Origin of the sequence: Arthrobacter oryzae, assembly GCF_003634095.1 — a bacterium.
Classification (GTDB): domain Bacteria; phylum Actinomycetota; class Actinomycetes; order Actinomycetales; family Micrococcaceae; genus Arthrobacter; species Arthrobacter oryzae.
In genome coordinates, this window is record NZ_RBIR01000005.1 from 168815 (window position 1) to 226485 (window position 57671).

Here is a 57671-nt window from a genome sequence, read left to right on the forward strand (position 1 = left end):
CGGACATGGCCGGCGTTCGCCTCGGCTGCCGAGATAGCCTTCTCTGCTGCATGCCGGGCAGCTTCGGCTGCCTTGGCCGCGGTGACGCGGGCCGGGACAGTGTGGGCGGCCTTGATATGGGTTACGGGGGCTGCCTGGGCGGCACCAGCACCGACAGTGGTGGCAGCTGCGACGATGGCGACAGCGGTGAGGATCTGGGAAGTTTTACGCATGATGTTGACTCTCTGAGAAGAGCGTCCGGCACCCCGGTGTGGGGTGTCCGACGCCACCTATATGCCCGGTGAGACCCGGTTGCCGTGTTCGGCGGGGCAGTACGGTGTCGCCTTGGGTGAGACCGAGGACGAACGTTAGTTGGCCTAAATAACTTAGTCGAGACGCGGGTGAATATATCAGACTTGTATGACATTTCGGTCCGGCCAGAGTCCGAGCGTCGTCAGTGCTGTGGTCCGGTTGGAGGCGATCGCGTGCTGGGCTGCACGGACGCGGTCCGTGGCCCTGCTGGCCCGAGGCACTGGGCGCGCACCCAAGGCGAGACGCCATTATCTAATGAAGCTGATCGGGCGCTGTGGCATCACCGCGTTGGCGGGGGAGTCCTCGAAGGGCTATTCCGGGGTGCGGGGCCGCATCACGGTGCTTTTGCGGCGCTGTGGACCGGCCGTATTTGCTGGCCAGGGGTGTTGCGCTGAGGCCGTGGGCAATGACGCTGAGGAGCACGGTGACGGCGATGACGGCGACGGCCTCGTCTGCTGCGCTGCCGAGTTCTTCGAGAGCTAGCAGGGCGAAGACCAGGGAGGCCAGCCCGCGGGGGCCGAACCAGCCCACGAAAAGGACGGTGTTCCGGTCGAGGCCTGCGCCGATGAGGGCCAGGGCCACGGGGACCATCCGGATGATGGTGAGGCTGAGGATCGCGTAGAGGATCATGGCGGGGTTGATGCGCTCGACCATGATGGGTACGGCGATAGCGCCGAAGGCCAGCCACACCAGCAACGACATCAAACCGCTGGCCTGCTCCAGGAATTGGACTTCCGCAGGGCCGCGCGGGCCGGCCGCGGCGCCGAAGGCCAGGCCCCCACAGAATGCTGCGACGAAGCCGTTCCCGTGGGCCACTATGGAGGCGGCGTACGCGAGGATGGCCAGGGCCAGCACCGTGATGCCCGCGAAGTCCTCGGCGGCCCATTTGTCCCGCCGGGCGATGCGCAGCAGGGCTCCGCCGGAGGCCCCTATGCCTGACCCGATTGCCACGCCCACGGCGAGCTCGAGCAGGGCTCCTCCGGCGCCGGTGGAGCCTTCATGCCCGGCAGCGGCCGCGGCGCCGGCGATGGCGAGCATGACCACCGGTGTAGCGATGCCGTCGTTGAGTCCGCTTTCGACCGTGATGAGACGCCGGATGCGGGCCGGTACAACCGGGTTCGTCACGACGGGGATGCCGAGCGCGGCGTCCGTGGGTGCCAGCGCGGCCCCCACCAGAAGGGCGAGCCGCACTCCGAGGCCCGGGTAGAACCATGCGGCCAGGCCCCACCCGGCGATTACCGTCAGCGGAAGTCTGACGGCGAGCAGCCGCACATACAGGCCCGGGCCCCTGCGGAGGTCCTGGATCCTAATGGGGCTGGTCGGATCAGGCACCTATGAAGTCATGACCGCCGGGCTCAAGACCTTTTTCAGTATTACGGTGTTTTGGTTGCTGGCCTTATGGTGTTGACGGTTGGTTCCGTGTCCGTTGTAGGGTCGTGGCTGTTTGCCGCGGTTAGTCCCTGCTGAGCGTTGAGACGCGTCTTGGCCCCTCAAGCCATGGCCTTTGCCTTGAGGGAATCAAACTCGCTCTGGCTGATGGCCCCGGAATCGAGCAGCGCCTTCGCGTCGGCGATCTGGCCGGTCGGAGTGGACGTCGTGCCAGCGGCCTGCCTTATGTAGTCCTGCTCGGCGGCCTGCTGCTGGGCCACCCGTGCCATCTGCCGCTCGTCCATGCTGCGGCCCCGGGCGATCAGATAGATGAAGGCACCGAGCCAGGGCAGGAAGATCATCAAGATCGCCCAGCCGGCCTTGGCCCAGCCGCTGAGCTCGTGGTCGCCAAACATGTCAAACAAGCAGCGGAAATACACCATCAGTGCGGCGATCCAGATGAAGAACCAGAAACTCCACACCAGGACATCCCAGAAGCTAGTGGTGCCCATCGCTACTCCTCCCATCGTGTCCGCCGGAGCCAGACCCGTGCCTCGCGCACGACGACGGCCGGACCGGCGGAACATTCTGAGGTCCTGACGGGGACCTCAATGGTCAGCCTGCCCGGACTAGAGGAGTGACGCATCGCTCGTGAAGGATGAGGTGTCGGCCGAGCCCTTGGTCCCAGAGCGAAGCCACTCGTGCCGAAAGACCGTGGACAGGCCCGCGTGGCTGTTCAAGAATCAGAATGTGCCCCCGACCGAGCAGTACGGGCTTATCTTCGAAGGTGAGCTGCTGCCGGTGCGCTCCCTGCGCACCGCATGGCTTCTGGCCCTGTGCCTGGGCTTCACGGGCGCGGACCGGTTCTACCTCCGCCGACCCGGCACAGGCACCCTGAAACTTCTAACGCTCGGCGGATTCGGGATCTGGTGGCTCATTGACCTGTTCCGGATCACTAAGGAATACGCCGCTGACGGCGCTTCCATGCCGTTGGCAGGCACCAACTCCCTGCGCCGCGGCCTGCGTATGGCCTCGACCATTCTGGCCGGCGCCCTGGTGGGTGCGTTGTTCTGCGCCGTCGCGACTCCCGCTACCGGGACCATCACCGCCACCGTCACTGCCATGAAGGCACTGCTGAACCCGACCCCGCCGACACCGGTGAAAGAGTGGGTCACCGTCGCGGAGGCCTCCGCCACCAAACCCCCGGGGCTGGTCGTGACCGTCACCGGCAAGCTCCACATTGAGTACGCCTTCACCGGGCCGGCCGTCGTCTACCTCCAACCGGCGAAAGGACCGGCCCTCATCGTTCTTTCCCTGATCAAGGCCCACAAAGGGGCGACCGGCGTCACTGTGAATCCGGGGACGTACAGGCTCACGGTCAGCACTACCGGCAAAGCCTGGCACCTCCTGGTCGAGGAATACCGGCTCCGCAGGTAGCGCCGGGCCGCCGCACCACAAAAGCACCACGAAGGAACTGAAAATGCAGAAAACCCCCGGTTTCCCGGGGGTTTTCTTTGGCGGTGACGGTGGGATTTGAACCCACGTTGGCTTTGACACCAAACAACATTTCGAGTGTTGCACCTTCGGCCGCTCGGACACGTCACCAACCTGACTAGGGTACCGGAGCAAGGCGCCCATCCACAAAACGAGCCCCCGGAGGCGCCCGCACAACGCCGCGCCGAAGTCCGCCACCCTTCCCCGACGCCACTGCGGGCACTAGATTCGTCAGCACAATGACTATCTCTCAACGGCACGCCGCTTCCGACCGGCACGCCACCGCTTATTGGACCGTCGGCCCTGAACAGGGCGAGCTCCGCAGCGAGGCCCTGCCCGTCCCGGGCCCGGGCGATGCCCTCGTCCGGACCCTGTATTCGGGCATCAGCAAGGGCACCGAGCTGGTGGTCCATCACGCGAGCGTCCCGGCGTGCGTCGCCGGGGCTATGGCCGCGCCCAACCAGGCGGGCGACTTCCCGTACCCGGTGAAATTCGGCTACCTCACCGTGGGTGTGGTGGAGGCGGGCCCGGAGGGCTGGGCCGGCAAGACAGTCTTCTGCCTCTACCCGCACCAGGACCGCTTCGTGGTTCCGGTCGAGTCGCTCACCGTGATTCCCGACGGCGTCCCCGCCCGCCGCGCGGTGCTCACCGGCACGGTGGAAACCGCCGTAAATGGCATTTGGGAGGCCGGGCCCCGCCTGGGCGACCGGGTTGCCGTCATCGGCGCAGGGCTCGTCGGCGGCATGGTGGCCAGACTCTTGGCCGGCTTTCCGCTTGAGCGGCTCCAGCTGATCGACGTCGACCCCGCCAAACGCGCGTTCGCGGACGCCCTCGGCGTCGACTTCAGCCACCCCGAGGACGCCCTCCCTGACTGCGACATTGTGATCCACTGCTCCGCCTCGCAGGAGGGCCTGCAGCGGAGCCTGCAACTGGTGGGTGACGAGGGCGACATCATCGAAATGTCCTGGTACGCCGACCGGAGCATCACGCTGCCGCTGGGGGAGGACTTTCACGCCCGCCGGTTGTCCATCCGGGCCAGCCAGGTGGGAGTGGTGGCCCGCGCCCGCCGGCACCGTCGCACCAACGCCGAGCGCCTGGCGCTCGCCGTCTCCCTCCTGCAGGACCCGGTGTTCGACGTCTTCCTCACCGGCTCATCGGCGTTCGAGGAGCTGCCCGACGTCGTGCGGCGGCTCGCCGACGGGAGCCTCGACGCGCTATGCCACGTCATCGAATACCCGTCCGCCGGAGCCCCGGCCCGTGAAGCGCCGTCCACTCAAGACTCATCCGCCCAAGCCCAGCCCACCGAAGCCACGAGGTAGCCCGTGTTCAGTCTGACCGTCCGACGTAACTTCATGATCGCCCACAGCCTTCCGCGCGAAGCGTTCGGCCCGGCCCAGGGCCTGCACGGGGCCACGTTCGTCACGGAGGTGACCTTCCGCCGTCGTGAGCTCAATGACGACGCGATCGTCCTGGACATCGGCGCCGCGGGGGACGTGCTGGACGAGGTCCTCGCCGGGCTGAACTACAAGAACCTCGACGAGCACCCCGACTTCGCCGGCAAGCTGAGCACCACCGAGGCCCTCGCCCGGTACGTCGCCGACGCCGTCGCCGCGCAGATCCGCGTCGGCGAGGACGGCCGCGGCCTCGCCGGGCTGGATGTCACCCTGCGCGAGACCCCCGACGCCTGGGCCGGTTACTCGCTGGACTTCGAAGCCCGGTAGGCACCGCCCATGCCGCCGGCCAGCCCCCGCATCCGGTTTGTGGTGCCCGGCAACGTCCGGCACAACTCCGGCGGCAACGTCTACAACGCGGCGCTCGCCGCCGGACTTACCGTCCTCGGCGCCGACGTGGAAACCTGCCCGCTCGACGGCGACTGGCCCGGAGGCAGCGCGGAGGACCGGCGGCGCCTGGGCCGGCTGCTGCGCGCGGCGCCCGCAAACCCGGCGCCCGCAGAAACGGGATCCGCGACGGGGGAAGCAACGCCGGGTTCCGTGACACTGGTGGACAGCCTCCTCGCGTGCGGGGCGCCCGACGAGCTGGAGGCGGCCGCCGCCGCCGGGCAGCGGGTCTGGATCCTGGTGCACATGCCGCTGCCGGACCAACCGGAGCGGGAACGCAGGGCGCTGCAGGCCGCGGCAGGGATCATCTGCACGAGCCGTTCGGACGCAGGGGCCCTCCGGACCCGCCACGGGCTCGACGGCGTCAAGGTGGCCCTGCCCGGCACGGCACCTGCCCCGTTGGCGGCGGGAAGCCTGTCCGCCCCCTCGGGCGTGCCGCACTTCATCGCCGTGGCTGCGCTCCTGCCGAACAAGGACCAGTCCCTCCTGCTGGACGCGCTCGCGCGGCTGACGGACCTGCCGTGGACGGCGTCCCTCATCGGTTCGGACACCGCCGACCCCGCCTACGCCGCGCAGCTCCGGGACTCCGTGGTCAGGTTGGGCCTGGCCCGCAGGGTCAGCATTCCGGGCGAGCTCCGGGGACCTGCACTGGATGCCCAATGGGGTGCGGCCGATCTCAGCCTCTTGATTTCCCGGGCCGAAACCTATGGCCTGGTGGTCACCGAATCGCTGGCCCGGGGGATTCCCGTAGTGGTGCGCGAGGGAACTGGCGCCGTCGAGGCGCTCGCCGCCGGCACCCCGCCCGGTAGCCCGTCCGGCAGCCAGCCTGGCACACCCGCGCCCGGTCTGCCCGGAGCCGCCGTCGGCCTCGGAACGGACCCCGCACCGCTCGCTGACCTCCTCGGCCGCTGGCTGAGCGATCCCGTTCTCCGGGATGGCTGGCGGGACGCGGCGGCGGCGGCACGCGGCCGACTGCCCGGCTGGGACGCCACGGCGCGGATTGTTTTGGAGTGCCTGTCGGCCGAAACCGCAGACTCGGGAAAAACGGACGGCGCGGGTTGATACCCCTTCTTGATACCGCTGGCGGGGAAGCTGTTGGAGAATGAGCCCATGAGCACCCTGCCTGTGACGACATCGCCGTCGACAAACGCGCCCGCCATCCTCCCGGAACCAGAGAGCCTGACCCCGGAGCGGCTCCGGGCGTGGGCCTGGCACCGGCAGGGCCTGGACGGCTCGCTGGCCGGCTGCACCGCGGAGCAGGTGCTCGCCCGGGCAGGCTGGGCCCGGTCCGTGGGCGGCGCCAACCCGTACCTCACGCTCTTCGCCCGCGCCGGCATCCGCCGCGAACAGGTCGACGCCGACGTCCTCGCCCACCGGATCCTTGAGCTGCCGGCCGCCCGCGGCTGCACCTACGTCCTGGGCCGGGACGACTTCGCCTGGGCCCTGCAGCTGGGCCGGGACGCGGCCGACTCGGCGTTCAAGGTGGTGGGCAGGCTGGGCGTGGACCGCGGCGAGATCACCCTGCTCGAGGAGCAGGTGGTCCACACCCTTGCCGAAGCGGAAGGACCCATGGATCCGCGGCAGCTCAAGGACGAGCTCGGCGATTCCGTGCGCAACCTCGGCGAGGAGGGCAAGAAGAAGGGCGCCACCACCACGCTGCCCACCGCCCTGGGGATCCTGCAGTCTGACGGCCGGATCCGCCGGGTTCCGGCGAACGGGCGCCTGGACCAGCAGCGCTACGCCTACGAGCTCTGGGGCCTGCCGCCCAGCGACCTCGACGACGAGGACGCCCGTGTCGAGCTGATGCGCCGCTACCTGGGCTGGACCGGGGGCGCCACCTTCAAACAATCGCAGTGGTTCACCGCGTTCACCGTGGCCCAAAGCAAGGCGGCGCTAGCCGCCGTCGGCGCCGTCGAGGTGCCCACGGCACTGTCCGCCGCCGGGGGCGACACGCTGTGGATGCTGCCCGACGACGTCGGCCGGCTCGCCGCGTTCGAAGAACCCGCGGGGGAACAGATCCAACTGCTCGCCGGCACGGACTCGTTGTTCCTGCTGCGCCGGAACGCGGCGGACCTGCTCGCCGACGACGATCGGGACAAACCCGCGCTGGGGTCGCTCGCGCTGCAGGCGGACCTCCCGGACCACCCCATTCTGGACCGTGGCCGGATCATCGGGCTCTGGCAGTATGAACCGGCCAAGGAGCGGATCGTGTCCTGGCTTTTCCACGGCCCCACGCCCGCCGTGACGCAGCGGATCGCCGAGGTGGAAGCCTGGATCCGCGAGGACCTCGGCGATTTCCGGGCCTTCAGCCTCGACTCGCCGGCCTCCCGGCAGAAGCGGATCGATGCGCTCGCGGCATCGGCCGCCGCAGCGGAAGCGTTGGCGGGGTCATCCGCCGCCGGCGGCACGGCCGGCTGAACGGAAAGGATCAGGCACGGTGTCCGGCGAAGAAATCCCGCAGCAGCGCCGCGCACTCCTGCTCCCGGACGCCTGCATAGACCTCCACCCAGTGGTTGAGCCGGCGCTCACGGAGGATGTCGAACACGGAGCCCGCGGCCCCGGCTTTCTCATCCCAGGCGCCGAACACCACCCGCGGAATCCTGGCCAGGACGATCGCCCCCGCGCACATGGCACAAGGCTCCAGGGTGACCACCAGGGTGCAGTCTTCCAGCCGCCAGCCGTCGTCGTCCCTGCCCTCCAAAGCCCGGCGCGCCCGCAACCGCGCGGCGGCCTCCCGAATGGCGACCATCTCGGCATGCGCCGTCGGGTCCCCAAGGGCCTCGCGTTCATTTCGGCCGGTGCCCAGCACCGAACCGTCCGGTCCGATCACGACGGCGCCGATTGGCACGTCAGCCGTGGCCAGGGCATTCCGGGCCTCGGCCAGGGCAAGGCTCATCCATTGGGCATGGCGGGGCTCCGGGGAAGTCATGGCTCAATGATAGTTTCGACCCTAAGCATGCTGTTCAGCCGGGCTGTGCAGCCCACAGGTTTAAATAGTCAAGTGTTCGGGAGACGGCAGTGGTCACGGAAACAGAGAACTGGCTGACGCGGCGCTGGGGCAAATGGGTGGTGCCCTACGCGGCCCTCTGGATCACCATGCTGATCGGCGGCGTGGTGGTGGTGATCCTGGCCCTGGCCAGCGCGGAGGTCTACGACAACGTGGTGGACAGCGCCGGGCTCGCCAACCTGGACAAGCCGGCGCTGGCGTTCATGGAGCAGTTGCGCAGCCCCGGGCTGGACGCCTTCGTCACCGGGTTCACCAACATCGGCGGCGGCATCGGCATGCCCATCCTGGCCAGCATCCTGACCGCGATACTGATTTATACCTCCCGCAGCTGGCGGCCGCTGATCCTGATCGGCGGCGCCGCAGCCGTCTCGGTGACGGCCACGTCCCTGGGCAAGAAACTGATCGGCCGTGCCCGCCCGGACCACGCCGACGCCGTGCCGCCCTATGAGAACTCGCCATCGTTCCCGAGCGGGCACACGCTGAACACCACCGTGGTGATTGCGCTGGTTGTGTACCTGGCCTGCCTGCAGATCAAACGGACCAGCGCCCGGATCGCCCTGATCGCCGCGGGTGTGATCTTCATCGTCGCGATGGGCCTCAGCCGGGTCTTTCTGGGCCATCACTGGATGACCGATGTGATCATCGGGTGGGTGCTGGGACTGGCTTGGGTGGGGATCGTGATCCTGGCCCACCGGCTCTTCCATGGGCTCCGGCACCGCGAACATGCCGGCCCGGCGCCCACCTTCGATCACCCCGCCCACCTGCACGACGGCGCCGCCGGCGGCAGCGCTCACGCCGAGACGAACGACGCCGATACTCCCGGCCCCGCGGGACGGTCTTCAGCATCCGGATGATAGTTTTGACCCATGCGCACTCTCGTTGTGGACCACCCGCTGGTCGCCCATAAGCTCACCGTTCTGCGGGACAAGAACACCCCGTCCCCGGTCTTCCGCCAGCTCACCGAGGAGCTGGTCACGCTCCTCGCCTACGAAGCCACGCGTGACGTCCGCACCGAACCGGTGACCATCGAGACGCCCGTCAGCACCACCATCGGCACCGCCTTCACCAAGCCCACCCCGCTGGTGGTCCCGATCCTCCGCGCCGGGCTCGGGATGCTCGAGGGCATGACCAAGCTGGTCCCCACCGCCGAGGTCGGCTTCCTGGGCATGGCCCGCGACGAGGAAACGCTGGACATCATCACCTACGCCGAGCGCCTCCCGGAAGACCTCACGGACCGCCAGATCTTTGTCCTGGATCCGATGCTGGCCACCGGCGGCACCCTGCGCGAGGCCATCAAGTTCCTCTTCAAGCGCGGCGCCTCCGACGTCACCTGCATCTGCCTCCTCGCCGCCCCCGAGGGCCTGGCCAAGCTGGAGGAAGAGCTGTCCGATGCCAACGTGACAATCGTCCTGGCCTCGATTGACGAGAAGCTCAACGAGAAGTCCTACATCGTGCCCGGCCTGGGCGACGCCGGAGATCGTCTCTACGGCGTCGCCGGCTGAGCCGAAACCCTTTAGCCCTTTTCGACCTTGACGGCCGAAACCTCGAACTCGAGCGTGATTTTGTCCGAGACGAGCATGCCGCCGGAGTCAAGGGCGGTGTTCCACTTGACGCCGAACTGCTGGCGATCGATTCGGCGGGATCCCTCGAATCCTGCCCGCAACTGTCCTGCCGGGTCCCGCTCGACCCCAAGGAACTCGATCGGCAGACTGACCTCCTGGGTGATTCCGCGGATGGTCAGATTGCCGCTGACGATGAAATTCCCCTCTTCGATCTGGTCTATCCGTGTGCTGACGAACGTGATCTCGGGATAGCTCGGCGCGTCAAAGAAGTCGTTGGTGCGAAGGTGTTCGTCGCGCTGGGCACTGCGCGTGTCGATGCTGGCGACCTTAATGGTCACCTGCACGGATGAGTTGAGGGGATTTTCGACGTCGGCGTTGATGATTCCCTCAACGTCGTTGAAAGCGCCGCGAACCTTCGTGACCATGGCGTGCCGGGTGGAGAACCCGATCCGCGTGTGGTCCGGATCGAAGCGCCATTCCCCGGAAAGATCCGGTGTTAGTTCCGGCATGCGGACAGCCTCCTGTGTACTTGGGACCAGGCACTGCCGACGGATAGGCAGATGCTTGGCTACCTGGCCCGACAACCACTAGGCGTGGCTGTTCGGGGCGTCATTCGGGCACAATCCTAGCGTCATTGGAACCACCTTGGCCCTCTTCAGCGGCCAAATTGTCCGATCCGCCCCAACGTGACTATCCCTTCAGAATCCAGCGCGCCCCCTGTGGCCGCTTCCGGAACTAGTGGTTTGCCCGAGACCCTGCAACGTCCCGGTGCCAGCTTCACACCCCGGGGATGCCGCTGGCGGAGCCGTCTTCCGCATTGCAGCGGCCCGCGCTAGCCTGTCCGCCATGGACTGGAAACTTGAACTCGTGTTTGTGCCCGTGTCCGATGTTGACCGGGCAAAGGATTTCTATGTCAATAAGGTGGGCTTCAACGCCGACTATGACGAGCGGCCCATGGACGGCATCCGGTTCGTCCAGCTGACGCCGCCGGGCTCCGGGTGCTCGATTGCCATCGGCGAGGGCCTCAACGACGCCCCTCCCGGCACCGCTCCCAGCCTTCAGCTCGTGGTCAGCGACATTCAGGCCGCGCACAAGCAGCTCAAGGACAACGGCGTGGACGTCAGCGACGTCGACGTCCAGGACTGGGGGCACTTCCTCTACTTCGCGGATCCTGACGGCAACAAATGGGCCGTGCAGTACATCCCCGGCCGGCCCAACGGCTGACGCCGCCACATTGCGCGCGGTGACGGCCCCGCCACGGCGAGCCGAGGGCGCGGCACGGGCATGAGGCAGGATGGTCTTATGATCCCTCCCTCCCCGCGCCGAACCACGACCCTGACGGCCCGTGCAGTCCTGTTCGACATGGACGGCACCTTGGTGGATTCCACCAGCATCGTGGAGCAGGTGTGGACCACCTTTGCCGGGCGGTACGGCCTGGACATCGGGGAGATCCTGCGCTCCTCCCACGGGGTCCAGGCGATGGACACGGTCCGCAGGTTTGCCCCGGCCGGTGCCGACGTCCATGCCCTCGCGGCCGAGCTCGGCCGGATGGAGCTGGCCGAGACCCGCGGCATTGTCCCGGTACCGGGCGCGCTGGCGCTGCTGGCGGTCCTCCCTGCGGATGCCGTCGCGCTGGTGACGAGCGCTTCACGGGACCTGGCCGAGGTCCGGATGGCTGCCGCGGGGATCGAGGTGCCCGCCGCCTCGGTCACGTCCGAGGATGTCACCCGGGGCAAGCCGCACCCTGAAGGGTACCTTCGGGCGGCCGCTTTGCTGGGGGTGGACCCGGCCGACGCGGTGGTGTTCGAGGACGCCCCCGCGGGCATTGCCGCAGGGGTCGCCGCCGGGATCCGGACGGTGGCGGTCGGGCCCAACGCCGGTGAACTGCCGGACGGAGTGTTCCACATTCCCGACTACTCGGGGGTCTCGGTGAGCACGCAACTGACCCGCGCCGGGCTCCGGACCCTCGCCTTCAGCTTCTAGGCCCTTCAGTTTTAGGCGCGGCGCCTACCCCGCCAGCAGGTACACGGTGGTCCCGCCCACGGTCCGGGCAGAGAAATTGGCCTGCACCCAGGCGGCTATCAGGGCGGCATCATCGGATCCGCTCTCGCCCTGCATCGTCCGCCCGGCGATGAAATAGTGGATCTTGCCATCGGCCACGTACTGCTGGAACTGTGCCAGCGTGGGCGCGGGATCGGTGCCGTTGAACCCGCCCACGGCCATCACCGGGAGCTGCGTGGCCAGCTGATAGCCGGCGGCGTTGTTGGACCCGACGACGGCGGCGGCCCAGGTGAATTTGCCGGCGTTCGTCTGCAGCGCGGTGACCAGGGCCGCCGACGGCGCGCTGGCCCCCAGCAGGCCGCCCATTCCGCCTGCGCCGCCCGCGCCGGGGCCGCGGACCAGGCCGGTGCCGGTCCCAGCGCCGGTGCCGTTCGCCGCAGCTGCCCCGCCGATGCCGCCCGGCGCGCTGCCGAAGGCGGGCGGCATTCCCGCTCCGCCCCGGCCGGACACGGCCGGCCCGGCGCTGACGATCGACCCGCTGTGGGCCGTGGCCGCGGTGGACAGCGAGTACGCCAGCGGCCCGGCGAGGGCTGCGGCGACGGCGAGCGCCGCCGTCGTCCGCGCCATGATTCCGGACGCCGTGATCCCGGATCCCTTGATGCTGGCGTCTTTGAAGGCCGGGGCCGCGGCCGCCAGCACCAGGCCGGCTGCCGCGAGCGAAACCAGGAGCACCACCCAGCGCAGCCACGGAAGATACGTCGCGGTGCGGCCGAGGAGCTCGGAGGCCATGGTCCCCGCGGCCACGATGGCCGCCGCGAGCACGGCGACCGCCACGGGCTGGTCCCGCCGCTGCCAGAGCAGGACCCCGCCCAGCCCGGCGAGCCCCGCGATTCCGGGAGCCAGCGCCACCATGTAATACGGGTGGATGATCCCGGCCATGAAGCTGAACGTCAGCCCGGTGACCGCCACCCAGGAACCCCAGATGATCACCGCGGCCCGTACGGCGTCGGTGCGCGGGGCCCTACGCCCCAGCCACAGCAGCCCCGCTCCGAGCAGCAGCACCGAGGGAAGCAGCCAGGCGACCTGGCCGCCGAATTCGCTGTTGAAGAGCCGGAAGAGTCCCGGTGTGCCCCAGCCGTTGCTGCCGCCCACGCTTCCGGTTTCGTCGCCGTTCAGCCGGCCCAGGCCGTTGTAGCCAAGGGTGAGTTCCAGGATGGAGTTGTTCTGCGAGCCGCCGATGTACGGCCGGTTGGCGGCCGGAATGAGCTCGACGGCGGCCAGCCACCACCCGGCGGCGACGGCCATCGCCAGGCCCGCAGCCAGCAGGTGGACGATGCGCCTGCCCAGCCCGGCCGGTGCCGCGAGCAGGTACGCCACGGCAAAGCCCGGGACAACCAGCAGGACCTGCAGCTGCTTAGTGAGAAACCCGAAGCCCAGGAGGACCCCGGCGAACAGGAGCCAGCGCAGGCGCGCATCCTGGATGGCGCGCAGCACGGCGTAGGCGGCCGCGGTCATCAGGAGCACCAGGAGGGCATCGGGGTTGTTGAACCGGAACATCAGCACGGCCACCGGGGTCAGCGCCATGACCGCACCGGCGAGGAGCCCGGCACGGTGGGCCAGCCGCGGATCGGCCGTGGCGGGGGCCGCGGCCCGGCGCACGGCCAGATAGAGGAGCCACACCGTGCCGGCCCCCATGAGGGCCTGCGGGACCAGGATGCTCCAGGAGCTCAGCCCGAAGATCCGCACGGAGAGTCCCATCACCCACAACGACGCCGGCGGCTTGTCCACGGTGATGGCGTTGGCGGCGTCGGACGAGCCGAAGAACCAGGCCGCCCAGTCCTGCGAGCCGGCCTGGGCCGCGGCCGAGTAGAAAGCGTTGGCCCAGCCGGACGCGCCGAGGTTCCACAGGTACAGCACGGCTGTGGCCAGCAGCAGGGCCGCCAGTTCCAGCCGCTGCCGCCTGCTGCCCGGGCCGCGGCGCGCGGCGGCGGCCGCGGCCGGGGCAGCCGGGGCGTGCGGGCCTTGCGGGGGCCGACGGCCCAGCGGGGCTTGCGGCCCCGCCGGGTCCAGCGCGAGGGCCGGCGTCGGGCCCGTCCTGGGGTTCAGGGTGTCCGTCATGGCGCCCTAAGCCCCCAGCTTGTAGACCGTGGTGTTGCCCACGGTCTGGGCCTGGAAGTTGGCGGCGACCCAGGTGGCGACCTCGGAGTTGCCGCCGCGGCCCCCGCCCATGCCGCCCAGGCCGCCGCCGGAGATGAAGTAGCCGATCTCGCCGCGGTCCACCATGGCCTGGAACTGCGCGAGCGTTGGGTAGGGGTCTCCGCCGTTCCAGCCGCCGAGCGCGATTACGCTGGTGCCCGTGGCGAGTTCCAGGCTCGCGGCCTGGGTGGCTCCGGAAACAATCGCGGACCACTTGGCACCGGAGGACTTGAGCAGGGTGGTCAGCTCGGCCGAGGTGGTCTCCCCGCCGGGTCCGCCGGGCGCCGCGGGCGCGCCGCCGGTCTCGGCGTTGGTGTCGGCGTTCGCGCGGTCGCCGAATGCCCTGCCGGCCATCCCGAAGCCGCCGCCCATCGCGGACGCGGTGGGCCCTGACGTGGGGATGGAACCGGAGTGCGGCTGGGCGACGGTTGCCAGCGTCCACGCGGTGGTGCCGAGCCCGCCGGCGAGCAGCGAGAGAACCACGACGCCGGCCGTGGCGGCCTTGCGGAGCCGGGCCGGAAGGCCGGCGAGGCTGTCCGCACGCAGGAGCAGTGCCGCGGTGGCCAGGACGCCCAGGACCACGGTGATCACCCGGAGACCGGGAAGCCAGGACGGGTCGCGGCCAAGGAGCGCAGCGGACCAGACCGAGGTGGCCAGTACTGTCACGGCCAGGACTATCCGCCCCGGCCAGTAGGACCGGCCCCGCCACAATTCCACAGACCCGATGCCAGTCAGGGCCGCGACCGCGGGGGCCAGCGCCACGGCGTAGTAAGGGTGCACGGTGCCGCTCATGAAGCTGAAAATTCCGGCCGTGACTACCAGCCAGCCGCCCCACAGCAGGAGCGCCGCCCGGGTTTTCGAGGTCCGGGCCTCGCGCCGGGTGAACCACAGGCCGGCCGCCAGCAGGATCAGGGCAGCCGGCAGCAGCCAGGAGACCTCGCCGCCGAAGCTGGTGCCGAACATCCGCGTAATCCCTGCCGCGCCGCCGAAGCCGACGTTTCCGTTGCCGCCCGGGCCTCCGGCGTTGCCTCCGAAGTTGCCTCCGCCCGGCATTCCTCCGCCGGACCCGGTGATCCTGCCCAGTCCGTTATAGCCGAACGTGAGTTCCAGGAAGCTGTTGGTCTCCGAGCCTGCCATGTACGGCCGGGCCGAGGCCGGGGTCAGCTGGAACAGGACAATGTAGCTTCCGGCCACCACCGCGATCCCGGCGGCGGCGGCCAGAAGGTGAAGGACCCGTCGGCCGAGGGTGGCGGGGGCCGCCCACACGTAGGCCAAGGCAAGCCCCGGCGCGATCAGGAAACCCTGCAGCATCTTGGTCAGGAAGGCCAGGCCGATCACCGCGCCGGCCCCGGCGAGCCACTTCCAGCCGGCCTTTTCGGTGGCGCGGGTGGTGAGGTAGGCCGCCAGCACCAGGCACAGAGTGAGCATGGCATCGGGGTTGTTGAACCGGAACATGAGGGCGGCCACGGGGGTCAGCGCCAGGGCGCCGCCGGCCAGCAGGCCCGCGGCCGGGCCGGACACCCGCTTGACAGTCAGGTAGAGGAGCCCGACGGCGGCTATGCCCATGAGCGCCTGGGGAATGAGCATGCTCAGCGCCGAGAAGCCGAAGATCCGCCCCGCGAGTGCGGGGATCCACAGTGCGGCCGGCGGCTTGTCCACCGTGATGGCGTTGCCGGCGTCGAGTGAGCCGAAGAGCAGCGCGGTCCAGTCCTTGGTTCCGGCCTGGATCGCCGCGGCGTAGAAGGAGTTGCCATAGCCCGTCGCTTCCAGGTTCCAGAGGTACAGCACCGCGGTGAGGACCAGCAGCAGGGCTGCCGAGGGCCTTACCCAGCGCGGCTGGGGTCCGAAGAGCAGCCGTTCCCGGCGGCTCTGGGACGTGGGCGGGCGGGATGCCCTCCCGGCCGACTCAGGTGCGGGGGCGGGCGAATCGTGGACCGACGGCGGGGCGCCGGCGGGGGAGTCAGCCTGGACTCCGGTGGCGGGGTTGATGGTTGAGGTCATTTACTTGGCCGTTTCTGTGCGGGGGAGGGAAGCATCGGTGACGTCGGGCGCCGGGACAGTGCTGTCGACGTCGGGCGCCGGGACAGTGCTGTCGACGTCGGGCGCCGGGACAGTGCTGTCGGCGTCGGGTGCCGGGAGAGTGTCGTGGGGCCGGCCCCGGAACACCACCAGCCGGAAGAGCAGGAATTTGACGGCCGTGGCGGCCAGGTTGGCGGCAGTGACGGTGACGAGTTCAAGCCAGCGGTCCGGGGTTCCTGCCGACGCGCCGTGAACCAGGGCGAGCGCGCCCGAGGTCAGGGCCAGCCCGATCCCGAAAACCAGCAGTCCCTCGAAGTGGTGGCGCGCCGCCTGGCTGCTGCCCTGGATACCGAAGGTGAAGCGCCGGTTGGCCGCGGTGTTGGCCACGGCGGTGGTCAGCAGCGCGAGGAAATTTGCCAGCTGCGGGTCCATGATCCCGCGGCAGAGCAGGAAGATCAGCAGGTACGCCAGGGTTGAGGCCACCCCGATGCTCCCGAAACGGACGAGCTGCCCGAAGAGGCTTCCGCCGAGACTTTGTTCCTGGGCCCGCGAGGAGGCGGGAAGCGGTCCGCGGGCCAGGGCGGCGCGCAGTTCGGGAACGGGGATCCGGCCCGAGACCAGATCCCGGCTCAGCCTAGTCATGCCCCGCAGGTCCGCGAGGGCCGTCTGGACGATGTCCACGCTGGAATCCGGGTCGTCCGTCCAGTCCACGGGGACTTCGTGGACGCGGAGGCCGCATTTTTCGGCCAGGACCAGCAGTTCGGTGTCGAAGAACCAGGCATTGTCCAGGGTATGGGGGAGCAGTTGCCGGGCCACGTCCGCCCTGATTGCCTTGAAGCCGCACTGGGCGTCGCTGAAGTGGGCGCCCATGAAGGAATGGAGCAGGAAGTTGTAGCCGCGCGAGATGAATTCCCGCTTGGGTCCGCGGACCACGCGCGAGTTGCGGGTCAGCCGGGTCCCGATCGCCAGGTCCGAGTGCCCGGAAATGAGCGGGGCAAGGAGGGGGCCGAGTGCCGCGAGATCCGTGGAAAGGTCAACGTCCATGTATGCCAGGACCGGCGACGGCGAGGCAAGCCACACCTTGCGAAGCGCGTTGCCGCGGCCTTTTTCGGCCATGTGGACCACGTTCACCTCGCGGAGCTCGCGGGCTACTCGTTCGGCCGTCTTGAGCGTTCCGTCCGTGCTGGCGTTGTCCGCGACGGTGATCCGGAAGGGGTGCGGGAAGGAGCCGAGAAGATACGCGTGGAGCCTGCGCAGGCATGCTTCGAGGTCCCGTTCCTCGTTGAAGACCGGGATGGTGACGTCCAGCACCGGTGTGGTGATGCGCGTGTCAATGGCGGAGCGCCGGCTGCCGGGTCCGGTGAATGCCGGGACGAACGGGTCCGGGACAGGCGCGTCGGCCAAAGCAGGCCCGGACAGGGCAGGGCCGGACGGCGCGGCGGCCGCAGCCGGGCCGGCCGGCGTCGCCGTGGAATGGGACAGGGTTCCTGGGGCCTGGTCTGTGAACGTCATGGCTCAACTTTCCCGTCGGCCGATATGAGGGCTTTAGGGTCAAGCTGTGCGGGGGCTGTGGAACTTTTCCGGTCCAGGCTTGCGAGCGCACAGGAGGCCCCGGATCGCGTGGATCCGGGGCCTCCTCGTGTTCTGCTGGCTAGGCTGGGCTGGCTGGTGCCGGCTTAGTACCAGTTGTGCGCGTAGTGGAAGTCCAGTGCGCCGCAGGGTGAACCGTAGCGGGACTTGACGTAGTTCAGGCCCCAGTTGATCTGGGTCCGGTAGTTGGTCATGTAGTCCGCGCCGGCGCTCGCCATCTTCGAGGCAGGCAGGGACTGAACCACGCCGTAGGCGCCGCTGCTGGCGTTCGTGGCGGTGGTCTTCCAGTCCGATTCCTTGGTCCAGAGCTTCTGCAGGCACTGCATCTGGTCCGGGGCCCACCCATAGTTGCCCAGCTGGGCGGCGGCGTAAGCCTGCGCGCCGGCGGGGTCGTCGACGGCGACCGGTGCCGGTGCCGGTGCCGGTGCTTGAACCGGGGCCGGGGCGGGGGCCGGGGTGTGAGAGGGAGCAGGCGCGGGGGCCGGTGCGTGGGCAGGCGCGGGTGCCGGAGAGGCGGCGGGCGCGGGAGCCGGCGCGGCGGCCGGCTTGGCCGCCGGGGCCGCGCTGCTGGTCGCCGGCGTCGTGGACCCAGCGACCTGGACCCGTTCAAAGTTGAGCTTGGCCAGCGGATCCGTACTGGTGACGGCCTGGGCGTCCGCAACGTTCGCTGCGCGGGCGCCCGGCTCTGCAGCCTGGCTGGCTGCGCCGCCCCCCACCAGCATTGCGCCGGCGACGGCGACGACGGCGGCACGGTGGCCGGTGATGCCGAGTGCGCCGGCCAGCCGCGACAGGGCGGACGCCTGACGCTTGGCCGGGTTGGCGCGGTGGCGCGACTTGGCGGCGGGGGAATGCGAAACGCCGTCAGGGCGCGTTTGTACCTGGGATTCAGTCATGATCGCCTCTCAACGCCTGCGGAGTTAGCTGTCGGGTTCGGATGAGGTCATCCGGCCGCACGGAATATCACGTGTCGGCTTCACCCCAAGGGCGCATGTGTGCAGAATGCCCGGGAACTCTGGGTCCCCCGCCTCTGCCTGGTCAATCGGAATCCGGGAAGCGGCAGAGTTTGGCGTCCATCCGGATATGCGGCACCGATGGGCGGCGCACTCCATCGACGCTACACGACCCCGGCGCTTAAGTCACATTTCGGTAACAGGAGTCACAGTGGCGGAGTGTCGTCTTGCGCCGGATTCGCCGGCACTCCAAGGAGCGGCGGCTGCCGGCGGTCCCGTGGCCGGCTAGGCCGACGGCGGCGTGGCCGGAAGCCGCACTGCGAACTCCGTGCGCCCGGGCCGCGAGGTGACCTCCACGGTGCCGCCGTGGGCTTCCACGATGGACTGGACGATCGACAAGCCCAAGCCGCTCGTGCCTTCGGAGGCCGGCGCAGCTCCCCGGGCCGCCCCGCGCGGGCTGCCGGAGGCGGCGCCTGAAGCGCTGCCGAAGCGGGACCCGGCAGCGGAACCGGACCGGGCCCCCGCCGTCGCGACTACGGGCTGGGCGGTGGCGGCAGGATTGGTGCGCGCGGCATCGGCCCGGGCAAAGCGGGCGAAGACCCGGCCGAGGAATTCGGGGGCGATGCCGCTGCCGTTGTCCGTCACGCTGACCACGGCGCTGCCGTCGGCCGAGCGCATGACGCCGGTGACCACCGTGGTCCCGGGCTCCGTGTGCTTGCGCGCGTTGGACAGGAGGTTGGCCAGGACCTGCTGCAGCTGGGTCGCATCCCCGCGCACCACTACGGGCTCGTCCGGGAGTTCGAGCTGCCAGGTGCGGTCCGGGGCCATGACTTTCTCATCGCTGACCGTCTCGATGGCCAGTTGGGTGAGGTCGACGTCGGTGACCCTGAGCGGTTGCCCTTCATCCAGCCGTGCCAGCAGCAGCAGGTCCTCCACCAGGGTGGTCATCCGTTCAGACTGGCTTTGCACGCGGGCGAGGGATTTCTCGCCGTCGGGCGTGAAGTGCTCTGTCATCCGCATCAGCTCGGTATAGCCGCGGATGGCCGTGAGCGGGGTGCGGAGTTCGTGTGAGGCGTCCGCGACGAACTGCCGCACCTTCATCTCGCTCTCCTGCCGCGCCTCGAGGGCGTTGGAGACGTTGTCCAGCATCTGGTTCAGGGCGTAGCCGACGCTGCCAACCTCGGTGCCGGGGTGGGCGGCGGATGCCGGGACACGCACCCCGAGGGCCACCTCGCCGGCGTCGAGCGGGAGGCGGGAGACCTTGGTGGCAACCTCGGAGAGCTGTTCCAGCGGCTTCATGGTCCGCCGGATCACGGCCGTGCCGGCGAGGCCGATCAGCACCAGGCCGCCGGCAGAGACCACGGCCATGGTCCAGACGAGCGACGCCAGGGTGTTTTGCTTTTCTTCCAGCGGAAGCCCGGTGACAATGATGTCGCCATAGGGGGCGCGCACGGCCATTAGCCGGTAGGCGCCGGCCGAGAGGGTCCGGTCCACGGGCACACCGTTCGGGGTGAGCGCCAGGAGGACGGCGTTGTCATTCGGGGACAGACTCTTGCGGGTGGCATCACCGGCCAGGAAGCCGGGGTTGCTGACCACCCCGTCCCTGATCCGGGCGTTGAGGGTCCCGACGCCCTGCCCTCTGGCCTCGAGCGGGTCAGGGCGCGGGCCTGAATCGTCGGAGGAGGGCCGGCCGAATTCGCTCGAGCGGTGGGAGGCCTGGCCCAGCTGGGTGTCGAGCTGTCGGGTCAGGAACAGGTCCATGGAGGCGTAGCTGAACAGGCCCACCGCGCCGCAGATCGCCACGAGCAGCGCCATGGCGACCAGAACCAGGCGGGTGCGCAAATGCCAGGTGGAGGGGTTGCGCCAATCGCGCCCGGGGGCGCGGATTACGCCGGAAAGTGAGGGCACGGATCAGTCCGCCGGTTTCAGGACGTAGCCGGCGCCGCGCACCGTGTGGATCATGGGCGCATGGTTGGCGTCGAGCTTCTTGCGGAGGTAGGAAATGTACAGTTCCACGATGTTCGCCTGCCCGCCGAAGTCATAATCCCAGACCCGGTCCAGGATCTGGGCTTTGCTGATGACCCGCTTGGGGTTTTCCATGAGGTAGCGCAGCAGTTCGAACTGCGTGGCAGTCAGGTGCAGCTCCTCGCCGCCACGGGTGACTTCACGGGTGTCGACATTGAGCACAAGGTCCCCCACCACGAGTTCGGCCGTGTCCATGGCGGCCACCCCGGAGCGCTGGACCAGCCGATGCAGGCGCAGCAGGACTTCCTCCATGCTGAAGGGCTTCGTGACGTAGTCATCGCCGCCGGCTGCCAGGCCCGTGATGCGGTCCTGAACGGCATCCTTGGCCGTGAGGAACAGCGCCGGCACCTCCGGCGCGAACGCGCGGATCCTGCTGAGTAGCTCGACGCCGTCGAACCCGGGGAGCATGACGTCCAGGACCAGCACGTCGGGGCGGAAATCCTTGGCAATCCGGACCGCTTCGGGGCCGTCCGCCGCCACGGCCACGGACCAGCCGGCCATCCGCAGGCCCATGCTCATGAGCTCGGAGAGGCTGGGCTCATCGTCCACAACCAGGGCGCGGATGGGCGAGCCGTCCGGATGCGTGAGCTGGGGAAGGTTGTTGGTCATGGAGTGCGAAGTGGCCATTGGACAACTCTCCGATCTGCCGGTTAGGCGGGGCTTTGGGGACCCTGTGCGGCACCTGTGAATCCCAGCCTAGCGAGCTGGACGCCTCTCCGGGGCCCTGCCGGACTCCATTGGCGAAACTTGCGGCAGGTCCTCGGCCGCACGGAAGGTCACGGGCACGGAAGGTCACAGGCACGGCTGCCGGGCCGCACAGCCCAGGCACAGGATCGCTCAGCACGCTGGGGTGAACACCGATCCGCACCCTGAAGGAGAAACATCATGAGCGGTCAGCATCCCGGAACCGGTTCCGGAGCAGCCCCCGAGCCCACCGTCCGCACCACGCCGGCGCCCGTGCCGGTGAGCACACCCCCCGGGGCCGGGCAGGGCGACGCCGGGTACTACCACCCCGCATACTCCGACGCCGGGCAGCGCGACGCAGGGTACTCCGACGCAGGGCAGCCGGCGCCGGCCACGCCCTCCGGCTGGGGCGCGCCGCCCCCGGCGTCCCCCTATACGGCGCCGTCCCCGGGCTGGGGCATGCCCCGGCAGGAGCCCTCGGCGCCCTCGGACGCAGCGGGCTGGGGTGCGCCGGGAGCGTTTCCCAAATCACCCGGCACGGCCAGGCCCTGGACGCCGCGGCGCGGACTTGCCGTCGCCGGAGCCGCGGCAGTCCTGGCGGTCGGCGCCGGCGTGGGGGTCTACGCGCTGACCTCAAGTTCAGCTGCAGCCAACGGAACGGCGCTTGGCGCGGCAGGCGGTGCGGCCGGAGGGCAAGGCGCGGGCGGCCAGGGTTTCGCCCCGGGGATGCCCGGCTCCGCGCAGGGGGGAATCGCCGGCGGCGGGGTGGCCGGGCAGGGCGGCCGCGGCGACTTCGCGGCTGGCGGCATGGGCGGCGGACTTTCCGCGGCCGTGCATGCCGAATACGTGGTGCTGCAGGGAAGTTCGTACACCACCATGGCAGAACAAATCGGCACGGTCAGCGAGGTCAGCTCGTCCTCCGTCACGGTCAAGAGCAGTGACGGTTTCACCCGCAGCTATGCGCTCGGCAGCGACGTGGTGGTGAGTAATCTGCAGCAGCGCCGCCAGCAGGCCGGCGGCACGGGCACCCAGTTAAGCGTGGCGGACATCGTCGCCGGCGGGACAATACGGATCGTGGCGGCCAAGGACGGCTCAGGCTACACCGCAGAATCCGTGATGGTTGTGGCGGCTACTTCCACCGGCCAGACCAACTGAATGCTCCGCGCGGGTCATGCCCGCGGACTCCGGCGGGTCCGGCGGGCATGACCACTCCGTGGACACCGTCGGGGCGGGGCGGCGAGGCCCCGGTTTTGCTGAAATGCGATGCTGTGAATCATTTCCGGACATCAACTGCCTCATCCGAACAAAATTCGGCGCAGTGGGCTTTTGGGCAACCCTCCCGGAAAAACAGTTGTTATTTTATTACACGGGCAGAATTGTGACTTGCGCTACAATTCGGGAATCCGTCTCACTATGTGGGACCCGGAGTCCATTGTTACTTGCACGTTCGCATTGTTACGTTGCACACTTCAATTGTGAACAAGAACTCAACAGCATCTGCAGACGCAGCGTCCTGGATCAGCACACCCGCTGATACCGAGATGCGCTGTTGTCGAATGCACGCCTAACTCTCACACCCCAAGAGTTTCAGGCATTCGCCCCCCAGCCCAGAGTCGGGCGCCCCTCCCCAGTTTTCATTGCGGGGAAAGTAGCATTCGAGCCGCGATGACGGCCATTCACATTGAGGTAAGCATTCCATGTCAGTTGCATCCGGATACGTCCACATCTCCGTCCGTAACGCCAGCAAGGCCGGCCAGGCCTCCGGCATCCGCCAGGGCTTTGGCGGCCGCTCCGCATTCGCCCCCGCCGGATCCGCGGGCAGCTTCCCGGCTCCCGGATATGCAGCACAGGGATACAACCCTGACTCCTACGGCCAGCTCCGCGCCGTTCCGCCCGCCCCCGCCACTGCGCCCACGCCTGTGATTGCCCCGGGCTCCGGCCCCGTGCGTCCGGCCCCCAGCGACAACGTCGCCCGCGGTTTTGTCCTCTACATGGGGATTGATGAGGAAACCGCGGCTGCTGCCGGCACCTCGATTGCCAAGCTGGCCCAGGAGATCCGGGCCTATGCCCAGTCGCTCGTAGCCGGCGCCGAAAGCTACGCTGCCGTCGCCGTCGCGCCGGCCAGCGCCCCGGGTTCCGCCCTCGACGTCGTCCGCTCGACCTTCGGCGACCCCACTGCCGGCGCCCGCCAGCGCACCGAGGCGGCGCGCCTGCAGCAGCCTCAGGATCCGAGGCCTTCCGGCGTGCTGATCGACCTTGCCCGCCGTGAGGTGCACCTCGACGGCGAGTCCCTGAACCTGACGTTCAAGGAATTCGAACTCCTGAACTACCTCGTGGAGAACGGCACCCGCACCGTGGGCCGCGATGAACTCCTCGAGGGCCTGTGGCGGAACGCCGAGGAGGTCCCGAACGAGCGGACGATCGACGTCCACATCCGCCGCCTCCGTTCCAAGCTCGGCCGTCTCGCCAACACGGTGCGCACCGTGCGCGGCCAGGGCTACCGGTTCTACGAGCACCCCGAAGTTGTGGTTTGGGCCGCTCCGGAATACTCCATCTAGCCTGAGCATCACGCAAAGCGTCCGTCCCTGCAAAAGGGACGGGCGCTTTCGCTTTCGCGGCACGATCCCCCTCGGTGCCTCCGCACGCTCGGGAGCGGGCCGCCGCACTAGGATTGGGTCATGAGCGCCCATCACATCAAACGTCTGGTGATCATGCGGCACGCCAAGTCCGACTGGCCCGGCGGCGTCGCCGACCACGAACGGCCGCTCGAAGAGCGCGGCCACAAGGATGCCCCCGTGGCCGGAAAATGGCTGCTCAAGCACGGCATGGTCCCCGATTTCATCCTCTGTTCCAGTGCCCTCCGGACCCGCCAGACCTGCACCTGGGTTTGCCACGCCCTGGGCGACAAGGCGCCGACGCCGAAACTCGAGGACGGCCTGTACGCCGCTTCCGCCTCGCGCATGCTGGCCGTGATCAACCATGTCCCGGACACCGTCAACACGCTCATGGTGATTTCGCACATGCCGGGCGTGCAGGATCTGGCCATGCATCTGGCGTCGCGTGATTCCGACCACGATGCCTACATGGACGCCGCGACCCGCTATCCCACCAGCGGGCTGACCATACTGGAGACGGAAAAGACCTGGGCCGAACTCGACGGGCAGGACGCCAGGCTGACCCACTTCAAAGTTCCCCGCGCCAAATAGCCGCCGAGCTGGGCGGATGTTCATCCCGCCCCATAGCTACCGGTTCCATTCTGCGGTTTACTGTTCCTGTTTGGTGATGTTGTTTTTACAGCGTTTGGGGCGAACGGTACAACCTAAGAGAAATGGTGGATCAACGTGGATTCAGGGCAACTCGTAGGAGTCATTGTCGGCATCATCATTGTGCTGGCAATCATCGCGGTGGCAGTCATGGTCAGCCGCAGGCGCAAGGTGGCCGCGGACCGCAACCGCGCTGCCGAGATGCGTGAACAGGCCAAGGCGGACGAGCTCTCCGCGCAGGAACGTGAGGCCAAGGCGGCGCGGGCCGAAGCGGACGCGAAGGAGGCCGAGCTCGAGGCCCAGCGCCTGCGGGAGGAAGCCCGCGGCCGCCAGGAGGAAGCCGAAAAGGTCCGCTCCGGCGCGCAGGAGCAACTGCGCAAGGCCGACGAATTGGACCCGGATGTGGTCACCTCCGAACGTGACCGTGCGGCGGGGGACATGACGGCCGGCGAGAGTCCGCGGTCCGACACAGCCGCCGGCGGGCCCGTTTCTTCCGAACCACTTCCCGCCGCGCCCGCCTCCGGCCGGCGCGCTGCCGCCGAGCCTCTTCCCGGCGAGCCTCGTCCTGCCGGGCCCACGTCCGGCGAGCCCGTTCCCGGCGAGCCTCGTCCTGCCGGGCCCACGTCCGGCGAGCCCGTTCCCGGCGAGCCCGTTCCGGGCGAGCAGGGGAGCCGCCCGGATATGCCCCGCACCGACACCGCACAAGGTCCGGATGCCGCTCCCCGCGACGGCGGCCCACGGAACCTCTGATTAACTTAGGCGCGAAACCGGAATCTAGCCGGGGTGCCTAGCGGCGGACGGAGGGCCGGGCGGGCGACTTGGCCGCGGGCGGTTTGACCGTTGTTTTAGCGGCGGGTGTGCGCGCGGGTGACTTGGCCGCCTGCGACTTAGCGGACGGAACCCTCGCTGCCGCCGTGGCAGGAGACGTGGCGGCGGCCCGGGGTGCCGCCGGGCGCGCGGCGGTTCCCCGCGCCGTCGGACGCGCGGCCGGTCGCGCTGCGGCGGCCCGCGGGGCGGCTGACCTGGCCCCGCCGCGTGCGGCCGGCGCCGGGCGGCGTCGTGCAGGGTGCACCGGGGAACGCGGGCCGCGGCGCCTGCCGGGCAAAACCGTGCCGGCAAACAGCAATAGCAGGGTCACGGCTCCGGCGGCCGCCGAGAGATAGAAATACAAATCCGGATGCGCGGAATCCACGCGGGTGGACAGGGCATCAGGGTCCGGGTTGAAGGCCAGCCCCCACTGGCGCAGGAAGGCGATCCCGAAGGCGATGAACAAGATGCTGCCCAGGCCGCTCGCGGCCAGGGTCTTGTGCCGGCGCCGGATCACCACCTCGGTCACGCAGGCTACATAGGCCGTGGCGGAAGCCCCGACGAACCACAGAAACACCGTCTCGTGCAGCGTGATCGCGGTCAGGACCAGGAGTGCGAAGGCAGCGAGGAAGGAGCCGATGGCGATCCTCCCGCTGATACCCATGTGACGCATGTGAACAATCATGCCTGAGCGGGCGGCTGCTTCACGACGTAGCCGCGCATGGAGGCCATAATTGCCGCCACGCTCTGTTCCCTGGTCCGTTCGGGGTTGTACGTCTGGCGGTCCAGGCCCACCACGAAGCACGCCCCGAAGATGGCCGTTTCGAGACTGCCCCGGGACACGCCCGGGTCCACGGGATAGGCGGCGGCGACGCCGTCGATGGCGGAGCCGATCACCGCGAGGAGTCGGCCGCGGAGCTCGGCAAAGGTGTCCTGCCACTCGCTGGGGGTCCGCCAGTTTTCGCTGACCCAGAGGCGGGCGAAGGACGGGTACTCGGCCATGAAGTCCATGGCTTGGCCGATCATTTCCTCCATGGCGGCGAGGGGATCGGCGGAGTCGTCCCGGACGCTCAGGAGCCGCGCCATGAGGATGTCCACGCCGTGCCGCAGGAGCTGGGCGATCAGGTCCGATTTGCTGCCGAAGTTGTAATACACCGTGCCCTTGGACACCCCGGCGGCGGTGGCGATCTCGTCGACGGTCACGCCCGCCGCGCCGCGCTCTCCGATCAGGTCCATGGACGCCTCGAACAGTTTCTGCTTCGTGGCGTTCGTCCGGCCGGGCCGGAGCTTTTTCTCCGCGTCAGCGGAGCCTGCCGTGCTGCCGCCACTGGGGCTGGTGGTCATACGGCGATCTCCGGTTTCAGTGTCTTGAGGGTCCAGTATTTGTTCTTGCGGACGGCAGCGGTGGACATTGCCAGTCCCAGCAAAGTGTAGCCAACCAGGCCCAGCATGGTGGGCAGGATGCTTGCGAGGTCGGCACCATAAATCAGGTGCCGCATGCCGCTGACCACGTAGCCCATCGGCAGGATCTGGTGCACCGCGTGCAACGGCTCGGGCGTGGTCTGCCAGGGGAACGTGCCGCCGGAAGACACCAGCTGGAGCACCAGCAGGATCAGCACCACGAGCTTGCCGGGCGAGCCCAGCAGCGCCACCACGCCCTGGATGATTGCGCTGAACGCCATCGCGGCCGCCAGCATGAGGAACCACATCAGCACCGGATGGGCCGGGTCCAGTCCGAGCCCCACGTCCACCACCAGGGTCAGCAGGCTCGCCTGGACGGCGGAGACCGCCAGGAACGGAAGCCAGCCGCCGGCGGCAATCTTCCAGGCCGGTGCGTTCGAGGCCAGCGCGCGCTGGGTCACCGGCCGCATTGCCTGCACCAGCATGAAGATGCCGATCCACAAGGCCAGCGTGAGGAAGAACGGCGCCAGCCCGGCGCCATAGGACCCGGCCTTTGCCTGTGAGACATTGCTGACGGCAACGGGGTCGGCCATCACCTTGGAAAGGCTGTCCTTCTGGGCGTCGTCGGGATTGGGGACTTTGCCGGCGCCGCGGGCGAGTTCACCGGCGAGGGTTCCCGCGCCGTCGGAAGCCGTGGCGGCGCCGCTCTCCAGCTGCGCCGCGCCGTCGTCGAGTTTCTGGGCCCCCTGCGAGAGCTTTCCGGCGCCGTCCACCGCGTTCTGCTGGCCGGCGGCGAGCGCGGCAGAGCCGATGGCCAGCTGGTCAGCCCCGGCGGAGGCCTTGGCGACGGCGTCGCTGAGGGCGGGTGCGGCACCGGCCAGTTGCGCTGTCCCTCCGCTCACCGCTGCGGCACCGTCGGACAGTTTCTGCACCTGGGCGGCGGCAGCCTGCAGTTTGGCAGCTGACGCGGACGCGGACGTCGCCGCGGGGGGCGCCGGCGTGGCGTCGACTTCGGCCACCACCTTGTCGGCCTGGTCCTGGGTGAGGACCCCGCTCGCGACCAGACGGCTGGTGGACGCCACTACCCGGGCCCGCTGGCCCTGGGCGGCGGCTTGTTGCGCGGCCTGTTGGGCGGCTGCGAGCTGCCCCGGGATGGCCTGCATCTGGGTGTTGAGCGCGGCGTTGCCGGCCGCCACCTGGGCGGCGCCGTCGGCCAGTTGTTGGGCGCTGGCGGGCAGGGCTGCCGTCTTGTCCTTGAGCTGGGTGAGGCCGCTGCTGAGCTGGCCGGCCCCCGCGCTGAGGGACGAGGCGCCGTCCCGGAGTTTGACCTCGCCGTTGTATAGCCCGGCGGCGCCGCTCTTGAGCTCGCCGGTGCCTTGATGCAGGGTCACCGTGCCGTCGTGGAGCCGGGTGACGCCGTCGGCCAGCCGGGCTGCGCCGTCGGAGGCCTTGAGCATCTGCGTATGGATGGTGCCGAATCCGGTGAGAAGCCGGTTGGCGGTCTCCTCGCCCACCTCCTTGGCGACCGTAGTGTGCACGGCGGTGGTGAGCTTGTCCACGATCGTGCTGAGGAGATAGTTGTTGGCATCGTTGGTGGTGACATTGAGCATGGCCTGGTTGGCGGCGTCGAAGCTGCCGGGGGAGGCCAGATTCGCGGAGAAGTCCTTCGGGATCTTGAGCGCGAACGCGTAGGTGCCATTACTGACGCCCTGATCGGCTTCCTCGGTGCTGGTGACCGTTTTCCAGTTGAAGACGTGGCCGTCCACCAGGCTCTCGGCCACCTTCCGGCCAGCCTCCAGCCGCGTGCCGTCGGCGGATGCGGCTCCCGTGTCCTGGACCACCAGGGCCGCATCGATCTGGTTCAGCTTGCCGTACGGATCCCAGTTGGCGTAGAGGTACACGGCGCCGTAGAGCAGCGGGACGAGGGTCAGGGCCAGGATGGTCAGCTTGGGAAGCAGCCCCCCGGTCATGCGTTTGAGCTCGGAGCGGGCCAGCCGCAGCACAGTCACTTTGCGTCCTCGGTTTCGGATAGCAGGATTTCGGGTAGGAGCGTTTCAGGTAGGAGCGTTTCAGGTGACGGGCCCGCCGGATCGAGGCGGCCGGTCGGAAGGTCCTGGCGCTCGTCGGCGCTGGTTTCCCCGGTTGTGGGGACGGCGTTGCCGATCACCGCGGCGGGTCCCGTCCAGCCGAGGGGAATGCGGGTCACGGTGGCGACGACGGCGAGCGGGCGCCCGGCGCTGTGCGCCAGTTCCTCCAGCCGCGGCAGCCAGTCCGCCGGGTCGCCGCTGTGCCGGTCGGGGGAGTCCATGACGAGCAGTTCCGTGTCCGGATTGGCGAGGGCGAGCGCCGTGAGGAGCTCGAGCCGCCGGCCGGCGGGCAGTTGCTCGGTCCACAGCCCGGCGATGTCATCGAAGTTGTTCAAGTGCAGCCAGGGGGTGCTGCGCAGTGCGCCGCGGTGGCGGCGCGGGATCAGGGCCAGATCCTCCGTGACGAGGTCGCGGACGCTCAGGTGCTGCTCGGGCTCGTTGACGCCGGGGGAGTCGACCACGCTGCTCGCCTGCCGAAGCGTCTTGATGCCGGCCTTGCCGTCCCAGCCGATGGTTCCCGAGCTGGGGCGCATTCGTCCGCTCAGGGCCAGGGCAAGGGCCGTCCGCTGGTCCTGGCGGGGGCCCTCGACGAGCAGGAGCTCGCCGCGGGGGACCTCCAGTGACGTGGGCGGCAGCAGGTCATCCCGCCGGCCGGTCACGGAGAGCTGTTGTACGCAGAGCAAAGCAGGCCTTTCGCAGAAACGGTGTCTGCTTCAAGACTAAATAAACTGACCGGTCAGTTCAAATAAGATCGCGCGGATGTGATGCACCAGACGCACCCGCGTCCGCCAGGGCTACCGCGCGGCCGGCCGCGGCGGGTTCAGAGCCCGTATTCTTCCAGCAGGCGAAGCCAGACCTCGCTGATCGTGGGATACGAAGGCACGGCGTGCCAGAGGCGGTCCAGCGGCACTTCCCCGACCACCGCGATGGTGGCCGCATGCAGGAGTTCGGCCACATCCGGGCCCGCGAACGTGGCGCCGAGCAGCACCTTGCGGTCCTCGTCGATGACTAGCTGCGCCCAGCCTTCGTAGTGCTCCGCATGCAGGGAGGATCCTGCCACCTGGATGGGGAGCTCCACGGTGGAGGCCCGGAACCCCTCCTTTTCCGCCTGGGCCAAGGTCCGGCCGACGTTGGCCAGCTCCGGGTCGGTGAACACCACATTCGGCACTGCGTGATCGTAGGCCGTCTGGGCGAAAGGGGACCATGGTGCCGGCTCACCGGTGAGCTCGCCCTTCGCCCTCGCGGCGATGGCATCACCGGTGGCCCGGGCCCCGTATTTGCCCTGGTGGGTCAGCATGGCCCGTCCGGCGGCGTCGCCTGCAGCGTAGAGCCACGGGTTGCCGGACGCCTCGTTGTCCGTGGCGTGGTGGACTAGGCCGGTGGAATCGGTGGAGAGCCGCAGGGGGCGGCCCTCGGGGGCGGACAGGCCGACGCTGTCCAGGCCGATCCCCTCCAGCGCGGGGTGCCGGCCTGCGGCGACGAGCAGCTTGTCTGCCGTGATGCTGGTGCCCGCAGCCGCAGCCGCAGTCGCGGCCGCACCCTCGGCCGAGTCGGCGCCCGGAGCGTGGTCCGGACTGTGCATGGCGCCCCCGTCGAGCACAAGGGTGAGGGAACCGTCGTCGTTCTCGCCGACGCTGCGCGTGCCGGTATGCAGGCGGACGTCGACGCCGTCGGCGCGCAGGCCGGCCGCGACCAGTTCGGCGGCCTGTTCCGGGAAGGCGCTCAGAAGGGCGCCGCGGGCCACCAGCGTCACGGAAGCGCCCAGGCGGGCATAGGCCTGGGCGAGTTCGACTCCGGCCACGCCGCCGCCGAGCACGGCGAGCCGGCCGGGAACCGTGCGGGCGGACGTCGCCTCCCGCGTGGTCCAGTACTCGATGTCGTGAAGCCCCTCGACCGGTGGCTGATTGGGCGTGGACCCGGTGGCGACCACGACGGCGTGCCGGGCCGTGAGCGCGTAGCTATTGCCGTCCAGGCCGGCCACCTCCACCTGCCGCGGGGCCGTAACCCAGCCGTGGCCGCGGATCAGTTCAATCCCGGTTTCCTCCACCCACTTGACCTGGCCGTCGTCCTGCCAGTTCGAGGTGAAATAGTCCCGGCGCTTGAGGACTGCGGCAGCATCCAGGGTGCGCGTGACGGCTTCCCGGGCGCCGGGAACGGTCTGTGCGCCGTGCAGTGCAGTGCCTGGCCGCAAAAGGGCCTTCGACGGCATGCAGGCCCAGTAGGAGCACTCGCCGCCCACCAGTTCGGCCTCGATCAGCACCGCCGTCAGGCCGCCGCGGACCACGCGGTCCGCCACATTTTCCCCCACGGCGCCTGCGCCTATGACAATGACATCGAATTCCCGCTCCAGCTGTGCCGTCATGCCAACAGCCTACGCCGCGGCCACCACCTGCCCCGGGCGGGCGCTCCGGGCGCCGGCGGCGTTGATTCCGGCGTCATATGCGGGGCGGGGCCCTTTGCAGGAGCGGAGACCATCGCTAATGTTGGGACCATAATTGGGGGAGGGACGGCTATGGCCGCAGGCAATATCACAGCAGGCAACACCACACCGCTGGCGAGGTTCAGTGCACGGACCCGGCTTCGGGCGCTTCAGGCGGACATCCTGGAGCTGATCCTGGAGCGCGATCTGGGTCCCGGGGACCCGCTGCCGACAGAGAACGAGCTTACGGCCGCACTCGGCGTCGGGCGCAACACGCTGCGGGAGTCACTGAAGGCGCTGCAGGCCGTGGGTGTCATTGAGATCCGGCACGGTTTCGGCATGTTCGTGGCCCCGAGCAACTTCGATGCCCTGACGGACGGGCTGACCTTCCGGGCCCGGATGTCACTGCGCCGCCACGGGGAGGAGGCCATAAAGCTCGTGGAGGTCCGGCAGGCGCTAGAGTCCGGCCTGGTGGGCGCCGCCATGGACCGGATCACGGCGGAACAGCTGGCCGGCATGGAGGAATCCGTGCACCGGATGGAGGCCCTGGCCGCCGCCGGGGAGTCATTCATCGAAGCCGACGCGGAGTTCCACCGCAGATTATTCGAACCGCTGAACAATGAGCTGTTGATCAGTCTCATGGACGTGTTCTGGGAGGTGTACCGCCGGATTCACCTCGAACTCGGCGGACCGTTCGCCGTCGACCTCCATGAGACGGCCGCGCTGCACCGGAGGATTTACGAGGCTGTCGCCTCGGCTGACAAGGCGCTCGCCGCCGAGCGGCTCAGCGGCCATTTCGACGGAATCCGCAGCGTCATCGTCCAGGCCACGGGCTGACCACGGGCTGACTAGGGGCTGAGCCGGACCGCTGCGCAACCCGTCCCGCCGGTTGCCCTATCACTTGTGGCTGCTATCGGGCCGGCATGAGGGCCATAAGTGACAGGGCAACCGGACAGGCAGGGCTTAGGCCACGGCTTAAAGCAGAAGATCCGCCCCGGCGTACCGGAGCGGATCTTCTTTTCTTCTGTGCGCCCAAAGGGATTCGAACCCCTGACCTTCTGTTCCGTAGACAGACGCTCTATCCAGCTGAGCTATGGGCGCATTCTCGGCTCTTGGAGAACTTCTCTCTCCCCGAACCTCGAATTACTTTACGCGAGCCCGGGCCTAGTTACAAATCGAAACGGGTGTAATCTGGCCGACTAGACCGGTCTACGTGACCTTAGTCACAAAAAATGGTTGGACGGGCCAGCGGTTTCCTTGATTTTCCGGGGTTTTTGATTTGTCGATCCCCAGTCATCCCACGTCCGGGCCCGAATCGGGCCCCGTTCCGAGCCCTAGCATTTAGGACACACCACTGAACCCGAGGAAGGGAACCGTAATGGGAGATCTGGCCCGACTGCCGTTGCTTGAAAAGGCACCCACCACACATGCCGGTCTGCTGGCATGGGTTGAAGAGGTGGCTGAACTGACCCAGCCGGACCGGATCTACTGGGTAGACGGTTCGGAAGAGGAGAACACCCGGCTCACGGATGAGCTCGTCGCCGCAGGCACCCTGACCCGGCTGAACGAGAACCTGTTCCCCAAATCCTTCGCGGCGTTCTCGGACCCCGCCGACGTTGCCCGCGTCGAAGAGCAGACCTTCATCTGTTCCAAGAACAAGCGCGATGCAGGCTTCACCAACAACTGGATGGAACCGGCGCAGATGAAGGAAAAGCTGCGCGGCCTGTTCGCCGGCTCCATGCGCGGCCGCACCATGTACGTCATCCCCTTTGTCATGGGCCACCTGGACGCCGAGGACCCCAAGTTCGGCGTGGAGATCACCGACAGCGCCTACGTTGTCGCCTCCATGCGCATCATGGCCACCATCGGCACCAAGGTCCTGGACAAGATCACCGCCACCAACGCGTTCTTCGTCCCCGCACTGCACTCCCTGGGCGCCCCGCTGGCCCCCGGCCAGGCGGACGTCGCGTGGCCCTGCAACCCGGACAAGTGGATCGTGCACTTCCCCGAGGAGCGCTCCATCTGGTCCTTCGGCTCCGGCTACGGCGGCAACGCCCTGCTCGGCAAGAAGTGCTACGCCCTGCGCATCGCCTCGGTGATGGCCCGCGACGAAGGCTGGCTTGCCGAGCACATGCTCATCCTCAAGCTGACCTCGCCGGAGAAGAAGAACTACTACGTCTCCGCCGCCTTCCCCTCCGCCTGCGGCAAGACCAACCTGGCTCTGTTGGATCCGACCATCGAGGGCTGGGAAGTCGAAACCCTTGGCGACGACATCACCTGGATGCGGATCGGCAAGGAAGGCGAACTTCGCGCCACCAACCCGGAGGCGGGCCTGTTCGGCGTCGCCCCCGGCACCGGCTGGGGCACCAACCCGAACGCCATGCGCGCCATCGCCAAGGGCCACAGCATCTTCACCAACGTCGCCCTCACGGACGACGGCGGTGTTTGGTGGGAGGGCATGACCGAGGAAGTGCCCGCGCATCTGACCGACTGGCAGGGCAACTCCTGGACCCCGGACTCGGACCAGCCCGCGGCGCACCCGAACTCCCGCTTCTGCACGCCGATCGCCCAGATCGACATGCTGGCCGAGGAGTACTACAGCCCCGACGGCGTGGAGCTCTCCGCGATCCTCTTCGGCGGCCGCCGCAAGACCACGGTTCCCCTGGTGACCGAGGCCCGCAGCTGGACCAACGGCATCTTCATGGGCTCCACGCTGTCCTCGGAGACCACCGCCGCGGCCGCCGGCCAGGTGGGTGTGCTCCGCCGGGATCCCATGGCCATGCTGCCCTTCATCGGCTACGACGCCGGCGACTACCTCAAGCACTGGATCAGCGTTTCGTCCAAGGCCAACCCGGCGCGGCTGCCCAAGATCTTCCTGGTCAACTGGTTCCGCCGCACCGCCGACGGCGACTTCGCCTGGCCCGGCTTCGGCGACAACGCGCGGGTTCTCAAGTGGGCCATCGAGCGCATCGAGGGCAAGGCTGACGCCGTCGAGACCCCTATCGGGTTTGTGCCGGCCGGCCATGCGCTGGACCTCACCGGCCTGGACCTGACCCACGCCCACGTCGAAGACGCCGTCCGCGTCGATCCGGCGGAGTGGGCCACCGAGCTCGCCTCGATTGAAGAGTGGTACGCCAACTTCGGCGACTCCCTGCCCGAGGCCCTGCGCACCGAACTGGACGGGCTCAAGTCCCGCATGGCTGCCCAGCAGTAAGAAACCGGCCTGGCACCCGGCGCCAGCGAACGGCGGCCCCGCACCTTGGAATAGGGTGCGGGGCCGCCGTTTTTCCGTCGCGGCCGGGTCGCGGCCGGGTCGCGGCCGGGCCGCGCCGGGACTTAGGGCCCTTGGCCGCATCCCGGCGGGCGCCTACGCTGTCCGCATTCCATCAGCCGGGCCGGTGCTGACTGGACAGGGTGCTGGGGACATTCCGGACGGATCCAGCCGCGCCCCCGAACCGCTCGCGGCCAGCGAGACCTCAGGAGTTCCTCATGCTTGTCACCGGCGACATTCATGCCTTGTCCAGTGCTGTCAGCGGTCCGGTTGCGTTGCCGGACAGCCCCGGATTCGCTGAGGAGACGTTCGCGTTCAACGCCGCGACAGTGCACCGGCCCGACGTCGTTCTTGGCGCCGCAGATGCCCAGGACGTCGCAGCCGCGGTGAAATGGGCGGCGGAACGCCGGTTTCCCGTGTCCGTCCAGTCCACCGGACACGGCGCAGAGCTAGCGATCGACGGCGGCCTGCTCATCAACACGCGGCGCCTGCAGGACATGCACGTGGATCCGGTTGAACGCACCGCACGCGTCGGCGCCGGCGTGAAGTGGCGCACCGTCCTGGAGGCGAGTGTGCCGCACGGGCTGCTCGGCTTGCACGGCTCGAGTACCGACGTCGGCGTCGTCGGGTACACGCTCGGCGGCGGGCTGCCTGTACTCGGCCGCGCCCACGGCTTCGCGGCGGACCATGTCCGCAGCATGGACGTCGTCACCGCCGACGGCGAGCTGCGCCGGATCGACGCCGACGCCGAGGCCGAGCTGTTTTCGCTGATGCGCGGGGGTAAGGGCAACTTCGGGATCGTGACCGCGCTCGAATTCAGTCTTTTCCCGTTCAGCGACTTCTATGGTGGCGGGATCATCTATCCGGGGGCCGATGCTGCCATGATCCTGGCTGCGTTCCGTCAATGGCTGGCCACCCTGCCCGATGATGCCTCACCATCGATCTCGCTGCTGCGGCTGCCGGACATGGACTTCGTCCCCGCCCCGCTGAGGGGCCAGTTCGTGGTGCACCTGCGCTTTGCCTTCCTGGGGAACCGCGAGGACGGCGACGCGCTGCTTGCCCCGATGCGCGCGGTCTCAATTCCTTTAATGGACACGGCCGGGCCCATGGGCTACCTCGACGTTGACCAGGTCCATATGGACCCGGCGGACCCGCTGCCCTTCGCGGACGGCGGGGCGCTCCTGAAGGATTTCGACGACGAGACTGTGGCGGACCTGCTCGAGCTCGCCGGGGACGGTTCGGGCTGCCCGCTGCTGCTGGTCGAGATCCGGCCCCTCGGCGGGGCACTGGGCAACGCGGCGGCGGTGCCGGATGCGGTGTCCGGCCGGGACGCGGCGTTCCTGCTCTTCCTTCTCGGTTTCAAGATGCCGCCGATCGCCGAGGCGGTATCGGCATCCATCCGCGGCATCCTTGCCGCGATGGCTCCCCATTCGACCGGGTACACGCTGGTCAATTTCCATGGCGAGCCGGGCGACGAGGCCGACCGGGCGCGGGCGTGGTCTCCGGCGGTCTATGAACGGATGCGGTCCGCGAAGTCCACGTACGACCCGGGCAACCTCCTGCGCTTCGGCCACGCGATCACCGGGACGCCGGCCGCGGGATGAGGCGACTCGGGCCCGGCAAGCGGCCCGGCTGACGCAACGACGGCGGCCCCGCCCCTTCGCGAAAAGGTGCGGGGCCGCCGTCGAACTTCAATCCGATGAGATTCAGCTGGCGAGCCAGATGTCCGGGCCGAAGACCTCGTAGTGGATCTTCGTGGCCGGGATGCCGGCGTTGATGGCCTCGTTGCGGATGTTCTTCATGAACGGCAGCGGGCCGCACAGGTACAGGGAGGCGTTCGCGGGCAGGTCCACCTCGCGCAGGGACATGAATCCCGTGTTCGAGCCGGCCTGCGGTTCTTCGAGCCAGAGCTGCAGGTCGGCGCCGTCGAGGCGGTCGACGTCGTCCGTCATCTGGGAGCGCAGCGCCCAGTTATCCAACGTGCTTTCCGCGTGCAGGACCAGGATCTGGCGGTCCGAGCCGGACTCGGCGAGGGAGCGCAGGATGGACGCGGTGGGTGTGCAGCCGATGCCCGCCGAGGCCAGGACCACGGGGCCGTCGCCGTCCTTGAGCGTGATCTCGCCGTAGGGGTTGGAGATCTCGATGACGTCGCCGACGGCCACGTCGTTGTGCAGGACGGGGGAGACCTCGCCGCCGTCGTCGAGCTTGGTGGTGAAGCTGCGGTTCGTCCCGGCGTCGCCGGAGAGGGAGTACTGGCGGACCTGGCGGAGCCCGTCCGGCAGGGTGACCTTGACGCTGACGTACTGGCCCGGGAGGGCGGCGGTGATGGGGGTGGCGTCGGCCGGTTCGAGGGTGAAGGTCATGGACCCGGTGCCGGCGGGGGTCTTGGTGGCGACCCGCCACGGCATCCACATCTCGCCGTTGGCCTGGGCGGCGTAGAGGCCCTTCTCGAGCTTGATCAGGGCGTCCGCCATAAGCCAGTAGACCTCGGTCCAGGCCTCGGCGATTTCGGGGGTGATGACCTCGGCGAGGTCCTCGGCGATGGCGGCAAAGAGGTGCTCGTAGACCACCTGGTACTGCGGTTCGGTGATGCCCAGCGAGGCGTGGCGGTGGGCGATGCGGGAGAGTACGGTCTCCGGCAGGGTGCCCGGGTTGCTCACCAGGTGGCTCGCGAAAGCGGCGATGCTTCCGGCCAGGGCCTGCTGCTGGTTGCCGTTGCGCTGGTTCGAGCGGCTGAAGAGCCCGTCCAGAAGCTCGGGGTGGGCGGCGAAGAGGCGCGCATAGAACTTGGGGGTGATCTCCCCGATGCGGGAACCGACCAGCGGCAGGGTGGCCTCGATGACGGGGAAGGACTTGTCCGAGAGCATGTTGACTCCTGAGATAGTGGCCCGGGGGTCTTCAACCGGACCGCGATGCAAATATCAGCATTTGAAATACAAGTATTTACACCTCAGTTCTACAGGTTGTAGAAAAGTGATGCAAATCGGCCGGCGCGGACGGGCGCAGGCGGGCGCGGGGGGCCGCGCAGGGGGCCGCGCTAAAGCCCGGGACGGAGCCCGATCGCCTGGAATACGGGTGCCATCTGCCGCGCCGTGGGCAGCGAGGCGATGACCAGCCCGTCGAGTTCACGGTAGAAGGCCTCGCGGGCCCGGGCCAGCGCGGACCGGAGATGGCATTCGGTGATGAGCGGGCAGATCCCGCCGGTGGCGATGCAGTCGGCGGGGTCCTGGCGGGTGTCGAGCTGGCGCAGCAACTGCCCGACCGTAGCCTGCCGGCCCGCGCTGCTGAGCCGGGCGCCGCCGTTGCGGCCGCGTTCGACGTCGATCATGCCCAGTTCGCGCAGTTTCGCCATCGCCTTGCTGACGTGGTTGTACGGCGTGCCGACGGCGTCGGCGATGCTCTGGGTGGTCAGGAGCCCGCCGTCGGGAGCCGCCGCGAGCACCATGACGGCGCGCAGGCTCACGTCGGCGAACGCGTTGATCTTCATGTCTTAATCCTACGGGCGGTCTAGTCCACCCAGACGGCGGGCTCGTTGGTATCGGCGGCGAGCTGGCCGAACTCGAGTTCGTGTGTCCCGGCATTCGGGGCGTACGGCAGGACCGCGGCGAACAGGGAGCCGTCCTGATGCTCCGCCGCCACGTGAATGGCGTCCGAGTCCTCCTCTACCAGCGTGATGTCGCAGACGACGGCGGCGGCCCGGAACTCGTCCTGGTGCTGCCGAAGCAGCTCGTGGAGGTCCCGGATCATGGTGTCCGCGTCGAAGTGGGCGTCCGATCCGTCAGTCGCGTCCGCGGGAGTCACGGCAACCAGCCGGACTTCGCCGTCGTTCTGCACCACCAGGGCAAAGGGCAGGAACCCTCCGTTGCGCTCGAGCTGCTCCTGCGCGGCGCCGACGCCGGTGCCGAGCAGGTTCTCCAGATCCGTGGCGCTGGCGTCGGGCACGGAATCGCGCCAGGAGCCGGTGCTTGCGGATTCCTCGGGATGCGCGGCCACGGCTAGCCCCGGACCAGCGCCAGGACGCGGTCGCGGACGCGTTCCATGGTCGCAATGTCCGTGGCTTCGACGTTCAGGCGCAGGAACGGCTCGGTGTTGGACGGGCGCAGATTGAACCAGTAGCTGCCGTCGGTGGCGATGAACGTGCTGCCGTCGAGGTAGTCGACCTCGACGTCCTCGGTGTGGAAGTCCTCGCGGACCCGCTCGACGGCGCCGGCCTTGTCCTCGATTTCCGAGTTGATCTCGCCGGAGGACTGGTACGGCTCGTATTCGCGGCCGAGCTCGGAGAGCGGACCGTCCTGTTCACCCAAGGCGGCCAGGACGTGCATGGCCGCCAACATGCCGGTGTCAGCGTTCCAGAAGTCGCGGAAGTAGAAGTGGGCCGAGTGCTCGCCGCCGAAGATGGCGCCTTCAGCGGCCATGACGGCCTTGATGAACGAGTGTCCCACCCGGGTGCGGACGGCCCGGCCGCCGTTCCGTTCGACAAGTTCGGGGACGGCGCGGGAGGTCAACAGGTTGTGGATGACGGTGGGCGTGTCTTCGCCGAGGCCCTGGGCCCGGGCGATTTCGCGGCGGGCCACCATGCCGGTGATGGCCGACGGCGAGACGGGCTCGCCCTTTTCGTCAATGACAAAGCAGCGGTCGGCGTCGCCGTCGAAGGCCAGCCCGATGTCCGCGCCGTGCTCGACGACGGCGGCCTGCAGGTCGCGCAGGTTTTCCGGTTCCAGCGGATTGGCGGGGTGGTTCGGGAAGGACCCGTCGAGCTCGAAGTACAGCGGGACGATCTCGAAGGGGAGCTTGGGGAGCAGGGCGTCGCCGAGCACGGCCGGAGTGGTGAGCCCGGCCATGCCGTTGCCGGCATCCACCACGATCTTCAGCGGCCGGGAGCCGCGGAGGTCCACCAGGCTGCGGAGGTACTCGGAGTAGCCCTTCAGGACGTCGTGGACGCCTACCAGGCCACGGGTGCCGGCGGCGGGGATGGTGCCGGTGTTCAGGTATTCCTCGGCGCGGGCCTGGATTTCCTTCAGCCCTGTTTCGGAGGAGATCGGCACGGCGCCGGCCTTGGCCATCTTGATGCCGTTGTATTCGGCCGGGTTATGGCTGGCCGTGAACGTGGCGCCGGCGGCGTCGAGGTCACCGCAGGCGTAGTACAGCTCGTCGGTGGAGATCAGGTCCAGCAGCTGGACGTTGGCGCCGCGCGTGGCGGCGCCTTTGGCAAAGGCTTTGGTGAACTCGGGGGAGGAGGGGCGCATGTCGCCGCCCACCAGTACGGTCTTCCCCTCGAGGTCCAGGACGTCAACGAAGGCAGCGCCGACGGCTTCGACGATCTCCGCGGTGATGGATTGCCCCACGATTCCGCGCACGTCGTACGCCTTGAACGAGGCCGAGAGGTCAAAAGTCTTTGTCTTGTCCGTAGTCACGCGTCTTATCTTACGTTGCGGCTTTGCCACGGCGGCCTTGCAGCGCCCGGAAGGCTTTGTCCACATAGCGGGGTGCCGGCTGTGCCGGTGTCGGAGGCGGCTGGGATACTGAATCAATGGCCAGTAACCAGAACGCCCTTTCCGAGCCTGCCCTCTCCGACGCCGCCCTCTCCGGCCCTGCACCATCCGACGCTGCTCTGTCCTACCCTGCCCAAGCCGACGCCGCAGCATCCGGCGCCGGGCTGTCTGCCGATGCGGCCGCCCCGACCCGGGAACAGGCCCAGGCTGTGCTGCGGGAGCTCGTCGGCCATCCGGAGGCACGGTTCCATGACGGCCAGTTCGAGGCCATTGAGGCCCTGGTCGACGGCGGCAGGCGGGCCCTGGTGGTGCAGCGCACCGGCTGGGGGAAGTCGGCCGTGTACTTCGTGGCCTCCCTGCTGCTGCGCCGCCGCGGCGCCGGCCCCACCCTCATCGTGTCCCCGCTGCTGGCCCTCATGCGAGACCAGGTCGCCGCCGCGGCGCGGGCCGGTGTCCGAGCCGTCGCCATCAACTCGGCAAACCAGCTGGAGTGGGACACCGTCCGCGAGCAGCTCGCCGCCGACGAAGTGGACGTCCTGCTGGTATCGCCAGAACGCCTGACCAACCCGTCGTTCCGGGAGAACCAGCTCCCGGAGCTCGTCCGCCGGACCGGACTGCTGGTCATTGACGAGGCCCACTGCATCTCGGACTGGGGCCACGACTTCCGTCCCGACTACCGGCGCATCGCGGACCTCATCACGCAGCTGCCGGACACGGTCCCGGTGCTCGCCACCACCGCCACGGCCAATTCCCGGGTGGTGCATGACATCGAGGAGCAGCTGGGCAAGGATGTGCTGACCATCCGTGGCGCCCTGGGCCGGGAATCGCTCCGGCTGGGCGTCCTGACCCTGCCGGATTCCCGGCAGCGGCTGGGCTGGCTGCTGACTCATCTGCAGGACCTGCAGGGCAGCGGCATCATCTACACCCTCACGGTGTCCGCCGCGGAGGACACCGCGCGCCTGCTGGCCGAGGCCGGGCATGAGGTGCTGGCCTACACCGGCCGCACCGATCCCGCGGACCGTGAACGCGCCGAACAGCTCCTGAAGGACAACCAGGTCAAGGCGCTGGTGGCCACGTCGGCCCTCGGCATGGGCTTCGACAAGCCGGACCTGGGCTTCGTGGTGCACCTGGGCGCGCCGTCCTCGCCCGTGGCGTATTACCAGCAGGTGGGCCGCGCCGGGCGTGGCGCGGCGAACGCCGACGTCCTGCTGCTGCCCGGCTCCGAGGACCGCGACATCTGGCAGTATTTTGCCACCGCGTCCATGCCCTCCGGGGAAAAAGCTGCCGCCGTCCTCACGGCCCTTGCCGAGGCCGGCACGGCAGTGTCCACGGTGGCGCTCGAGGCCCGGGTTGATTTGCGCCGGACCCCGCTGGAATTGCTGTTGAAGGTCCTGGCCGTGGATGGCGCCGTCGAACGCGTCGGCGGCGGCTGGCGCTCCACGGGACGGCCCTGGAGCTACGACGCCGAGCGCTATGGCCGGATCGCCGAGGCCCGGGTGGATGAGCAGGACTCGATGGTGATCTACCAGGACACGGCCGGCTGCCGGATGGAATACATCACCTCCGTGCTGGATGACGAAACCGCCCGCGCCTGCGGCCGCTGCGATAACTGCGCGGGCCGCTGGTTCCCGACCGAAATTGCCGACGCCGCCACGGAGGCCGCCGGACAGACTCTCCGCCGGGCCGGCATCGTTCTGGAACCGCGCCTGCAGTGGCCCAGCGGCATGGACCGCCTCGGGGTGCCGGTCAAGGGCAAGATCAAGCCGGACGAAGCCCTCGCGGACGGCCGTGTCCTGGCGCGCCTGACGGACCTCGGCTGGGGCGGGGCGCTGCGTGAGGCGTTCGCCTCCGGTGCCCCGGACCGGGCGGTGGACCCCGGCATGCTTCAGGCCTGCGTCCAGGTCCTCCGGGAATGGGGCACGGGAGACGCCCGCACCCCGGGCTGGAGCGGTGCCGGCCGGCCGGCCGCGATCATCAGCCTGCCTTCCCGGGGAAAACCGGCGCTGGTGGACTCCCTGGCCCGCGGGATCTCCGAGATCGGCCGCATCCCGTATCTCGGCCAGCTGCAGCTCCAGCATGGCGGCCCCACTGGCGGCCGCGGCGGCAACAGCGCCTACCGGCTCGCCGGAGTCTGGGACCGACTGGTGGTCGGTCCCGAACTGGAGGAGGCCCTGGCTGGAATCCGCGGCCAGAGCGTGATGCTCATTGACGACCTCGTGGACAGCCGCTGGACCATGACGGTGTCCGGGCGCGCCCTCAGGCTCGCCGGCGCCGGCGCCGTTCTGCCGCTGGCGTTGGGCCAGGCCGGCTGACCTCGGCGCCGGCGTGGCGGGGGAGGGCCAGGCTGTCCAGCGTGCTCAGGAGCATGAGGACGGCGATGGCCACGAACGCCGCCCGGTACGGCGCCGCCGGATCACCGGGAGCCAGACCCGCGGCGCCGGGGACATGATTGGCGGAACCAAAGATCCGCAGCAGCAGCGCCCCTACGGCGATCCCGGCCGCGGTAGCGAGCTGTACAAGCGTGGCGGAGACGGCATTGGCGGACGGCAGCTGGGCCGGGGCGACGTCGGCGTACTGGACCGAGGCATAGGCCGAAAACCCGATCGAACGGAAGGCCCCGCTGGCCACCAGCAGGGCGAAGATCAGTGGCTCCGGAGTGCCGGCGTCGAGCAGGGCGCACAGCGCAAAGGTGCCCGCAGAGGCCAGCGACGCAAATACCAGAACGGGTTTGAAGCCGAAACGCCGGATGAGGGGCGTGGTGGCCGGCTTGATCCCGATGTTCCCCACGAACACGGCGGAGACCATGGCCCCGGCGCGCAGCGGGTCCCAGCCGAAGCCGGCCTGGAACATCAGCGGCAGCAGGAACGGCACGGCGCTGATGGTCAGCCGGTAGACAAAACCGCCGGTGGCCGTCGCACGGAACGTCCGCGCGCCGAAGACGGTCAGATTGAACAGCGGCGTGCTGGACCGCCGCATCCAGGCCACGGCAGCGCTCAGGAACAGCAGGCCCGCGGCGATTCCCGCGGCCGCCTGCACCCCGGCGTCCCGGCCGCCGGCCAGTTCCAGGCCAACCAGCAGGGAACCCACGCCGAGCGTCGTCAGGGCCAGCCCCAGCCAGTCAAGGCGCCGCGTGCTGTCGCCGCCGACAGCCGGGACCAGACGCAGCGCGGCCAGGAACGCCGCCAGGCCGAGGGGAAGGTTGACCAGGAAGATCCAGTGCCAGGACAGGTACGTCGTCAGCGCCCCGCCGACGAGCGGTGCCAGGACCGGTGCCAGCAGCCCGGGCCACACCAGGAACGCGGTGGCCCGCAGCAGATCCTTCTTCGGCGTGCCGCGCAGCACCACCAGGGTGCCCACCGGGACCATCATGGCGCCGCCGGCACCCTGCAGGACGCGGCTCAAGGTCAGCATGGTGAGGTCCTGGCTGAGCGCGCACAGCAGCGAGGCGGCGGTGAAAGTCGCGATGGCCAGGCAGAACACCCGGCGGGCACCGATCCGCTCCGCCAGCCAGCTGCTCAGCGGGATGCCCATGGCCACCGTCATCAGGTAGGCCGTCATGGTGATGTTGACATCCGCGGCGGGCACCGAGAAGTCAGCGGCGATGCTGGGTATGGCCGTGGTCAGGACGGTCCCGTCGAGGAATTCCATGAAGAACGTCGCGGCCACCAGCAGGGCCAGCCGCGGGCTCCAGCTTCCCGCGCCGGGGACGGCGCCGCGGGGGGAGGTCTTCATCCGCATGTGCGCCCGCTCCGGTTCATGCGTCGCCGTTCATGCGTCGCGGAGCGAAGGCTCCGAATCCAACACGGCCATGGCGGCGTTATGCCCGCCGATGGCACTGACGGCGCCGCCCCGGCGGGCCCCCGACCCGCAGAGGAGAATCTGGGGGTCGTCCGTCGCCACACCCCAGCGGCGCGCCGGCGTGTCCAGCGGTTCGCCGTCTTCCACGAACGGCCAGTCGAGGCCGCCGTGGAAGATGTTGCCCCGGGGCATACCGACGGCGCGTTCGATGTCCAGGGTGGTCTTGGTTTCGATGCAGGGCCGACCCGCCGAATCCGTCAGGAGCAGATCCTCGATGGGCTCAGCCAGGACGGAGTTCAGGGATGCCAGGACGGCGGACTGCAGTTCGGCGCGCCGGTCCTCGTTGTTTTCCGGGCTGACCAGCCGGTCCGGGGCGTGCAGGCCGAAGACCGTGAGCGTCTGGGCGCCGGCGGCCTGCAGTTCCGGGGACAGGATGCTGGGGTCGGTCAGGGAATGGCAGTAGATTTCACACGGCAGCGGCGAGGGCACCGATCCGGCAGCGGCACGGAGGTAGGCGGAGTCCAGTTGAGTCCAGGTCTCGTTGATGTGGAACGTTCCGCCGAAGGCCGCCGCTGGGCTGACCGAGCCGTCCCGGAGCCGGGGAAGCCGCTTCAGCAGGAGGTTGACCTTGACCTGCGCGCCCTCGCGGTGATGGTTCGGGTTGACGGTGGCAGGGACGGCGGGCACGGCGGCGACGCCGGTGCCGGTGTCCGCAGCCGTGGCAGCATCCCGGCCGGGCAAGCGGTCCGGTGACTGACCCGGCAGTCGGCCCCTTAGCCGGTCCAGGACGGCCGGCGCTACGTTGGCGAGGACCCACGGAGCGGTTGCCGTACGGTCCTGCCCGCCGTGCCGGTAGTCCACCACCCCGCCGGGCCGGACGGCCGTGACCTCCGCCGAGGTCAGGATGGTCGCTCCGGCGTCACGGGCCGCCCGCTCCAGCTCGCCCGAGACTGCGCCCATGCCGCCCACCGGCACGTCCCAGTCGCCGGTCCCGCCGCCGATCAGGTGGTAGAGGAAGCAGATGTTCTGCTGCAGGTCTTCGTCGTCGGCCCGGGCGAAAGTCCCGATCAGCGCATCTGTCAGGACGACGCCGCGGACCAGGTCACTGCGCAGTTCCTTGCTGATGGCCTGCCCGATGGGATGTTCGATCATGGCCTCCCACGCCTCGGCGGCCCCGGCCCGGGCGGCGAGGGAGCGGGCTTCGGACCGCGGCAGCAGTGGTGCGGTCATGGTGGGCCAGAGGGCCTCGGTGAGCTGTCGGCAGGCGGCGTAGAACGCCTCGAAGGCGCGGAATTCGCCGTCGGAAGCGCCGACCGCGGCAAAGGACGCGGCGGTGGCGGCCTGGTCCTCGTTGTCCACGAGCAGGCCCCGGCTGCTGTCCTGGGGATCGGGCGTGTAGGAGGAATAGCGCCGCCGGGCCAGCTCGATGCGCAGCCCGAGGTCCTCGATGATCTGGCGGGGCAGCAGGCTGACGAGGTACGAGTAACGGGAGAGGCGGGCGTCGACGCCGTCGAACGCGTGCGCGGACACCGCGGCCCCGCCGGGGTGTTCCAGCTTTTCCAGGACCAGGACCGCGCGCCCGGCCTTGGCCAGGTACGCGGCGGCGGCCAGGCCGTTGTGGCCCCCGCCGACGATGATGGCGTCAAATTCCGTGTTGCTCGACATGGGCCTATCCTGCCATCCGGATCCGCGTGCGGGCGCGCGGCGTCCGGCCACCGGACAGGGGCCGGGCCCGCCGCTGACGGCATTCCCCGGGAACGCAAAAGGCCCCGGTCCGAGGACCGGGGCCGAACGCGGAGACGGGGGGATTTGAACCCCCGGTGGAGTTGTGCCCCACACTTCATTAGCAGTGAAGCCCATTCGGCCGCTCTGGCACGTCTCCAATTGCTATTAACTAGCCAACCAAGGATACGCAGAAGGTGCCACGCAGTGCAAAACGGCCCCCCCAGAACAACGCGGGGTCACTTCGCGCCCATGTCGGGGCGCCGGATGGGCGCGAAGTGACCCCGCGTTGCTGGTGGTGGCAGGGGTGTGGGATCAGGCCTCCCGGCCGGCCAGGGAACGCCACAGGAAATGCTGGCTGCGGCTCTGCAGGGCCGCAGCCTGCCGGTTGTCCGACGCGCCCGCGTGGCCGCCCTCGAGGGCTTCATGGAACCAGACGTTCGGGATGCCCATCGCCTGCATGCGGGCCGCCATCTTCCGGGCCTGGACCGGGCCCACCCGGTCGTCTGATGTGGCGGTCCAGATGAACGCCTCCGGGTAGTCCACGCCGTCCTTGAGCAGGTGGTACGGGGAGAACGTCTTCAGGAACTCCCACTGTTCCGGGACGTCAGGGTCGCCGTATTCGCCAATCCAGGAATAGCCCGCCGAGAGTTTGGAGTACCGGCGCATGTCCAGGAGCGGGACGCCGCAGGACACGGCGCCGAACAGCTCCGGGTACTGGGTGAGCATGTTGCCCACCAGCAGCCCGCCGTTGGAGCCGCCCACGCAGCCGAGCCGCTGCCGGGAGGTGACGCCGCGGGAGACCAGGTCCCTGGCCACGGCGGCGAAGTCCTCGTACGCGCGGTGGCGGTTCTCCTGCAGCGCGGCCCGGTGCCAGGAGGGCCCGTATTCGCCGCCGCCGCGGATGTTCGCCACCACATAGACGCCGCCCCGGCGGTGCGGTGCCCCGCCGTCGGCGCCGGCGGACTCGGCGGTGCGCCGCTCCAGCCACGCCCGGCCGATCGCGCCGCTGTAGGCCGGGGTCCGGGAGATCTCGAAGCCCCCGTAGCCGGACAGCTGCGTGGGGTTCTGGCCGTCCAGCACCAGGTCCTTGGCGGCCACCTGGAAGTAGGGGACCTTCGTGCCGTCCTGGGACACCGCGAAGTGCTGCTGGACTTCGTACTCCGCCTCATTGAAGAACGACGGCGAGGTCCGGATGACCTCGTGCGTGCTGGCCACACGGGCGTCGGCCCCGGGGCCACTGCCGCGGGTGAGCGTGCCCCGGGTCAGGGTGGTGGGCGTCGTGAAGCCGGTGGCGACCAGCCAGAAGTCGTTCCCCGCCCCCGGCGCCTCGCCCTCGGAAATCACGGCGCCGCCGCCGGTGCCGTCGTCGTCCGAGCCTTCGCCGTCGTCTTCGTCATCCACCGCGAAGGCGTTGACGTCGTGCAGCGGCGGGCAGGCGTCCAGGACGGTGGAGGCCCACGCCGAGTCCCTCCCCGGGCGCCGCGGATCAAGGACCTGGATTTCCGAGGACACGTCGCGGAGCAGATTCAGCAGCAGGAAGTCCCGGGTCCAACTCCAGGACTGCAGTGAGGTGTGCGGATCCGGGGTGAAGAGCACCGTCAGGTCCCGGCTTCCGGCGAGGAAGTCCTCGAACCCGGCCGCGAGCAGGGCGCCCGCGGGGTAGGTGGTGCCGTTCACGGTCCAGTCGCGCTGCGGGCGGAACAGCAGCCATTCGCGGTGCGAGCTCAGGTTCACGTCTGCGGGTACGTCGATCTGCACCCACGCGCCGTCCCGCAGGACCGAGGTGTTCTTTTCGAAGAAACTGATCCAGTCGACCGCGAACGTGCGTTCGAAGCCCGGGGTGGAGTCGTGGGCCACGATCGCCATCATGTGGTCCTCGGGGATGTCGAAGAGCTTCTCGGCCTGCGTCAGGGATTCGCCCCGGCGCAGCTTTACCCCGGTGCGGGCGTAGGAGGAGGTGGTCCGCGGCAGGTCTGCGGCGGTCGTGGCGACGAGCAGGGTGTGATGGTCCAGCCAGGAGGCGTTTCCCTTGCCGGTCGGCAGGTCGAAGCCGCCGTCGGCCGGGTCCACGAAGCCGCGGGCCTCGACGTCGAACTCGCGGTAGCGGTTCGCGTCGCCGCCGTCGGGGGAGAACGCCAGCAGCGCGCGCCGGTGCGGTTCGCCCGGGGCCGGGCGGAGGAAGTTGGCGCCGTGGAAGACCCAATCCTGGCCCTCCGCGGCCGCGAGGGCGTCGACATCCAGGAGCACGTCCCACGCGGGTTCCCCGCCCCGGTAGCTGTCCCAGCTGGTCCGGCGCCAGAGGCCCTTGGGGTTGTCCCGGTCCTTCCAGAAGTTGTAGTACCACTCGCCGTGCTTGCCCACCATGGGGATCCGGTCGGTGGAGTCGAGGACCTCCAGGATCCTGCCTTCCAGTTCGGCGTAGTCGGCGTCCTCGAGGAGCTCTTCGGTGCGGGCGTTCTGTTCACGGACCCAGGCCAGCTGCTCCTGGCCGTAGATGTCCTCCAGCCAGATGTTTTCGTCGACGGGTTCGGGGGAAATGCCTGCAGCCGGTGCGGGACCGGCGGCTTGGCCGGGCGCGGACTGGTGATCAGCTTCTGTGGCGGTCATTTTTCCATCCAAGAACATCGGTGCGGCAGTGGCAAGTCACACGGCGGGTCAGGCGGGCGGCCGGGTTGCCGATACGCTGGATGCCGTGGGCATATCGCGAAGCATCCGGACGGCAGTAATAGGCGCCGGTCCCCGGGGCACGAGCGTGCTGGAACGGCTCCTCGCCAATTGGGCCTCCACTGGACCCGCCGGAACCCTGCACGTGGACGTGATCGACCCGTACCCGGCCGGCCCCGGGCACGTCTGGCAGCCCGGACAGTCGCGGTTGTACCTGATGAACACGCAGTCCTTCTATCCCACGGTCATCCCCGAGGACCGGGAGCTTGCCGAACCCCTGTCCGGAGGCACGTTCGACCAGTGGCGCGAACTGCAGCAACGCCACCCCGATCCGTCGCTGACTGAGGCGGAACGCGACGAGGTGTCCGGGCTTGGCCAGGCAGACTTTCCCAGCCGCGCCCTGTATGGCCGCTACCTGCGGTCCACCCTCGAGGAACTGCTCACCCGGCTGCCGGCGGGCGTCACAGTGGACTTCCATGCGGCGTCGGCCACGTCCGTCCGCCACGCGGCGGCCGGCCCCGGGGAGCCGGAGGCCGCACCGGAGCGGTCCTCGGTGCGGTTCGACGTCGTCCTCGACGACGGCACGGTGCTGACCGTCGACTCCGTGGTGCTGGCCCTCGGCCACCTGGCCGCGCAGTTGAACGCCGAGCAGCGCGAGCTGTTGTCCGCGGCGGAGGAGCTCGGGCTCCTCTACGTGGCGCCGGCGGCACCCGCCGACGTCGACTGGTCCGTGGTGCCGGCTGGCCAGCCCGTCCTGGTGCGCGGCATGGGCCTGAACTTCTTTGACGTCATGGGGCAGCTGACGGAGGGGCGCGGCGGCCGGTTCCAGGTCGCCGAGGGCACCAGCGAACTGACTTACCTGGCCTCGGGCCGCGAGCCGCTCATCATTGCCGCCTCCCGCCGGGGGACCCCCTACCGGGCGAAGGCGACGCTCGCGGGCTACTACCCTGGCGCGGTCCAGTTGCGGTATTGCACCGAGGCTGCGATCGCGAAGCTTGCCGACTCCGGCATCCGGCCGTCATTTGACTACGACCTCTGGCCGCTCCTGCACCGGGACGCCATTTGGGCCTACTACTCGACGCTGGCGCGCTCGCAGCCTGATGCCATTCTGACCGACCCGGCCGAGTTCCTGCGCACGCTGGACGAGGCCCTGCGGCCGCACGCGCATTCGACCGGGAGGTGGGAACACACCACGGAATCGGTGATAGCCGTCCATGTCCGGGAAGTCCACCGCCTGGACCTGCTCGGTCTCGCCGCGCCCCTGGCCGGACGCTCGTTCGGCTCCCGGGCTGAACTGGACGCCGCCGTCGTGGACTACCTGCTCGATGACGCACGGCGCTCCGCACTCGGTGAAGACGACGCAGTGAAGATGGCGATCGGCGCACTGCACCATGGCCGGGCCGTGCTCAAGACCGCCGTGGCCGATAGCGGCATCACGGACGAATCCTGGGTGGCCGGCCTCCGCGGCTGGTTCGAATCCTTCGTGGAAGGACTGGCGAGCGGGCCGCCGGCATTGCGCGCCGCGCAACTGGCGGCGCTGGCCCGGGCCGGGATAGTCCGCTTCGTGGGTCCGGATCCCAAATTCGGCGTGGACCGCCGGGCCCGGATGTTTACCGCGGCGTCACCCTGGGTGGGCGGCGGCACCGATGAACGCCTCGACGCCGGCCCGGGCGACGCTGGAACAGACGAGACCACAGCAGATGCCCGTCTCGGTGCAGGTACGGGTGCAGTTACGGGTGCGGGTCTTGGCGCCGGCCGTCCGGCCGTCGGCAGTGTGACGGGTGCCCTTGCAGGAGGTTTCGGGGCGGGCAGTGCCGTTGCGGGCAGTGCCGGGGCCGCGTCCCGGCCGGGCACCGTGCGTGCCGGGAGCGCGCTGGCCGCCGCGGTGACAGCGACGGCGATGATCGAGGCGCTGGCACCGGCCAACCGGGTGGCGGTCAACGCCTCGGCGCTGCTGGAGCAGTTGCTGGCCGAGGGCCTTGTCCGGCCACGCCTGATGATGACCGCGGAGGGAATCCCGGTGCAGACCTCCGGCCTGGACGTCCTCCCGCATCCGTATCGCCCGCTGGGAGCCAACGGGTCCGTGACGGAGGGACTTTACGTGATCGGACTCCAGCTCTCCGCGGCGCAGTGGGGCACGGCCATCGCCGCCGAGGCGAAGCCGAGTTCCGGCCCCGTCTACCGCAGCGGCCAGCGCACCCTGCGCGACGCCGACGAAATCGCCCGCGACATCCTGGACCGCTAGCAGGCACTTGCGCCTCCGGAGCACCCGCGAAGAATGAGCATGCCCTCCGCCCGGGCTGAGCAACGGACACATGGTGCTTATGTCCGTTGCTGCGGGCCAGGGGAGGGCATGCTCACTGGTGCGGGCCGGGAACCCGGGCTACTACCTCACAAGCCCTTGAGGCATTTCCGGAAGGCGGCCATGGCCGTCCCGTAGTTGACCTGGCCCACGATGTCCGAGGGCCGCGTCGGCTTGACCGGAGCGGTGCATTTCGACGGCACGGGGACGCTCGCCGCGACCTTCACCGCAGTTTTCACTACAGTGCCGGATTCGACGGCGGTGAGCACCAGGGTGCCCGTGCCCGCAGCGGCGCCCGAGGGAACCGCCACGCTCACGGCGGCGGCGCCGCCGCTCACAGGGACCGTCCCGAGGGACGTCACGGTGCCCGCGGCATCCATGAACTCGGCGCGCAGCGAGGCGTTCACCGGGCTGCCCAGCGAGGTGAGGTCCAGCTTCGAAACCGCCAGCGTGATCGCTTCCCCGGCCTTGACCTCGGCCGCCGTCGTGTTCACGACCGCCACCGACCGGCGGGCGAAGTCGGGCGCGACGGGGTTGTGGCCCTGCAGGTACTTGATCCACGCGTCGCGGTCCACCAGCCCGGAGTCCTTGGTGCCGGCGCCTTCCTTGAAGATCCGGAAGTTGTCACCGCCCGTGGCCAGGAAGTTGAACGTCCCGATCCGGTAGGACTTGGCCGGGTCAATGAGTTCACCGTTGACCCGGATCGAGGTGATCCGGTCCCCGGCGGCGCGCCCGGCGTCGTAGGTGTAGTTCACGTTCTTGGACAAGCCCAGCTGCTGGTAGGTGCGGCTGGGAACCGTGCCGTCCGGGTTGGTCTGCCACTGCTGTTCCAGCAGGGTCTTGAACTGCGCACCGCTCAGGGACGTGGTCCACAGATTGTTCACGAACGGCAGCACGGCGTTGGCCTCGGCGTATGTGATGGTGCCGTCGGGCGCGTAGTACAGCTCGTTGCGCAGTCCGCCCGGGTTCACGACGCCGATTTCGGCGGCACCGAGTTCCGGCGCCTTCAGCGCATCCACGAGGGAGTCCGCCACAAGGTTGCCCAGAGTGGACTCGCTGGCCCGGTCATCTCGCACGGCCGGGGAGCCGGCGAATGCGGTGGTGATATCGGCGGTGACCTTGCCGACAGGCTGGTTGCCCACCACGGCGGCGTCGGCCAGGGCCTTGTCCACGATGGCCTTGACGGCGGCGACCCGCGGGTAGGTGGCCACAAGATCGGCCGCCGGCTGTGCTGCACTGGTGGTGCGCTGGACATTACCGGCTTTGTACCCGGTCACCGCCATCGTCTTGGTGTCGACCGTCAGCTGGATCTGGCCGATGAACTCGCCGTAGTTTCCGGTCTGGACGATCGGGCGGGTCCTGCCCGTGGGCTGGCCGGCCGAATCCAGGACGGGCGCGTCCCAGGCGTACTGCTTGTGGGTGTGGCCGTTGAAGATTGCTGCAACGTCCGGACTGACCTTCTGGACCATCTTGGCGAAGGGGCCGCCGGCGGCGACCTCCTGGTCCAAAGTGGCGCCGTCGGGCGCACCGGACCCGGCGCCGTCGTGGTTCTCCACGATGATGACGTCAGCGAGCTTGCCCGCCTTGATCTTCGCCGCGACCCTGTTGATGGCGTCGACGGGATCGCCGAATTCAAGGTCAGAGATGCCCGCCGGCGTGACCAGGGAGGGGACTTCCTGGGTGACGGTGCCGATCACGGCAACCTTCACGCCATTCATGTCCAGGACCGTATACTCCGGCAGGACCGGGGTGGTGGTGCCCTTGGCGTAGACGTTGGCGCCCAGGTACGGGAATTTGGCGTTGCTTCCGCCGGCGGTGACGCGGTCGCGCAGGTCCGCCCACCCGCCGTCGAACTCATGGTTGCCCACCGCGGAGGTGCGCAGGTCCAGGGCGTTCAGCACGTCGATGGTCGGCTGATCCTTCGCGATCGCCGAGGCGAACAGCGAGGCGCCGATGTTGTCCCCTGCCGATATGAACGCCGTGGCGCCCGGGGCGGCAGCGGCGCGAAGCTTCTCGATGGTCCCCGCGAAGAACACGGTGTTGGAATCGATGCGGCCATGGAAGTCGTTGATGCCCAGGAAGTTCAGCTCGACGCTGGCCGGGGTGACAGGCAAGTTCAGGCCCACCACCACGGGATCGTGGTCACTGGCCCGGAACTGGTCCGCGGCGTAGTAGTCGGTGACGTTGTTGTTGTAACGGCTGTACTCCAGCGCCACCGACTCCACGGAGTTGATGTTCCAGATGTCGGCGCCGGAAACCGCGGCGTTGGCAGCCGGCGAGGCGAGGATATGGTCCAGCGAACCCACGAGGCCGCCGAACAGGTAGGAGTGCTTGGCGGACCCGTCCGCGTTCTTGGCCTTCTCGTCCTGATTGACGTACCCGGCGGCCGTGAGGACCTTGATCGGGTCCTCCTTGGCGTAGGAATTGAAGTCACCGATCAGGAAAACCTTGTCCGTGCCCTTGGACTTCTGCAGTTCCTCGGAGAAGGCCAGCAGGGACTTTGCCTGGGCGGTGCGGGCCAGGTTCGAGGCGCCCTGGCCCTTGTCGGTGTCATCCGGCGTGGCGGCCGAGCCCTTGGACTTGAAGTGGTTGGCGATCGCGATGAACTTCTTGTCATCAGAGGCGCCGACGGGCTTGAAGACCTGGGCCATCGGCTTGCGGGCGCTGGCGAACGCGACCGTGTCGTTGTGGATGATGGAGTCGCCGAGAGGTTCGGCGACGGCTTTCTTGTAGATGAACGCGGTGCGGATCATGTCCTCGTCGGCCAGCGGCGGTGCGTTGGCGGGGGTGCGGACGTAGTCCCAGATGCCGGGCGTGGCGATGTTCAGGGCATCCACCAGCTTGGACAGGGCGTCGTCGCGGTTCTTGCCGAACTGCGCCGAGTTTTCGACCTCCATCAGCGTGACGACGTCGGCCCCGGACTTGGAGATGGCGGCGACGATCTTGTCCTGCTGCCGCTTGAAGTTCTCCGCGTTGGCGGCGCCGCGGACGTCGCAGCCGCCGCTGACGGTGATGGGGTTGCCCGCCCGGTCGGTGTAGAACTTGCAGCCGGCGATCTGGTCACCGGTGGTGGGGAAGTAGTTCAGGACGTTGAAGGAGGCGAGCTTGAGGTTGCCGCCCACGGCTGCTGGCGTGTCCGCGCGGGTGGCGCCGAAGCTTGCCGGCTGGACGGTGTCCGCGTTGGCGGGTGTCAGCTGGGTCAACGGCTGGAACTTCCAGGCATTGTTGGCGTAGCTGAGCACCACGTTGGTCTTGAACGTCACCGGCGCGCCGACCCGGACGTGATCCGCCGTGGTCAGGTACGGGAGCACCTGCGCCTTTGTAGCGGCGTCCTTGAGGAAGTTCGTGGTGGCGCCGTCGTCGAGCTTGATGCCGCGGGCGGCGTTCGCCGCGACGGTGGCGGTGTACTCCGCCGAGCCGAAGGGCGCGACGGCGGTGGGCTGTTCCAGAGGGGTGGTGCCGCCGGCCAGGCCGATCTCGCCGTACTGGTTGAGGGAGAAGTTGTCAGCGACCGTGACAGGACCCTGCGGCGTCAGCAGCATGCCCTCGAGGGATTCACGGAACGCTTCGTCGGCCGGGAGGGAGAAGCCGGTGGCCTTGACCTCCGGGGCGGCCTCGGTCAGCTTGGTGACCCCGGCAGTGCCGGCCACGTTGAGCTGGGTCATGCCGTAGTACTCGGCAACGTCGCCGGTGACTTCAAGGTAGTCGCCGATCTGCACGGAGCCGACGGCGGAGGGCGCGTAGACAAAGATGGCGTCCGACGCCGTGTGGTTGGCGGGCGTCAGGTCGCCGCCGGTGCTGGGCGTCTGGAGATAGAAGCCGGCGGAGCCGCCCGTGGGGAAGGCCGCAGTGACCTTGCCGCGGGTGGTGACGGAGGTGCCGGCGAGGGGGCTGGTGTTGCCGGTGCCTTGGATCTCGGCGATGGTCTTGGCTGCCGGGGGAGTGCCGGGGCCCGGATCCACGGGCGGATCCACGGGTCCCGGATCGGCGACGCCGTTGGCGGCCTTGGGGGTGATGGCGGCGTTCAGGGCGAAGTCGGCGGAGTTGTTGTTGCTGTCCGTTCCGCCGCTGCGGTTCATGCTCTTGACGTCCGTGTTGCCCGACGGAGCCGTTGCCGCCTGGGTCTCGAAGGTGTTGGAGGTCCCGTAGCCGAGCAGGTCGGCCACGCTGGCGGGTTCGACCACGGAGCCGGTGGCCAGCGGGTTCAGGGCCGTGGACTGCTTGGCCAGGACGATCGTGCCGCCCGCGCCGGCGGGGTTGAACCCGGTCGCGGTAGCGTCTGCGGCGGGAAGGTCCAGTCCGACGGTGCCGTTGCTGCCGCCCTTGAGCAGGTAGTACCCCTTGCCGGCGATGGCGCCGGTGAGCGGAGCCGTGGTGGACGGGGCGGTGGTGCCCGACGCGGAGCGGTACTGGATTGACCAGCCGTCCAGGGCGACGGGGGCGTCCGAGGTGTTGTACAGCTCGACGAACTTGTTCTTGTAGGCCGCTCCGGCGCTGCCGCCGCTGAGGTAGACCTCATTGATGACCACCGGCGAGTTTCCGGCGGCTGCCGGCGAGACCTCCAGTGCGGCGGCGGGCACCGCTGTCAGCGGCGCTGCGATGAGCCCCGCGGACAGAGCTGTGCCCAGCGCTGTTTTCCAATATGTGATTTTCATCCGCTCTAACTCTCATTAGGGTGCCCCGGGTAAGGGGCACGGTGCCCCGGGTAAAGGGCAGGGTGCAGTGGGTCCGCCGAGTGCAGCGGACAGTGGCCGGCCGGAACTCCTGGTCAAGTCGTGCCGGGCCCATCCAAACAGGGGTGAATGAACAACGTGTGGATTTAACGTGCATTCGGCGGGACGTCCCCCAGCGAGACGCGCCGCAGCCTTCCCGGAGCGGCTCGAGGACCCCGGGCGATGGTGATTGGTGGTGCGGGTGAGCGGTGTCCGGGTGCCTCCACCGGGCGCTCCACAGCAGAATACCGGCCAGTAGTCCTCCGGGAAGGGTCTGGCCGGTATTTCTTACAACAATTTTTGTAATTGGGAGGGGAGGGGCCGTCCGGCCCCTCCCCTTAGTAGTGGCGGCTTAGTAGTGGCGGCCGGGCCCAGGCTTCAGGGCTGCGGTGGCAGCCCGGGCCAGGCGGCGGTGGTTAGGCGTCTTGGGCTCCCTGTCCGGTGTCAGCCACGATCTTGAACATCGCGCCGGTGGGGTCACTCAGCGTGGCGAGCCGGCCGAATGGGGTGTCCTCCGGCGGGTGGATTACCGTGGCGCCGAGCGAGAGGGCCTGTGCAACGGTGGCGTCGGCGTCTGCAACGGCGAAGTAGACCTGCCAGTTGGAGGGAATCTCGGCCGGCAGATAAGCCGAAGCGTCCATGATGCCGGCCTTGGCCGACGGCCCGGCGCCCAGCGTGGTGTAGCGGAATTCCGGCGTGTCGCTCATGACGTCGGTGTCCCAGCCGAACACGTCCTGATAGAACGTGACGGCGGTCGCGTAGTCCTTGGTATGGAGCTCGTGCCAGGCAGGCGCCCCTGCTTCGGCTGCCAGTTCAAAGCCCTTCATCTCCCCGGGCTGCCACACGCCGACTGACGCGCCGGTGGGGTCGCCGATCATGGCCATGCTGCCTTGCTCGGGGACCACCATGGGTTCCATGTAGACCTGTGCGCCGTGCTCGGCCGCGGCCTTGACGGTGGCGGCGGCGTCCTCCGTACGCAGGTACGTGGACCACATGTCCGGCCATGCTGCCTGGTCCGCCTGCTTTTGCATCAGGCCGGCCACGGACTTCCCGTCCTTCGATGCGGTGATGTAGCCGCCGTATTTCTCTTCATCACCGGTCTGGAACGTCCAGCCGAACAGTGCGCCGTAGAACGACTTGGCCTTGTCCGCATCGGATGTCATGAGGTCGATCCAGCACGGTGCGCCATTGGAGTGGTCGGGTGTAGGCATGAGGGCTCCTGCTCTCTGTGGCGTCCCGGCATCGTTGCGCGGGACGCCGGACTCTGTGGTTTGTCGTAGCTTCTGGGTGGTGGCACTGGGTGATGGCCTGTGGGGGTCGTCACCGGGTTGTAGAGACACAGCGAGACTATGACGTGGCACCGACACTTTCAATGGGCCGGCCGGGCGAGATGCCCTGGGCGGGCTCTGCGGTCTTCCAGATGTCCCGGGCCACGGAACGTTGCCGCTGCAGGGCAGATCAGGGCGAATGGCGGCCCGAGAACCGCCCTGATCTGCCCGCCAGAGGGATCGGACCCTGGCCACTGATCCCTGATGGCGCCCTGATGGCGCCCTGGCGGCGCTCCAGTCAGAGACCGGGCCTGTGGATAACCAGCAACGCGAGGCTCGCAGGTGTGGCCTAATGGTCCAATGTCGACGGCCAAACCCCTGCCGCCCGCACTGGCGCGGGGACCCTTCACGATCGGCGAGGCGCGTCTCCTCGGCCTCCCGTCGGGACGCATCAAGGCCCGGGACCTTCATGTGCCCAGCCGCGGCATCCGGATTCCGGCCGGCCAGGGGCACTCCCTGCTCGCCCGGGCACGGCCCTACACGCAGCTGGGGGCGCCGGACGTTGTAAGTTTCTATTCCGCGGCTCTGATCCACGCCTTCCGCATGCCAGGTATGTCGGAATCCCGCCTCCCGCCGTCGGCCTCGCTGCTTCATCTGACCAGAATTGGTTCCGCCGCTCCGCGGCGAAAAGGAGTGGTCGGCCACCGGGCGGCCCTGGACCCCTCCGAAGTCGTAGACCGTGAGGGCGTGCCGGTGACGAGCGAGGCACGGACCTTATTGGACCTGGCCGGAGCCGGACACCTGACCCTGGAGGATCTCGTGGTTATTGCCGACGGGCTGGTGTGTGAGCATTCCCGCTGGCTTCATGCGCGATCCGCGCAGCTCTCCTTGGCGGAGCTCCACGACTACGTTGCACGCCAACGCTGCGCGGCCGGCCTTCCGCTGCTCCGGAAGGCGCTCGCACTGGTGCGGGTGGGCGTCGATTCGCCGCCCGAGACCCGGCTGCGTCTACTCTTTGGCCGCTCCGGGCTGCCGCCCTTCGAGCCGGATTTTGTCCTGATCGACGAGCAGGGCACGCCCCTGTGGGTGGATCTGGGGTGCCCGGCGTACAGGCTCGCGGTGGAGTACGACGGCGGGCACCACCTGACGCCGGCCCAGCACCAGGCGGACGCCTTGCGCGCCGAACGCACCCTGAGCGCGGGGTGGCGCCAACTTGTGCTCAACAACATGGACGTCAGGACGGGGGAGACTGGTTACTGATGCGGGTGCGACGCGCTTTGCGGGCACAGGGGTGGTCCGGTTGAGATTTTCGCCTCTGCAGGGCAGATCAGGGCGAATGCCGGCCCCGGAACCGGCCTGATCTGCCCGCCAGGACCAGGCTGGATACCGTCCAGCCCCAGCCCCAGCCGCATCCGCCTTCACCGCGCAAGAATGCCC

General features: G+C 69.0%; 44 protein-coding genes, 3 tRNA genes and 1 riboswitch (1 of these 48 cut by a window edge). Of the genes, 19 read left to right on the forward strand and 28 right to left on the reverse strand.

From position 1 onward, the window contains the following. From C8D78_RS13135 to C8D78_RS13145, 3 genes are all read right to left on the reverse strand, one after another. Positions 1 to 212, reverse strand: the beginning of a protein-coding gene (locus C8D78_RS13135; RefSeq protein ID WP_120954320.1) for a hypothetical protein. Its footprint begins 646 nt before the window's first position; the window shows 212 of its 858 coding nt (coding positions 1-212); it begins with the start codon at positions 210 to 212; its stop codon lies off the left edge, out of view. A 331-nt stretch (positions 213 to 543) separates the two neighbouring features. Further along, entirely contained in the window at positions 544 to 1623 is a 1080-nt protein-coding gene (locus C8D78_RS13140) for a cation:proton antiporter domain-containing protein (RefSeq protein WP_120954321.1), read from the reverse strand. 158 nt (positions 1624 to 1781) lie between these two features. Next, a complete protein-coding gene (locus tag C8D78_RS13145) occupies positions 1782 to 2171 on the reverse strand; it encodes an SHOCT domain-containing protein (protein ID WP_120954322.1) in 390 nt (129 codons plus the stop codon). Between the two features lie 238 nt (positions 2172 to 2409). Here C8D78_RS13145 and C8D78_RS13150 point away from each other — a divergent pair, with 238 nt between their 5' ends. Next, complete coding sequence (locus C8D78_RS13150; RefSeq protein ID WP_244208391.1) at positions 2410 to 3096, forward strand: TM2 domain-containing protein; 687 nt, start codon at positions 2410 to 2412, stop codon at positions 3094 to 3096. Positions 3097 to 3174: 78 nt separating this feature from the next. Here the strand turns inward: C8D78_RS13150 and C8D78_RS13155 are convergent. Beyond that, positions 3175 to 3264: transfer RNA gene (locus C8D78_RS13155), tRNA-Ser, on the reverse strand. A 128-nt stretch (positions 3265 to 3392) separates the two neighbouring features. Between C8D78_RS13155 and C8D78_RS13160 the strand changes: the two genes are divergently transcribed. The 4 genes from C8D78_RS13160 to C8D78_RS13175 are packed head-to-tail and all read left to right on the forward strand — an operon-like array spanning position 3393 to position 7409. Further along, complete coding sequence (locus C8D78_RS13160; RefSeq protein ID WP_120954323.1) at positions 3393 to 4472, forward strand: zinc-dependent alcohol dehydrogenase; 1080 nt, start codon at positions 3393 to 3395, stop codon at positions 4470 to 4472. A gap of 3 nt (positions 4473 to 4475) precedes the next feature. Next, positions 4476 to 4874: a 6-pyruvoyl trahydropterin synthase family protein gene (locus C8D78_RS13165; protein ID WP_120954324.1), complete on the forward strand. Its 399-nt coding sequence runs from the start codon at positions 4476 to 4478 to the stop codon at positions 4872 to 4874. A gap of 9 nt (positions 4875 to 4883) precedes the next feature. Beyond that, positions 4884 to 6053 (forward strand): glycosyltransferase family 4 protein, encoded by a 1170-nt coding sequence (locus C8D78_RS13170; protein WP_120954325.1) that lies wholly within the window; start codon positions 4884 to 4886, stop codon positions 6051 to 6053. A gap of 48 nt (positions 6054 to 6101) precedes the next feature. Beyond that, positions 6102 to 7409, forward strand: a complete 1308-nt coding sequence (locus tag C8D78_RS13175; protein ID WP_120954326.1) for a DNA glycosylase AlkZ-like family protein — start codon at positions 6102 to 6104, stop codon at positions 7407 to 7409. Positions 7410 to 7419: 10 nt separating this feature from the next. Here C8D78_RS13175 and C8D78_RS13180 read toward each other — a convergent pair whose 3' ends face one another. Beyond that, positions 7420 to 7920: a nucleoside deaminase gene (locus C8D78_RS13180; RefSeq protein WP_120954327.1), complete on the reverse strand. Its 501-nt coding sequence runs from the start codon at positions 7918 to 7920 to the stop codon at positions 7420 to 7422. Between the two features lie 89 nt (positions 7921 to 8009). On the opposite strand from C8D78_RS13180, the gene C8D78_RS13185 reads away from it, so the two are divergent. Then, positions 8010 to 8852, forward strand: a complete 843-nt coding sequence (locus C8D78_RS13185; RefSeq protein ID WP_120954328.1) for a phosphatase PAP2 family protein — start codon at positions 8010 to 8012, stop codon at positions 8850 to 8852. A 12-nt stretch (positions 8853 to 8864) separates the two neighbouring features. Then, entirely contained in the window at positions 8865 to 9500 is a 636-nt protein-coding gene (gene upp / locus C8D78_RS13190) for a uracil phosphoribosyltransferase (RefSeq protein ID WP_120954329.1), read from the forward strand. Between the two features lie 11 nt (positions 9501 to 9511). Here upp and C8D78_RS13195 read toward each other — a convergent pair whose 3' ends face one another. Beyond that, on the reverse strand, positions 9512 to 10069 hold the full coding sequence (locus tag C8D78_RS13195; protein WP_120954330.1) for a YceI family protein: 558 nt from the start codon (positions 10067 to 10069) through the stop codon (positions 9512 to 9514). A gap of 337 nt (positions 10070 to 10406) precedes the next feature. Here C8D78_RS13195 and C8D78_RS13200 point away from each other — a divergent pair, with 337 nt between their 5' ends. Both C8D78_RS13200 and C8D78_RS13205 read left to right on the forward strand, forming a co-directional pair. After that, positions 10407 to 10784, forward strand: a complete 378-nt coding sequence (locus C8D78_RS13200; protein ID WP_120954331.1) for a VOC family protein — start codon at positions 10407 to 10409, stop codon at positions 10782 to 10784. A gap of 78 nt (positions 10785 to 10862) precedes the next feature. Next, positions 10863 to 11543: an HAD-IA family hydrolase gene (locus C8D78_RS13205; RefSeq protein WP_244208392.1), complete on the forward strand. Its 681-nt coding sequence runs from the start codon at positions 10863 to 10865 to the stop codon at positions 11541 to 11543. Between the two features lie 24 nt (positions 11544 to 11567). Here C8D78_RS13205 and C8D78_RS13210 read toward each other — a convergent pair whose 3' ends face one another. The 6 genes from C8D78_RS13210 to C8D78_RS13240 all read right to left on the reverse strand — a co-directional run bounded on the left by C8D78_RS13210 (position 11568) and on the right by C8D78_RS13240 (position 20968). Continuing rightward, a complete protein-coding gene (locus tag C8D78_RS13210) occupies positions 11568 to 13679 on the reverse strand; it encodes an ArnT family glycosyltransferase (protein WP_120954333.1) in 2112 nt (703 codons plus the stop codon). 6 nt (positions 13680 to 13685) lie between these two features. After that, on the reverse strand, positions 13686 to 15758 hold the full coding sequence (locus tag C8D78_RS13215) for a glycosyltransferase family 39 protein (RefSeq protein ID WP_120954334.1): 2073 nt from the start codon (positions 15756 to 15758) through the stop codon (positions 13686 to 13688). Continuing rightward, positions 15759 to 17288, reverse strand: a complete 1530-nt coding sequence (locus C8D78_RS13220; protein WP_244208393.1) for a bifunctional glycosyltransferase family 2/GtrA family protein — start codon at positions 17286 to 17288, stop codon at positions 15759 to 15761. A 164-nt stretch (positions 17289 to 17452) separates the two neighbouring features. Beyond that, positions 17453 to 18259 (reverse strand): aggregation-promoting factor C-terminal-like domain-containing protein, encoded by an 807-nt coding sequence (locus tag C8D78_RS19715; protein ID WP_167467909.1) that lies wholly within the window; start codon positions 18257 to 18259, stop codon positions 17453 to 17455. Continuing rightward, positions 18258 to 18428, reverse strand: a riboswitch (cyclic di-AMP (ydaO/yuaA leader). (Overlaps the previous gene by 2 nt.) Positions 18429 to 18601: 173 nt before the next feature. Next, the gene (locus C8D78_RS13235) at positions 18602 to 20224 is read right to left on the reverse strand and encodes a HAMP domain-containing sensor histidine kinase (RefSeq protein ID WP_208641951.1); all 1623 of its coding nucleotides are present in this window, start codon (positions 20222 to 20224) and stop codon (positions 18602 to 18604) included. Between the two features lie 3 nt (positions 20225 to 20227). Beyond that, the gene (locus tag C8D78_RS13240; RefSeq protein ID WP_120954336.1) at positions 20228 to 20968 is read right to left on the reverse strand and encodes a response regulator transcription factor; all 741 of its coding nucleotides are present in this window, start codon (positions 20966 to 20968) and stop codon (positions 20228 to 20230) included. Between the two features lie 258 nt (positions 20969 to 21226). Between C8D78_RS13240 and C8D78_RS13245 the strand changes: the two genes are divergently transcribed. From C8D78_RS13245 to C8D78_RS13260, 4 genes are all read left to right on the forward strand, one after another. Continuing rightward, the gene (locus C8D78_RS13245; RefSeq protein WP_244208394.1) at positions 21227 to 22180 is read left to right on the forward strand and encodes a hypothetical protein; all 954 of its coding nucleotides are present in this window, start codon (positions 21227 to 21229) and stop codon (positions 22178 to 22180) included. 542 nt (positions 22181 to 22722) lie between these two features. Continuing rightward, complete coding sequence (locus tag C8D78_RS13250; RefSeq protein WP_120954337.1) at positions 22723 to 23583, forward strand: winged helix-turn-helix domain-containing protein; 861 nt, start codon at positions 22723 to 22725, stop codon at positions 23581 to 23583. 120 nt (positions 23584 to 23703) lie between these two features. Next, complete coding sequence (locus C8D78_RS13255) at positions 23704 to 24231, forward strand: SixA phosphatase family protein (protein WP_120954338.1); 528 nt, start codon at positions 23704 to 23706, stop codon at positions 24229 to 24231. 135 nt (positions 24232 to 24366) lie between these two features. Beyond that, positions 24367 to 25038, forward strand: a complete 672-nt coding sequence (locus tag C8D78_RS13260) for a hypothetical protein (protein WP_120954339.1) — start codon at positions 24367 to 24369, stop codon at positions 25036 to 25038. A 37-nt stretch (positions 25039 to 25075) separates the two neighbouring features. Here C8D78_RS13260 and C8D78_RS13265 read toward each other — a convergent pair whose 3' ends face one another. The 5 genes from C8D78_RS13265 to C8D78_RS13285 form a co-directional block, all read right to left on the reverse strand. Next, positions 25076 to 25768 carry a hypothetical protein gene (locus C8D78_RS13265; RefSeq protein ID WP_147429594.1) on the reverse strand — a complete coding sequence of 231 codons (693 nt, stop codon included), beginning with the start codon at positions 25766 to 25768 and terminating at the stop codon, positions 25076 to 25078. A gap of 8 nt (positions 25769 to 25776) precedes the next feature. After that, positions 25777 to 26439, reverse strand: coding sequence for a TetR/AcrR family transcriptional regulator (locus C8D78_RS13270; protein ID WP_120954341.1), 663 nt, complete (start codon positions 26437 to 26439; stop codon positions 25777 to 25779). Continuing rightward, positions 26436 to 28505 carry a YhgE/Pip family protein gene (locus C8D78_RS13275; RefSeq protein ID WP_120954342.1) on the reverse strand — a complete coding sequence of 690 codons (2070 nt, stop codon included), beginning with the start codon at positions 28503 to 28505 and terminating at the stop codon, positions 26436 to 26438. The genes C8D78_RS13270 and C8D78_RS13275 overlap by 4 nt, the downstream gene beginning before the upstream one ends. Further along, on the reverse strand, positions 28502 to 29266 hold the full coding sequence (locus C8D78_RS13280) for an ABC transporter ATP-binding protein (RefSeq protein WP_120954343.1): 765 nt from the start codon (positions 29264 to 29266) through the stop codon (positions 28502 to 28504). The genes C8D78_RS13275 and C8D78_RS13280 overlap by 4 nt, the downstream gene beginning before the upstream one ends. Positions 29267 to 29403: 137 nt before the next feature. Further along, positions 29404 to 30945 carry a dihydrolipoyl dehydrogenase family protein gene (locus tag C8D78_RS13285; RefSeq protein WP_120954344.1) on the reverse strand — a complete coding sequence of 514 codons (1542 nt, stop codon included), beginning with the start codon at positions 30943 to 30945 and terminating at the stop codon, positions 29404 to 29406. A gap of 150 nt (positions 30946 to 31095) precedes the next feature. Here C8D78_RS13285 and C8D78_RS13290 point away from each other — a divergent pair, with 150 nt between their 5' ends. Further along, positions 31096 to 31839: a FadR/GntR family transcriptional regulator gene (locus tag C8D78_RS13290; RefSeq protein WP_120954345.1), complete on the forward strand. Its 744-nt coding sequence runs from the start codon at positions 31096 to 31098 to the stop codon at positions 31837 to 31839. Positions 31840 to 32029: 190 nt separating this feature from the next. On the opposite strand, the gene C8D78_RS13295 is transcribed toward C8D78_RS13290, so the two are convergent. Continuing rightward, positions 32030 to 32103 (reverse strand) — tRNA-Arg (locus C8D78_RS13295). 277 nt (positions 32104 to 32380) lie between these two features. Between C8D78_RS13295 and C8D78_RS13300 the strand changes: the two genes are divergently transcribed. Both C8D78_RS13300 and C8D78_RS13305 read left to right on the forward strand, forming a co-directional pair. Beyond that, on the forward strand, positions 32381 to 34216 hold the full coding sequence (locus tag C8D78_RS13300) for a phosphoenolpyruvate carboxykinase (GTP) (RefSeq protein ID WP_120954346.1): 1836 nt from the start codon (positions 32381 to 32383) through the stop codon (positions 34214 to 34216). A 275-nt stretch (positions 34217 to 34491) separates the two neighbouring features. After that, positions 34492 to 35877, forward strand: coding sequence for an FAD-binding oxidoreductase (locus C8D78_RS13305; protein WP_120954347.1), 1386 nt, complete (start codon positions 34492 to 34494; stop codon positions 35875 to 35877). Positions 35878 to 35979: 102 nt separating this feature from the next. On the opposite strand, the gene C8D78_RS13310 is transcribed toward C8D78_RS13305, so the two are convergent. The 4 genes from C8D78_RS13310 to C8D78_RS13325 form a co-directional block, all read right to left on the reverse strand. Next, on the reverse strand, positions 35980 to 37140 hold the full coding sequence (locus C8D78_RS13310; RefSeq protein ID WP_120954348.1) for a globin domain-containing protein: 1161 nt from the start codon (positions 37138 to 37140) through the stop codon (positions 35980 to 35982). Between the two features lie 170 nt (positions 37141 to 37310). Next, positions 37311 to 37760 carry an RrF2 family transcriptional regulator gene (locus C8D78_RS13315; RefSeq protein ID WP_120954349.1) on the reverse strand — a complete coding sequence of 150 codons (450 nt, stop codon included), beginning with the start codon at positions 37758 to 37760 and terminating at the stop codon, positions 37311 to 37313. A 20-nt stretch (positions 37761 to 37780) separates the two neighbouring features. After that, entirely contained in the window at positions 37781 to 38266 is a 486-nt protein-coding gene (locus C8D78_RS13320) for a hypothetical protein (RefSeq protein WP_120954350.1), read from the reverse strand. Positions 38267 to 38268: 2 nt separating this feature from the next. Next, positions 38269 to 39687: a phosphomannomutase/phosphoglucomutase gene (locus C8D78_RS13325; protein ID WP_120954351.1), complete on the reverse strand. Its 1419-nt coding sequence runs from the start codon at positions 39685 to 39687 to the stop codon at positions 38269 to 38271. Between the two features lie 116 nt (positions 39688 to 39803). On the opposite strand from C8D78_RS13325, the gene C8D78_RS13330 reads away from it, so the two are divergent. Then, positions 39804 to 42077 carry a RecQ family ATP-dependent DNA helicase gene (locus tag C8D78_RS13330; protein WP_244208395.1) on the forward strand — a complete coding sequence of 758 codons (2274 nt, stop codon included), beginning with the start codon at positions 39804 to 39806 and terminating at the stop codon, positions 42075 to 42077. Here the strand turns inward: C8D78_RS13330 and C8D78_RS13335 are convergent. The 4 genes from C8D78_RS13335 to C8D78_RS13350 all read right to left on the reverse strand — a co-directional run bounded on the left by C8D78_RS13335 (position 42022) and on the right by C8D78_RS13350 (position 47895). Further along, complete coding sequence (locus C8D78_RS13335; RefSeq protein ID WP_208641952.1) at positions 42022 to 43497, reverse strand: MFS transporter; 1476 nt, start codon at positions 43495 to 43497, stop codon at positions 42022 to 42024. The genes C8D78_RS13330 and C8D78_RS13335 overlap by 56 nt on opposite strands. A gap of 36 nt (positions 43498 to 43533) precedes the next feature. Beyond that, positions 43534 to 45228: a phytoene desaturase family protein gene (locus tag C8D78_RS13340; protein ID WP_120954353.1), complete on the reverse strand. Its 1695-nt coding sequence runs from the start codon at positions 45226 to 45228 to the stop codon at positions 43534 to 43536. 129 nt (positions 45229 to 45357) lie between these two features. After that, a tRNA-Ser gene (locus C8D78_RS13345) sits at positions 45358 to 45445 on the reverse strand. Between the two features lie 155 nt (positions 45446 to 45600). Beyond that, positions 45601 to 47895 (reverse strand): prolyl oligopeptidase family serine peptidase, encoded by a 2295-nt coding sequence (locus C8D78_RS13350; RefSeq protein WP_120954354.1) that lies wholly within the window; start codon positions 47893 to 47895, stop codon positions 45601 to 45603. Positions 47896 to 47980: 85 nt separating this feature from the next. On the opposite strand from C8D78_RS13350, the gene C8D78_RS13355 reads away from it, so the two are divergent. After that, the gene (locus tag C8D78_RS13355; RefSeq protein WP_120954411.1) at positions 47981 to 50197 is read left to right on the forward strand and encodes an FAD/NAD(P)-binding protein; all 2217 of its coding nucleotides are present in this window, start codon (positions 47981 to 47983) and stop codon (positions 50195 to 50197) included. 146 nt (positions 50198 to 50343) lie between these two features. On the opposite strand, the gene C8D78_RS13360 is transcribed toward C8D78_RS13355, so the two are convergent. Next, entirely contained in the window at positions 50344 to 54909 is a 4566-nt protein-coding gene (locus C8D78_RS13360; protein WP_120954355.1) for an ExeM/NucH family extracellular endonuclease, read from the reverse strand. A 473-nt stretch (positions 54910 to 55382) separates the two neighbouring features. Beyond that, entirely contained in the window at positions 55383 to 56177 is a 795-nt protein-coding gene (locus C8D78_RS13365; RefSeq protein ID WP_120954356.1) for a VOC family protein, read from the reverse strand. A gap of 417 nt (positions 56178 to 56594) precedes the next feature. Here C8D78_RS13365 and C8D78_RS13370 point away from each other — a divergent pair, with 417 nt between their 5' ends. Next, the gene (locus C8D78_RS13370) at positions 56595 to 57494 is read left to right on the forward strand and encodes a PDDEXK family nuclease (protein WP_120954357.1); all 900 of its coding nucleotides are present in this window, start codon (positions 56595 to 56597) and stop codon (positions 57492 to 57494) included. The last annotated feature ends 177 nt before the right edge of the window (positions 57495 to 57671 follow it).

What these genes read in the sequence shown, in the direction of transcription:
- C8D78_RS13330 (WP_244208395.1), top strand. Translation starts at nt 39,804, where the DNA reads ATGGCCAGTAACCAGAACGCCCTTTCCGAGCCTGCCCTCTCCGACGCC.
- C8D78_RS13205 (WP_244208392.1), top strand. Translation starts at nt 10,863, where the DNA reads ATGATCCCTCCCTCCCCGCGCCGAACCACGACCCTGACGGCCCGTGCA.
- C8D78_RS13195 (WP_120954330.1), bottom strand. Translation starts at nt 10,069, where the DNA reads ATGCCGGAACTAACACCGGATCTTTCCGGGGAATGGCGCTTCGATCCG.
- C8D78_RS13340 (WP_120954353.1), bottom strand. Translation starts at nt 45,228, where the DNA reads ATGTCGAGCAACACGGAATTTGACGCCATCATCGTCGGCGGGGGCCAC.
- C8D78_RS13265 (WP_147429594.1), bottom strand. Translation starts at nt 25,768, where the DNA reads ATGCGTCACATGGGTATCAGCGGGAGGATCGCCATCGGCTCCTTCCTC.
- C8D78_RS13240 (WP_120954336.1), bottom strand. Translation starts at nt 20,968, where the DNA reads ATGGCCACTTCGCACTCCATGACCAACAACCTTCCCCAGCTCACGCAT.
- C8D78_RS13170 (WP_120954325.1), top strand. Translation starts at nt 4,884, where the DNA reads ATGCCGCCGGCCAGCCCCCGCATCCGGTTTGTGGTGCCCGGCAACGTC.
- C8D78_RS13310 (WP_120954348.1), bottom strand. Translation starts at nt 37,140, where the DNA reads ATGCTCTCGGACAAGTCCTTCCCCGTCATCGAGGCCACCCTGCCGCTG.
- C8D78_RS13270 (WP_120954341.1), bottom strand. Translation starts at nt 26,439, where the DNA reads ATGACCACCAGCCCCAGTGGCGGCAGCACGGCAGGCTCCGCTGACGCG.
- C8D78_RS13365 (WP_120954356.1), bottom strand. Translation starts at nt 56,177, where the DNA reads ATGCCTACACCCGACCACTCCAATGGCGCACCGTGCTGGATCGACCTC.
- C8D78_RS13215 (WP_120954334.1), bottom strand. Translation starts at nt 15,758, where the DNA reads ATGACCTCAACCATCAACCCCGCCACCGGAGTCCAGGCTGACTCCCCC.
- C8D78_RS13175 (WP_120954326.1), top strand. Translation starts at nt 6,102, where the DNA reads ATGAGCACCCTGCCTGTGACGACATCGCCGTCGACAAACGCGCCCGCC.
- C8D78_RS13290 (WP_120954345.1), top strand. Translation starts at nt 31,096, where the DNA reads ATGGCCGCAGGCAATATCACAGCAGGCAACACCACACCGCTGGCGAGG.
- C8D78_RS13255 (WP_120954338.1), top strand. Translation starts at nt 23,704, where the DNA reads ATGAGCGCCCATCACATCAAACGTCTGGTGATCATGCGGCACGCCAAG.
- C8D78_RS13335 (WP_208641952.1), bottom strand. Translation starts at nt 43,497, where the DNA reads ATGAAGACCTCCCCCCGCGGCGCCGTCCCCGGCGCGGGAAGCTGGAGC.
- C8D78_RS13145 (WP_120954322.1), bottom strand. Translation starts at nt 2,171, where the DNA reads ATGGGCACCACTAGCTTCTGGGATGTCCTGGTGTGGAGTTTCTGGTTC.
- C8D78_RS13315 (WP_120954349.1), bottom strand. Translation starts at nt 37,760, where the DNA reads ATGAAGATCAACGCGTTCGCCGACGTGAGCCTGCGCGCCGTCATGGTG.
- C8D78_RS13350 (WP_120954354.1), bottom strand. Translation starts at nt 47,895, where the DNA reads ATGACCGCCACAGAAGCTGATCACCAGTCCGCGCCCGGCCAAGCCGCC.
- C8D78_RS13200 (WP_120954331.1), top strand. Translation starts at nt 10,407, where the DNA reads ATGGACTGGAAACTTGAACTCGTGTTTGTGCCCGTGTCCGATGTTGAC.
- upp (WP_120954329.1), top strand. Translation starts at nt 8,865, where the DNA reads ATGCGCACTCTCGTTGTGGACCACCCGCTGGTCGCCCATAAGCTCACC.
- C8D78_RS13300 (WP_120954346.1), top strand. Translation starts at nt 32,381, where the DNA reads ATGGGAGATCTGGCCCGACTGCCGTTGCTTGAAAAGGCACCCACCACA.
- C8D78_RS13305 (WP_120954347.1), top strand. Translation starts at nt 34,492, where the DNA reads ATGCTTGTCACCGGCGACATTCATGCCTTGTCCAGTGCTGTCAGCGGT.
- C8D78_RS13360 (WP_120954355.1), bottom strand. Translation starts at nt 54,909, where the DNA reads ATGAAAATCACATATTGGAAAACAGCGCTGGGCACAGCTCTGTCCGCG.
- C8D78_RS13220 (WP_244208393.1), bottom strand. Translation starts at nt 17,288, where the DNA reads ATGACGTTCACAGACCAGGCCCCAGGAACCCTGTCCCATTCCACGGCG.
- C8D78_RS13245 (WP_244208394.1), top strand. Translation starts at nt 21,227, where the DNA reads ATGAGCGGTCAGCATCCCGGAACCGGTTCCGGAGCAGCCCCCGAGCCC.
- C8D78_RS13180 (WP_120954327.1), bottom strand. Translation starts at nt 7,920, where the DNA reads ATGACTTCCCCGGAGCCCCGCCATGCCCAATGGATGAGCCTTGCCCTG.
- C8D78_RS13210 (WP_120954333.1), bottom strand. Translation starts at nt 13,679, where the DNA reads ATGACGGACACCCTGAACCCCAGGACGGGCCCGACGCCGGCCCTCGCG.
- C8D78_RS13370 (WP_120954357.1), top strand. Translation starts at nt 56,595, where the DNA reads ATGTCGACGGCCAAACCCCTGCCGCCCGCACTGGCGCGGGGACCCTTC.
- C8D78_RS19715 (WP_167467909.1), bottom strand. Translation starts at nt 18,259, where the DNA reads ATGACTGAATCCCAGGTACAAACGCGCCCTGACGGCGTTTCGCATTCC.
- C8D78_RS13285 (WP_120954344.1), bottom strand. Translation starts at nt 30,945, where the DNA reads ATGACGGCACAGCTGGAGCGGGAATTCGATGTCATTGTCATAGGCGCA.
- C8D78_RS13250 (WP_120954337.1), top strand. Translation starts at nt 22,723, where the DNA reads ATGTCAGTTGCATCCGGATACGTCCACATCTCCGTCCGTAACGCCAGC.
- C8D78_RS13160 (WP_120954323.1), top strand. Translation starts at nt 3,393, where the DNA reads ATGACTATCTCTCAACGGCACGCCGCTTCCGACCGGCACGCCACCGCT.